This is a genomic window from Variovorax boronicumulans NBRC 103145, assembly GCF_001591345.1.
GTDB classification, from domain to species: Bacteria; Pseudomonadota; Gammaproteobacteria; order Burkholderiales; family Burkholderiaceae_C; genus Variovorax; species Variovorax boronicumulans.
The window spans coordinates 1-40,917 of record NZ_BCUS01000054.1; the positions used below are offsets into that span (position 1 = coordinate 1).

Consider the following 40,917-nt stretch of genomic DNA (forward strand, 5'->3'; position numbering starts at 1 on the left):
TCCGTCGCTGGTCCACGGCTCGACGCCCCGGCCACCGCCGCCGTTCGCCGCGAACCACAGGCGCGCGCCGATGACGGCGAAGCGCGCTGGCGAGCCATTCTCCGCGCCCGGTGCGATGTCCTTCACGCGCACCGTGCCCGCCGCCGTGCCGTCGCTGCGCCATAGCTCCGCGCCCGACACGCCGTCGGTCGCGGCGAAGTAGAGCTTGCCGCCCATCACGGCGATCGCGCTCGACATGGAGCCGCTCGGGCCGGGGCGGATGTCCTTCACCAGCACTGTGCCCTTCGCGGTGCCGTCAGTCTTCCACAGCTCGATGCCGTGCACGCCGTCGTCGGCCGAGAAGTACAGCGTGCGGCCCAGCACTGCCAGGTGCGTCGGCCGCGAGGGCGCGGCGCCGGGGCGCAGGTCTTTCACCAGCTGCGTGCCATGTTCGGTGCCGTCGCTCTTCCACAGTTCGGCGCCGTGCTCGCCGTCGTGCGCGGTGAAGTAAATGTCATTGCCCACGGCCGTGAGGTTCTGGATGCCCGCGTCCTCGATGCCCGGGCGGATGTCCTTCACCAGGCGCGTGTGCTCGGGCGAGCCGTCGGTCACCCAGAGCTCGTGGCCGTGCGTGCGCGTGGTCGCCGTGAAGAACAGGCGCGGCCCGGCGACGGTGAGCTGGCGGGTGAGGGCGCGCGGCCCGGCATCGACGGCGGACACGCGCGTGGTGCCCTTCGCATCGCCCGTGGTCTTCCACACCTGGAAGCCGGTCTGGCCGTCGTCGGCCACGAAGTAGAGCGCGTCGCGGAACACGGTCAGCTCGTTGGGCATCGCGCCTTCCTCGCCGGGGCGCAGGTCGATCACCTGCGTCGTGCCGGCGGCGGTGCCGTCGGTGCGCCAGAGCTCGAGCCCGCTCGCGCCGTCGGTGGCCGTGGTGTAGACGTGGCCCTTGAACGCGACCTGACCGGCAGGGAACGACCCCCGGAAGCCCGGCCGGATGTCTTTCAACAGGGTGGTGCCGGCGTTGCTGCCGTCGGTGACCCACAGCTCCTGGCCGGTCGTGACGTGAAAGGCGCTGAACACCATCTTGCCGCTGACCAGCGGCGCGAGGCCGGAGGGCGCGATGAAGGCCAGCCGCTGGCGCTGCTCGGGCAGCACCTCGCGCTCGGGGTCTTGTGCAGCGGCGGGCAGGGCAGTGAGCAGGGCGAGCGCGGTGAGGAAAACGGCGCGCATCGGCTCAGCCCCCGAACCACCGCGCCGGCACGATCACCAGCTGCGGGAACGCCACCATCACGAACAGGATCGCGAACTCGGCCAGCATGAACGGCACCACGCCGCGCGTGACGTCGTCCATCGAGATCTTGCCGACGCCGGCCACCACGTTGAGCACCGTGCCCACTGGCGGCGTGACGAGGCCGATCGAGTTGTTGATGATGAACAGCACGCCGAAGTACACGGGATCGATGCCGGCCGCCTTCACCACGGGCATGAGCACCGGCGTGAGGATGAGGATGGTCGGCGTCATGTCCATCGCCGTACCCACCACCATCACGAGCACCATGATCGCGATCATGAGCAGCATCTGGTTGCCCATGAACGGCTGCAGCATGCCCACGATCTTCGAGGGCAGGTCGGCCACCGTGATGAGCCAGGCGCTCACCATCGCCGCGGCGATCAGGAACATCACGATGGCGCTGGTCTTGGCCGCGCTCACGAAGATGGCGTACAGGTCCTTCCAGGTGATCTCTCGGTACACCACCGTCGACACGAACAGCGCGTACACGGCGGCCACCACCGCGGCCTCGGTGGGCGTGAACACGCCCATGCGCAGGCCCACGAGGATGATCACCGGCAGCATCAGCGCCCACAGCGCGTTGCGGAAGGCAGCGGCAATTTCGGCCGACGACTTGCGCGGCGGCGGCACGATCTTTTCGCGCCGCACCAGCCAGGCCCAGGTGATCCACAGCGCGCCGCCGATCAGCAGCCCCGGCACGATGGCCGCGAGAAACAGCTTGGAGATCGACACGTTGGCCGCCACGCCGAAGATCACCAGGCCGATGCTCGGCGGAATCACGGGGCCGATCACGCCGGTGGCCGCAATGAGGCCGGCCGCGCGCGGCTTGTCGTGGCCCGCGCGCACCATCATCGGCAGCAGCAGTGCGGTGAGGGCGGCGGCGTCGGCCACGGCCGAGCCCGAGAGCGCCGACAGCAGGCAGCCGGCCATGATGGTCACGTAGCCCAGGCCGCCCTTCACGTGGCCCACGAGCGCGAGTGCGAAGTCGACGATGCGCTTGGACAGCCCGCCCACGTTCATGATCTCGCCCGCGAGCATGAAGAAGGGCACGGCCAGAAGAGGAAAGCTGTCGGCGCCGCCGATCACGTTCTGCGTGAGGATCTGCGCGTCGAACAGGTCGAGGTGCCACATCAGCGCCACGCCGCTGGCCAGCAGCGAGAAGGCGATGGGAATGCCCATCGCCATGGCAAGCAACAGCGAGCCGACGAAAACAGCGATGGTCATGGCCGTGCCCCCGGTTCCTTGGCGTCTTGCGAACCCAGGATCTGCTGCAGCTGCACCGCTTCTTCCGACTCCTGCACCATCACCAGCTCATGGTCGGCGATGCGGCCCGTGAGCAGGCGCAGCAGGTCGAGCGCCAGGATGAGCCCGGCCAGCACCGAGAACACGATGCCCGCCGCATAGACGATGGCCATCGAGGCGCCGGTGACGGGCGCCGTCACGTCCCAGTTGATGCGCGCCTGTGCGATGCTGCCCTGCAGCAACAGCCAGACGATGTAGAGCATCACCGCATGGCCGACGGCCAGGCAGATCTTCTTGCCGATGGGGGGCAGCTTCTGCACCACCATGTCCACACCCAGGTGGCCGTGCTCCTTCAGTGCCACCACGGCGCCCAGGAAGGTCATCCAGATGAAGAGCCAGCGCGAGATTTCCTCGGACACCGTGATGCCCGAGTTGAAGCCGTAGCGCAGCACCACGTTGCCGAACACGAGCACGACCATGACCGCGAGCGCGGCCGCGATCAGCGCCTCGATGCCGGTGCAGCACCGGTCGAGCCAGCGGGTCATGCGGAGGCCTGTGCTTGCGCTTGCGCCTGGCGCTGCATGTCGACCAGCGCGCGCAACGCCGCCAGGTACGACAGCGGGCCCAGGCCCTGGACCGTGCCCTTCACCGCCGGCGAGATGATCGAATGCGCGCGCCATGCCTCGCGCGCGGCGATGTTGGACATGTGGACCTCGATGGTCGGGAACGGCATGGCCTTGATCGCGTCGTGCAGCGGCACGCCGTGCTGCGTGAGGCCGGCGGGGTTCACCAGCGCGCCCTGCGCATCGTCGATGTGGGTGTGCAGGAAGTCGATCAGGTCGCCTTCGTGGTTCGACTGGATGGTGTCCAGCGTCACGCCGAGTTCGCCGGCGAGGGCCTGCAGCTGCGCGTTGATCTCGGCGAGCGTGGTCTTGCCGTAGATGTGCGGTTCGCGGCGACCGAACAGGTTGAGGTTGGGGCCGTGGAGAACGAGGATCTTCATGGGGAGCTTCGGTGAGGGACGGGCTGGCTTGCTGACTTACTTGCGGATGCGCACGAGCTCGTCGTTGTAGAGCTTGACGATGGTGGGGTCGTACTGGGCGGCGAACTTGTCGACGACGGGCTTGGCGATGTCGCGCATGCGCTTTTGCTCGGTGGCGCTGAGTTCGTTGAACTGCGCGCCTTTGGCCTGCAGGTCGCCCACGGCCTTCTGTGCTGCAGCGCGGCTCACTTGCCGCTGGTAGCCGCGTGCCTCGTTGGCCGCGTCGTTCATCATCTTCTGCTCGGCGGGCGTGAGCGAGTCCCAGAACTTCTTGCTCACCAGCACGATGTTGGCGGCGTAGACATGGTTCGTCGCGCTGACGAACTTCTGCACTTCGTAGAACTTGTTCGACAGGATCACCGCATAGGGGTTCTCCTGGCCATCGACCGCCTTGGCTTCGAGGGCACCGTACAGCTCGGCAAAGGGCATCGGCACCGGGTTGGCCTTGAAGGCCTTGAAGGTTTCGAGGAACACGGGGTTGGGGATCACGCGGATCTTCAGACCTTCGAGGTCTTCAGGCTTGGCGATGGGTCGCTTGCTGTTGGTGACGTTGCGAAACCCCAGGTCCCAGTAGCCGAGCGCGACAAGGCCCTTCTCGGGGAGCTTGGCGATGAGCGCCTGACCCAACGGGCCGTCGAGCAGCGCATCGGCCTGCGCGAAGTTGTTCACCGAGAAGGGGAAGTCGACGAGGCCGAACTCCTTGACGATGCCGGCCAGCGACGTGGTGGCCGGTGCCGACATCTGCTGCACACCGCCCTGCAGGGCCGACTGCTGCTGCATCTCGTTGCCCAGCTGGGAGGCGGGGAACTCCTGGACCTTCATCTTGCCGCCGCTCTTGGCCGACAGCAGCTCGGCGAAGCGCTTGACGCCGAAGCTCACGGGGTGGTCGGCGTTGTTCAGGTGGCCGAAGCGGATCACCCGCTCCTGCTGCGCCCACGACGGGGCGGTGAGGCCGGCGCACAGGCCGGCCACGGCAAGCATACGAAGAAGTTTCACGAAGGGTCCTCGGGCGGGAAGGAAGAAAGGGGGAAGGAAAAAATGCCGGACGGAGGCGATCGTATTTTTGTTGGAAAGAATTTCCATAATGGAAATCCCTTCCCCGAGTTCTGCTACGCTGGCGGACCCTGAGTGGCGGGCCGCATCGCCCGCGTTGACGAGACGACATCTGGAGGACGAAATGAGCGGAATACTGGAACGCAGCTTCAAGGTGCTGGAACATCTGGCGGAGCATCCCGAGGGGTGCGCGCTGTCGGCGTTGGCCAGCGAATTGCAGATTCCATTGAGTGCATCGCACCGATTGCTCGCGGAGCTCATCCGCTGCGGCTACGTGCGGCAGGAGGCGCGCGACGGCCACTACGTGCTGACCATCAAGCTGGTCTCGATCAGCCTGTCGTTCCTCAGCCGCTCGGGCATCGTCGACATCGCGCAGCCGCTGCTCGACCAGCTGGCCTCGACCTCGGGCGAGCTTGTGCGCCTGGCGGTGGTCGACGGCGAAGACCTGACCTTTGTCGCGAAGGCCCAAGGCGCCACGCACGGCCTTCGCTATGACCCCGACATGGGCCTGTCGGTGGCGCTCTCGTGCAGCGCGGCGGGGCATGCGTGGTTGTCGACCATGGGCGAGGACGACGCGATGGCGCTCGTCGCCAAGAAGGGGCTGGGCAAGCCCGAGGACTACGGCCCCAAGGCCCCCACGTCGCTCAAGGCCGTGATGGCTTTCGTGAAGGCGGCGCGTCAGCGCGGCTTCAGCATGATCAACGAGGTGTTCGCCCCCGCGATGACCGCCATGGCCGCGCCCGTGTTCGGCGCCGACGGCACGGCGATCGGGGTCGTCACCATCGCGGGCCCGTCGGTGCGGCTCACGCCGCAGCGGATGGAGGCGCTGGGACCTGCGCTGTGCCAGGCCGCCGAGGAGGTGGCGCGCGCCAGCGGAGCCTCGGCGTTGTTCAAGAAGAGGGCGTAGGCCCTGCCGTTTGCACCATCCCCAACAAAGAGAAGGAGACATCACCATGAAGACGAAGCATTCGAAGCGCACCCTGCTGCTGGCCGCCATGGCGGCGGCCCTCGCGTTCGCCGCCCCAGGTGCGTTCGCGCAGCTCAAGGAGCGCACCATCAAGTTCGCGTTCCAGAACCAGGCCGGCCATCCGCAGGCGCAGGGCGCGCAGAAGTTCGCCGACCTCGTGGCCGCGAAGTCGGGCGGCAAGATCACCGTGAAGCTGTTCCCCGGCGGAACGCTGGGCGGCGACCTGCAGACCGTGTCGGCGCTGCAGGGCGGCACGGTGGAGATGACCGTGCTCAACGCCGGCATCCTGTCGGCGCAGGTGAAGGAGTTCGCGGCCTACGACTTCCCGTTCCTCTTCAACAGCGGCAAGGAAGCCGACGTCGTCACCGACGGCCCCTTCGGCCAGAAGCTGATGGCCAAGCTGGAGGACAAGGCGCTGCACGGCTTGGGCTACTGGGACCTGGGCTTTCGCAACCTGACGAACAGCAAGCGTCCGATCGTCAAGGCCGACGACATCGCGGGCCTGAAGATCCGCGTGATCCAGTCGCCAATCTACATCGACATGTTCAGCGCGCTGGGCGCCAACGCCACGCCGCTGCCGTTCCCCGAGCTGTACCCCGCGCTCGACCAGAAGGCGGTCGACGGCCAGGAGAACCCGAACACGACCATCCTGTCGTCCAAGTTCGCGGAAGTGCAGAAGTACATCACCCAGACCCGCCACATCTACAACCCGCAGGCGCTGCTGATCAGCCGCAAGACCTGGGACGGCATGAGTGCCGACGAAAAGAAGATCGTCAACGAGGCCGCCGCGGAGGCGACCACGTTCCAGCGCCAGGCCTCGCGCGGCGCCGCCGACAGCGCGCTCGATGCGCTCAAGAAGGCCGGCATGACGGTTTCGGAGCTGCCGCCCGAAGAGATGGCGAAGCTGCGCGCCAAGGTGAAGCCGGTGATCGACAAGTACACGGCCTCGGTCGGCGAGGCCACCGTCAAGGAACTGATGGCGGAGATCGAGAAGGCGCGCAAGTAGCAGGCGAGCGCGCCCTTGATCCGGGGCGCCTTGCCTTCATCGTCCCCGGTTCCCGGTCAGAGCTCGCGGTAGTCCCGGATGCGCGCGCGTGCGAGCCGCTGCGCCGCTGCAATGGCCGCCGGATCGGCCGCGGCCGCATCGGGCAGCCAGTGGAAGGCGTCCGGGCCGTGGCACAGCAGCAGGCCGTCCTTGAAGCGGCGGGCCTTGGTGTAGGCCTCCCAGCCGTGGCGCACCTCGCTGTGGCGGCCCCGTGCGTGGGAGCCGCTCTCCGACAGCGAGAAGTCGATCTCGTCGTTGTAGAAGGGGCTCTGCCTGAAGCGATGGAGGGCCAGCCGGGCGATGGCCGGCGCGCTCAGCAGCAGCGCGATGCCGACCGCGAAAACGCCCGCCAGGACGGGAAACCCTTCGTAGGCGCACACGGCCAGGGCCAGGGCGAACAGCAGCGCCAACGGCCACTTGAACCGGACCCACCAGACCTGCTGCAGGTTGCGCAGGAAGCCGGTGAGCACGTGCGCCTGCGAGAACTGGAAGCGGTAGCTGATCTGCATCTTTGAATTCCGAGACGGGCCGTGCGGGAGGGCGCGCGGGGCGGGATTCTGACCGCTTTTGCGGGCGCCGGTGTGCCCCGGCGATGTTCCAAGTTGGGGCCTCGCCACGCCGCGCGCCCCAAACAACGCACCTTGTTAGGGCTTTGCGCCTCAATCTGGTTCTCCGATCCGGCAAAATGCAGGATTCGCATAAGGTTATGCACCGTTTTGGAAAACAGAGGATTGATTGGAATGAAGCACGCATCCGTCGGGGGGTTCCTCGCACACGTCGCACAACGCAACCCCGGACAGCCCGAGTACCTGCAGGCCGTGACCGAAGTGATGGAGAGCCTGTGGCCCTACATCGAGAAGCACCCCAAGTACACGAGCCACAGCCTGCTGGAGCGGCTGGTGGAGCCCGAGCGCGTGATCATGTTCCGCGTGTCCTGGGTGGACGACCACGGCGAGGTGCAGGTCAACCGCGGTTTCCGCATCCAGCACAGCCTGGCCATCGGCCCCTACAAGGGCGGCATGCGCTTCCACCCCTCGGTGAACCTGTCGATCCTCAAATTCCTGGCCTTCGAGCAGACCTTCAAGAACGCGCTGACCACGCTGCCCATGGGCGGCGGCAAGGGCGGCGCCGACTTCGACCCCAAGGGCAAGAGCCAGGGCGAGGTGATGCGCTTCTGCCAGGCCCTCGTGACCGAGCTGTTCCGCCACGTGGGCTCCGACACCGACGTGCCGGCCGGCGACGTGGGCGTGGGCGGGCGCGAGGTCGGCTTCATGGCCGGCATGGTCAAGAAGCTCACCAACCGCGCCGACTGCGTGTTCACCGGCAAGGGCCTGAGCTTCGGCGGCTCGCTGATCCGCCCGGAGGCCACCGGCTACGGCAACGTCTACTTCGCGCAGGAAATGCTCAAGCGCAAGGGCCGCAGCTTCGACGGCCTGCGCGTGAGCGTCTCGGGCGCGGGCAACGTGGCGCAGTACACCATCGAGAAGGCCATGGCGCTGGGCGCCAAGGTGGTCACCGTGTCCGACTCGAGCGGCACCGTGGTCGACGAGGACGGCTTCACGCCCGAGAAGCTGGCCGTGCTGATGGACGTGAAGAACCACCTCTATGGCCGCGTGAGCGACTACGCCGAGCGCACCGGCACCCGCTTCGTGGCCGGCGCCACGCCGTGGCACGTGCCGGTCGACGTGGCGCTGCCCAGCGCCACGCAGAACGAGCTCAACGAGGAAGACGCGCGCACGCTGGTGAAGAACGGCGTGGTGTGCGTGGCCGAAGGCGCCAACATGCCCTCGACCATGGAGGCCGTGAAGGTGCTCGAAGGCCACGGCGTGCTGTACGCACCGGGCAAGGCCAGCAACGCCGGCGGCGTGGCCACGTCGGGCCTGGAGATGAGCCAGAACGCGGCCCGTCTGTCATGGACGCGCGACGAGGTCGATGCGCGCCTGCTGCAGATCATGCAGGGCATCCACGAGTCGTGCCTGCACTACGGTTCGCGCGCCGACGGCAGCGTGAGCTACGTGGATGGCGCGAACATCGCCGGCTTCGTGCGCGTGGCCGATGCGATGCTGGCGCAGGGCGTGGTCTGAGCGTTGCCCGAGCGAACGTGGCGCCTCAGAGTTCGATGAACGAAGAGGTCGCCTTGTTCAGGGCCAAGCGGCCCTTCGCGGTGATCGATTCCACCTGGGCCAGCTGACGGATCGCGCGCTCGTCGGGCGCGTGCTCCGACGGCGGAATGAAGGCAGTCACGAGATCGGCGGCACGCAGCACGCGCAGCCTGTCGATGTCTGCGGGCGTGTGGAGGACGTATGGCAATTTCTGCTCGGCGAGGGTCCGAAGAAATTCCATGGACATGGGTCGTCTCCTTGTGTTGAGGGGAGGGCGGTTCGGACATTGTGCGCACAAACAATTAGCGCTGTCTAAACCCTGCGCGGCGCATGCCTTTCGAGGCGTGTACCGAAGTTTCCAGTTCTTTCTGCGGGCGCGAGGGACGTGCCACTTTGTTTCTGGTCGTAGCCATGCTTTCGGCCAGCGTGGCGGGGTCCATGCATTCGCCGGCGGCCCAGGTCTGGCGCAAGGTGGTGCGCAGGTCGGTCAGGTCGCGCCGCTGCGCGCGCAGGCCGGCCATGAGCTGGTCGATTTCGCGCACGCGGCCGTCGAGACGTTCGAGCAGGTCGTCCCCCGAAAAGACCTCGCAGCCTGCGAAGGCGCTGCGCAGGCTGTCCAGCGAGAAGCCGAGGTTCTGCGCGATCTGGATCAGCTGCAGCCGCTTGAGCGCGGCCTCGGTGTAGACGCGGTACCCATTGGCGCCGCGCTCGGGCGCGGGCAGCAGGCCGCTTTGCTCGTAGAAGCGGATGGCCGAGGGCGCCATGCCGGTCTTGTCTGCCAGTTCACCGATTTTCATATCGCTTGACCTTCAAGTTGGCTTGAATCTTAGCATCGGGTTTTTTCCACTCCACCACCCGGTCCTCATCGTGAACTCCTCGCCGCTTTTCCTGCCGCTGACCCTGCCCAACGGGAGCGTCCTGCCCAACCGCCTGGCCAAGGCCGCCATGGAGGAAAACATGGCCGACGCCGGGCAGTTGCCGGGCGCGGCACTGCACGACCTCTACCGTGTCTGGGCGCAGGGCGGGGCGGGCCTGATCCTCACGGGCAACGTGATGATCGACGGCCGCGCGCTCACCGGCCCGGGCGGTGTCGTGCTCGAAGCCGATACGCCGCTCGACCGCTTCACCGAATGGGCCGCGGCCGCACGCAGCGGCGGCGCGCAGGTGTGGATGCAGATCAACCATCCGGGCCGCCAGGTGCAGAGCAACATGGGCGGCACGGCCTGGGCGCCGTCGTCGGTGGCGCTCGACCTGGGCAAGCACAGCAAGCTTTTCGTGCAACCCAAGGCGATGAGCGAGGCGGAGATCGCCGAGACCGTCGACCGCTTCGCCGCCACGGCGCAGGCCGCCGAGCGCGCGGGCTTCACCGGCGTGCAGGTGCATGCGGCGCACGGCTATCTGCTCTCGCAGTTTTTGTCGCCGCTGACCAACCAGCGCACCGATGCCTGGGGCGGCAGCCTGGAGAACCGCGCGCGCTTCCTGCTCGACGTGGTGCGTGCCGTGCGGGCCCGCGTGGCGCGCGGCTTCGCCGTGGCCGTCAAGCTCAACTCCGCCGACTTTCAGCGCGGCGGCTTCTCTGAGAACGATGCGAAGCAGGTCATCCGCTGGCTCAATGACGAGGCCGTGGACCTGGTCGAACTGTCCGGTGGCAGCTACGAGAGCCCGGCGATGCAGGGCCGCACCGCCGACGGGCGCACGCTGGCGCGCGAGGCCTACTTCCTGGAGTTCGCCCGGGAGCTGGCCGCCGAGGCGCGCATGCCGGTCATGACCACGGGCGGCATCGTGCGCCGCGCCGTCGCCGAACGGGTGCTGGGAGAAGGCGTCGCCGTGGTGGGCATGGCCACCGCGCTCGCCGTGGCGCCCGACCTGCCCGCACGCTGGCGCGCGGGCGAAGACGCGGCGGCGCAGAGCCCGCAGGTCGACTGGAAGGACCAGGTCATGGCCGCGCTGGCGCGCATGGCGCTGGTGAAGCGCCGGCTGCGCACGCTGCGTCCGGGCCGCAACAGCGCGCCCGCGCACTCGCCGTTCCTGACCCTGGTGCTCGACCAGCTGCGCACGAAGCGGCTGACGAAGCGCTACCGACGCTGGTTGGGAGCGCGCACGGCGTGAGCCGCCGCTATCGATTGGCCGGTTGAATCGGCCAGGCGGTGGTGTCGGGCCGCAGCAGGTGCCAGACCACGGGCGCGATGCCTTCGAAGGTGGCGCGGTAGCGATCGGACAGCCGGTTCTCGTCGGTCACGTCGCGGATCACGATGCCGTCGATGCGCTGCGGATGCGCACGGAACACCTGCGCGTAGATCTCGGGGTCGGCCTCGCCCGAATCGCCCACGAGCAGGAAGCGGCGTTGCGGAAATTCGGCCAGCAACCGCTCGATCACGCCGAGTTTGTGCGCGCGCGAGTCTTCGGCGCTGGGGATCAGCGTGCGCCACGTCGTGCTTTCGCGCAGGTGCATGCTGCCGGCGGGAAAGTCGGCGTCGCGAATGAAATCGGTGAGCGCGGGGTACAGCTGGATCGGGCTGCCCGAGAGGTAGTGAAAGCGCGTGCCGGGCGCCTGCGCCAGCGCGCGGTAGTGCGCCGCCATGCCCGGCGCGGCCTCGAAGCGGCGCGCGAAGGTGTTCAGCAGCATCTCGCGCCGGTCGCGCACCTGCGTGCGCTTGATGGTGTCGTCGATGTCCGAGATGACCGACACGCCCTGCGCCGGCACGATCTGCGCACGGCCGCGAAAGCGCGGCAGCAGCTCGCCCGGACCGGTCACGCCATGGAAGGGCAGCCACTCCTGCGACGCCGGGATGTGCGAGGCCTCGACGACCGCGCGCAGGTTGCTGCGGCCGTCGGCGCCCGTGGGCGGCATCGTGAGGCGCGTGGCCGAGCCGTCGAAGACGACGTCGATCACCTTGTCTTCTTCCGACTCGGCATGGAACAGCGCGGTGCGCTGGCTGAAGCGCAGCCGCGCGGCCGGCGTGAGCTTCTTCAGGTTCATGCCGAGGTAGCGCGCGAGCGCGGCGTCCAGGCCCCAGCGGTGCTCGCGCTCGAACACCCAGGCATGCACGTCGACCTCGAGCCGGCCGTCGGCCGTGGGGCGCGCGGTGCCGGGCATGAACAGCGCCTCTTCGTCCGATTCCAGCGGCCCGGCAGCATGCAGGGCCTGCAGCGGCGCGAGGCCGGCGAAGAGGGCGGCGCCGGCCAGCATGGTGCGCCGCGACAGCCGCGGCGGGAGACCGGGCGTGCGGTGCGGCGCCGTCATGCCGCGATGCGTTCGTAGGTCACGAAGCTGAAGGGCAGGCCGTCCTTGGCCGAGACGTGCGACTCGCGCTGCGTCTCGCGCCACACGGCGGCGTCGAGCACGGGGGCGTGCGCGTCGCCTTCGTAGTCGCGAGCGATCTCGGTGACCACGGCGCGTTGGGCCAGCGGCTCGGCTTCGGCGTAGATCTGTGCGCCGCCGATCACCCAGACTTCGGGCGCGTCCGACGGCGTGCACAGCGACAGCGCATCGGGCAGGCTGCCGACCGCTTGCGCGCCTTCGGCCTGCCAATCGGCTTGCCTGGTGACCACGATGTTCCGGCGGCCCGGCAGCGGGCGAAAGCGCGGCGGCAGCGAGTCCCAGGTCTTGCGGCCCATCACCACGGGCGCGCCCGCGGTCTGCTGCTTGAAGTGCGCCATGTCCTCGGGCAGGTGCCAGGGAATGGTGTTGTTCACGCCGATCACGCCGTTGGCGGCGCGCGCGAAGATCAGGTTGATGCGGGGCGTGGTGGCACTCATGGCACTCACACCGCCACCGGCGCCTTGATCGGATCGCCGTGCTTGTAGTCCAGCACTTCGAAGTCTTCGTACTGGTAGTCGAAGATCGAGTCGGGCTTGCGCTTGATGTTCAGCGTGGGGTAGGGGAAGGGCGTGCGGCTGAGCTGCAGCTTCACCTGCTCGGCGTGGTTGCTGTAGATGTGGCAGTCGCCGCCGGTCCAGATGAAGTCGCCCACGTCGAGGTCGCACTGCTGCGCCACCATGTGCGTGAGGAGCGCGTAGCTGGCGATGTTGAAGGGCACGCCCAGGAAGATGTCGCCGCTGCGCTGGTAGAGCTGGCAGCTGAGCTTGCCGCGCTCGCCCTCGGCCTGCGGCGGCGCCACGTAGAACTGGAAGAAGGCGTGGCAGGGCATGAGCGCCATCTTCGACAGCTCGGCCACGTTCCAGGCGCTCACGATGATGCGGCGCGAGTCGGGGTTGCTCTTCAGCGTCTTGATGACGTCGGAAATCTGGTCGATGTGGCCGCCGTCGGGCGTGGGCCAGCTGCGCCACTGCACGCCGTACACCGGGCCCAGGTCGCCGTCTTCGCGCGCCCATTCGTCCCAGATGGTGACGCCGCGTTCCTTGAGCCAGTTGTTGTTGCTGGAGCCGGTCAGGAACCACAGCAGTTCCTGGATGATGGACTTCAGGTGCACCTTCTTCGTGGTCACCAGCGGAAAGCCCTCGTTCAGGTCGAAGCGCATCTGGTGGCCGAACACGCTCTTGGTGCCCGTGCCCGTGCGGTCGCTCTTGAACACGCCGTGCGTGTCGACGTGGCGCATGAAATCTTCGTACTGGGAGCGGACGGGGCGGGCAGGGAGGGTCATGTTGGGAATTTTACGGGGCGGCGCTAGCATCGGCCGATGACCGGCCATGACCACTCCCACGACCATTCCCACGACCACAGCGAACTCGGCGAGATGGACCTGCGCGTGCGCGCCCTCGAAAGCGTGCTCACGCAAAAAGGCTACATCGACCCCGCCGCGCTCGATGCGCTGATCGACACCTACCAGACCCGCATCGGCCCGCGCAACGGCGCACGGGTGGTGGCGCGGGCCTGGGTCGACCAGACGTTCCATGAATGGCTGATGGCCGACGCCACGGCGGCCATCGCCTCGCTGGGCTACACCGGCCGACAAGGCGAGCACATGGTCGCGGTGGCCAACACCGACGACCAGCACCACATGGTCGTCTGCACCCTGTGCAGCTGCTACCCCTGGCCCGTGCTCGGCCTGCCGCCCACCTGGTACAAGAGCGCGCCCTACCGCTCGCGTGCCGTGAAAGACCCGCGCGGCGTGCTGGCCGATTTCGGCACGACCTTGCCCGAGACCACGCGCATCCGCGTCTGGGACTCGACCGCCGAGGTGCGCTACCTCGTGATCCCGCAGCGCCCGGCCGGCACCGAGGGCTGGAGCGAAGACGAACTCGCCGCGCTGGTCTCGCGCGATTCGATGATCGGCACGCGCGTGGTCGAGGCGCCGTCGGCAAGGAGCGCCGCATGACCTACACGACCCACGCCGACCTCGGCGGACAACCCGGCTTCGGCCCCGTCACGCCCGAGCCCGAAGGCGAGCTGTTCCACGGCGCCTGGGAGCCGCGCGCACTGGCGCTCACGCTGGCCATGGGCGCCACCGGCTCCTGGAACATCGACACCAGCCGCGCCGCGCGCGAGACGCTGCCCGATTACCGCGACCTGAGCTACTACCAGATCTGGCTGGGCGCGCTGGAGCAGCTGATGCTGCAACGCGGACAGGTCTTCGCGGACGAGATCGCGTCCGGGCAGATGCACCATCCGGCCACGCCGGTCGCCCGCGTGCTGCAGGCCGCGAACGTGCCCGCCGTGCTCGCCAGGGGCTCCGGCACCGAGCGCCCCGCATCGGCGCCCGCGCGCTTTGCGGTCGGGCAGGCCGTGCGCATGCACCTCGGGCGCGTCGACCACCACACGCGCCTGCCGGGCTACGTGCAGGGCAAGCGCGGCACGATCGAACACATCCACGGCGCGCACGTGTTCGCCGATGCGAATGCGCAGGGCCTGGGCGAGCAGCCGCAATGGCTCTACACCGTGGTCTTCGACGAAGCCGAGCTGTGGGGCGACGCCGCGCCGCGCCAGAACCTGGCCGTGTCGGTCGATGCGTGGGAAAGCTACCTGGAGCCCGCGGCATGAAGGCGAACGACATGCCGCCGCTCGCACTCGCCCCGGGCATGCCGCGCGACGCCGACGGGCCGGTGTTCAGGGAACCGTGGGAGGCTCAGGCCTTCGCGATGACGCTGGCGTTGCACGAGCGCGGATTGTTCAGCTGGGTCGAATGGGCCGAGGCGCTGGCCACCCAGATCAGCGCTGCGCAAGCCGCAGGCGACCCCGACACGGGCGACACCTACTACCGCCACTGGCTCGCCGCGCTCGAAAACCTCGTGGCCCGCAAGGGCGCGAGTTCCGGCGAGGAACTGGCCCGTTACCGCCACGCCTGGGACCACGCGGCGGAGCGCACGCCGCACGGCCAGCCGATCGAGCTGCGCGGCGAGGATTTTTCTGGCTAGACCCGGATCACGCGCCCCGGGTTCAGGATGTTCTTCGGATCGAGCCCGCGCTTGATCGCCCGCATCATCTCCAGCGCCACCGGCGACTTGTGCTTCTCGAGCTTGTCGACCTTGAGCGAGCCCACGCCATGCTCGGCCGAGAACGAGCCGCCGAACTGCTCGACCGCGTCGTAGACGAGCGTGTTGATGCGCTCTTCCTCGTTCTTCAAAAACGCCTTGGTGTCGATATTCTCGGGCGCCTGCACGTTGTAGTGCAGGTTGCCGTCGCCCAGGTGGCCGAAGTTCACCAGCCGCACGCCAGCGATCTCGCGTTTCAGCAGTGCGTCGGTGGCTTCCACGAAGGCCGGGATGCGCGACACGGGGATCGAGATGTCGTGCTTGATGTTCAGCCCCTCTTCGGCCTGTGCGAGCGGAATGCTCTCGCGGATGTGCCAGAGCTGGTGCGCCTGCGTGAGGTTCTCGGCCACCACCGCGTCGGTCACGCAGCCGTCTTCGAAGGCGGTTTCGAGCAGCGCCTCGAAGCGCGCGCGGGCGTGGTCCTCGGACTCGCTGTCGGAGTTCTCGAGCAGCACGCAGTAGGGCACGGCCTCGTCGGCGATGAAGGGCACGCGCAGCTGCGGCATGTGCTTGTCGACCAGGCTCAGCGCGAACTTGCCCATCACCTCGAAGCCCGTGAGGCCCGAGCCCAGGTGCTTGTGCGCCAGGCCCAGCAGCGTGACGGCGTGGTCGAGCGAGGGCACGGCGGCCCAGGCCGTGAGCTGTGCGGCGGGCAGCGGGTACAGCTTCATGGTCGCGGCGGTGATGACGCCCAGCGTGCCTTCGCTGCCGACGATCAGGTCGCGCAGGTCGTAGCCCGTGTTGTCCTTGCGCAGGCCGCTCGTGCCTTCCCAGATCTCGCCCTGCGGCGTGACCACTTCCAGGCCCAGGCACAGGTCGCGCGTGTTGCCGTAGCGCACGACCTGCGTGCCGCCCGCGTTGGTCGCGAGGTTGCCGCCGATGGTGCAGCTGCCCTCGGCCGCCAGGCTCAGGGGGAACAGGTAGCCGGCTTTCTCGGCTGCATCCTGCAGGGTCTGCAGGATGCAGCCGGCCTCGACGGTCATCGTGAGGTTGGCGGCGTCGATGTTGCGGATCGCGTTCAGTCGCTGCAGGCTCAGCACCACCTGCGTGCCGCTGTCGTCGGGAATGGAGCCGACCGCCAGGCCGGTGTTGCCGCCCTGCGGAATGACGGCCGTGCCGGCCGCGGCGCAGGCCTTGACCACGTCGGCCACCTGTTGCGCATTGGCCGGGCGCACCACGGCGAGCGACTTGCCGCGCGCGCGCTTGCGCCAGTCCTGCTCGTAGGCCGCGAGGTCGCCCTCGGTCAGCACGTGCGTGGCGCCGACGATGGCGCGCAGTTGGTCGATGAGGGAAGAAGAAGTGGTCATTGGGCGGAAGCCTCCAGGGGACGGGCAGCGGCAGCAGCGGCCTTGGCGTGACGCAGGCGAAGGCGCACATGCCACGCGCAGGCCGCGAAGAGCACGAGGCACAGCAGCACCTCGACGAGCGCGAGGACCTGCCCCACGCCGTTGGTGTCGCTCCAGGCGCGCACCACGCCCTCGGTGAAATAGAGCCAGATCATCAGGCTGACCCAGCGGTAGGTGTACATCCGGTTCTTGTAGAGCCCCGCGAGCGGAATGACCAGCGGCAGCACCTTGAGCGCCAGCAGCGAGCCGCCCGGGCGCAGCGGCGCCAGCCACAGTTCCCAGGCCAGGCCCAGCACGATCAGGCCGACGAGGCTGCCCACGGCGGCCCATCGGGTGGCGCGGACGGAAGAGGGCGGGAGTGGGGTGTCGGACACGGTGGCGGCGAAAGAAGAAGAGGGGGCGCACCGGGGGGCCGGGCGCCTCTGGAAAGAGCGGATGGCATGATACCGGGCATGAATCGTCGGCAGCTTTGGAGGGATCTTTCGCGCTTTCCTTGGCGCAACACCGCAGCAGTGCTGGGCGAGCGTTTCCGCGAAGACCGCCTCGGCCTCACGGCCAGCAGCCTGACCTTCACCACCACCATCGCCATGGTGCCGTTCTTCACGGTGGCGCTTGCCCTCTTCACCGTGTTCCCGATGTTCGCCACCATGCAGGGCCGCCTGCAGCGCTGGCTGATCGAGAGCCTGATTCCCGACAACATCGCGCGCCAGGTGCTGGGCTACCTGAACCAGTTCGCGAGCAAGGCCAGCGGGCTGGGCATCGCGGGCCTGGTGGTGCTGCTGATCACCGCCATCGCGCTGATCCTCACCATCGACAAGACGCTCAACAACATCTGGCGCGTGCGCACGCCGCGGCCGTTGGCGCAGCGGGTGCTGATCTACTGGGCCACCATCACGCTCGGGCCGCTGATTCTTGCGGTGAGCCTGTCGACCACCTCGTACGTGTTCGCCGCGTCGCGTGACGTGGTGGGCGGAGGCATCGTCAAGCTGGCTTTCGACACCCTGGAATTCCTGCTGCTCGCGGCCGGCATGGCCGGGCTGTACCACTACGTGCCGAACACCACGGTGCGCTGGTCGCACGCCTGGGCCGGCGGCCTCTTCGTGGCGGCCGCCATCGAGATCGCCAAGCGCGTGTTGGGCTACTACCTGAGCCTGGTGCCGACCTACTCGGTGCTGTACGGCGCCTTCGCCACCTTCCCGATCCTGCTGGTGTGGATCTACGTGGCCTGGGTGATCGTGCTGCTGGGCGCCGTCATCGCGGCCTACCTGCCGAGTTTGCTGACGGGCGTGGCGCGTCGGGGCGGCGCGGCGGGCTGGCCGATGCAGCTCGCGATGGAAGTGCTGCAGCACCTGGCGCGCGCGCAGGCCACGTCGGCCAAGGGCATGGGCGCGAGCGAACTGCTGACGCGCATGCGGGTCGACGGGCTGCAACTGGCGCCGGTGCTCGAGACGCTGGTGCGGCTCGACTGGATCGCGCCGCTGGCCGAGGAGCCCGCCAACCAGGACCCGCGCTACGTGCTGCTGGCCGACCCGTCGACGCCCATCGAGCCGCTGCTGCGCGAGCTGCTCATGCCGCGCGCCGAGCCGCTGGAAGACCTGTGGCAGAAGGGCCCGCTGCGTACGCTGCGGCTGGGTGACGTGCTATTGATCTAGGAGCGCCCTGGCGTTAGGGGCGTCAGATCTTGACCCGGCCTGCCCAGATGTCGCGGTACATCGTCCAGTCGCCCATGAAGGAGTACAGCGGGCGCTTGAACGAGGCGGGCTTGTTCTTCTCGAAGCCGAAGTGCCCGACCCAGGCGAAGCCGTAGCCTGCCACCAGCCCGGCCAGCAGCCACCACGGATTGAGCGTGACCACCAGGGCCACGAGGCACAGCAGCGAGATCGTCGAGCCCGCGAAATGCAGCCGCCGGCAGGTGACGTTGGCGTGCTCGGTCAGATAGAAGGGATAGAACTCGGCAAAGCTGGTGAAGCGGCGCGGATCGACCGTGGCCGGCGTGTCCGGTGCGGCAGGGGTGGAGGTGTTCATCATGGGTCTCCTGCGCCCCGCAGGGGCTTTGTTGATAATAGCCACGACCCCGCGGCCGCACCACCCGGGTTCGCCATCCCACCTTCGCCGTATCCACCTTGAGCGCTGTTCCCGTCGTCCCCGTCGATTCTTCCGCCGATGCCAACGCGCTGTGGGTCGTCTGCCTGTGCGCCGAATGGTGCGGCACCTGCCGCGACTACCGGCCGCTGCTGGTCGATCTGGCAAAGGCGCACCCGCAGTTCCGCTTCGCCTGGGTCGACATCGAGGACCACGCCGAGATCGCCGACGCCTTCGACGTCGAGACCTTCCCGACCCTGCTGGTGGCGGGCGCCGACGGCACGCGCTTTCTCGGCCCGCTGCTGCCGCACATCGAAACGCTGTCGCGCCTGCTCGGCGCGCTGCAGCCACCGCAGCCTTCCAGCCTCGACGTCGACCTGCTGCTGGCCGTGCTCGAGAAAAAGCCCGCGGCCTTCGCGGTCTGACCGCTTCGGAGCTTCCTTCCCATGAACATCCTGATCTTTGGCGCCACCGGCATGGTGGGGCAGGGCGTGCTGCGCGAGTGCCTGTTGGCGCCCGACGTGGAACGCGTGGTCGCCGTGGGACGCAGCGCCACCGGGCAGCAGCATCCCAAGCTGCAGGACCTGGTGCACAAAGACATGTACGACTACCGCGCCATCGAGTCGCAGCTGACGGGCTTCGATGCCTGCTTCTTCTGCCTGGGCGTGTCGTCGGTCGGCATGAAGGAGCCGGAGTACAAGCGCATCACCTACGACCTGACGATCGCAGCCGCCACCGTGCTGGCGCGGCTCAACCCGGGCATGACCTTCACCTACGTGACGGGCGCGGGCACCGACAGCAGCGAGCGCGGCGAACGCATGTGGGCGCGTGTGAAGGGCGCGACCGAGAACGCGCTGATGCGCCTGCCGTTTCGCGCGTCCTACATGTTCCGGCCCGGCATGATCCAGCCGCTGCACGGCGTGCGCTCGAAGACGCCGCTGTACGACGCCGCGATCGTGGTGCTCAAACCCGTGCTCGGGCTGGCCCACCGCTGGTGGCCCGACCGCGTGACCACCACCGAGAAGGTGGGCCGAGCGATGCTCGCGGTGGCACGCCGGGGCGCACGCAAGGTGCTGCTCGATCCGGCGGACATCAACGCCCTGGGCAGCTGAACAGCAGCTGAAACACCACCCTGCGTTCTTTCAGCCCGCGACGAAGTCGCGCAGCGCGAACAGCACCTCGTCCGGCGCCTCGCTCATCAGCGCGTGGCCGGCATGCACCGTCACCACCTTGGCGTTGCGCGCTTTGCCCACCAGCGCCTTGGTGGCGCGCGGCGGCGTCATCTGGTCGGCGTCGCCCAGGAGGAACAGCACGGGGCACTGCACCTTCTCCATCGCCGCTTCGCCGTTCGCGTAGTCGTTGCAGGCCTTGAAGCCGATGTGGAACACGTTGGCCTCACGGTTGCTCGCGAGCACGCGGCGCATCAGCGCGCGCGAGCTGCCGTACAGCCAGGTGCCCGGGCCGAGCGAGGAGGGCGGCGGCGCCAGCAGCGAGTGCGAGAAGGTGTTGACCATCGCGATGGCGCGCTGCGGATCGCTCACCGAGCTTTCGAGCAGCGCGGGCGACACCACCATCGGGTAGGCCGTGCCGACCATCGCGAGCTGCGTGATGCGCTCGGGCGCGCGTGCCGCGGCTTCGAGCGCGATCAGCGAGCCGAAGCTGTGGCCGACCAGCGCGGCCTTGTGCACGCCGGCCGCGTCGAGCAGTGCGATGACGAACTGCGCGGCCTCTTCCACGCTGGCCGGCGGTGCGCCGGCGCTCTTGCAGTGGCCCGGCAGGTCGACCGCCAGCACGTTCCAGCCGTGGTTGGCGAACCAGCGGCTTTGCAAAATCCACACGCTGTGGTCGTTGAGCACGCCGTGGATGAACACCACCGTGGGCTTGGCCGCATCGAAGGGCTTGCCGGCGGTGTAGCAGTAGGTGTCGTGGCCGTTGACGGTGTAGTTCATCTCAGGCACCCGCCTTTTCCGCGGCCTTCAGCGCGCGCTTGAGGTCGTCGATCAGGTCGGCCGGGTCTTCCAGGCCGATCGACAGGCGGATCGTGCCCTGCGAGATGCCCGCGCCCGCCAGTGCCTCGTCGGTCATGCGGAAGTGCGTGGTGCTGGCCGGATGGATCACCAGGCTGCGGCAGTCGCCCACGTTGGCCAGGTGGCTGAACAGCTTGAGCGCCTCGATGAAGGCCTTGCCCTGCGCGCGGCTGCCCTTGATGTCGAAGCTGAACACGGCGCCCGCGCCGCGCGCGCCGTGGCGCAGCAGCTTCTGCGCGAGCGCATGGCTTGGGTGCGACTCGATCAGCGGATGTCCCACGCGCGACACGAACGGATGGCTGGCCAGGAACTCGACCACCTTCTGCGTGTTGTCGATGTGGCGCTCCATGCGCAGCGGCAGCGTCTCGATGCCCTGCAGGATCAGCCACGCCGTGTGCGGGCTCATCGAGGCGCCGAAGTCGCGCAGGCCTTCGCGGCGCGCGCGCAGCAGGAAGGCGCCGACGGTGCTTTCCTCGCTGAAGACCATGTTGTGGAAGCCGTCGTAGGCCTGCGTGAGCTCGGCGAACTTGCCCGACTTCTCCCAGTCGAAGCTGCCGCCGTCGACCACCACGCCGCCGATCACGGTGCCGTGGCCCGACAGGAACTTGGTGGCCGAGTGGTAGACCAGGTCGGCGCCCCAGTCGAAGGGCTTGATGAGGTAGGGCGAGGTGAGCGTGGAGTCGACCAGCAGCGGCACGCCGGCTTCGTGGGCGATGTCGCTCACGGCGGGGATGTCGAGCACGTCCAGGCCCGGGTTGCCCACGGTTTCGCCGAAGAAGAGCTTGGTCTCGGGGCGCACCGCGGCGCGCCAGGCGTCGAGGTCGCCGGGCTTCACGAAGGTGGTCTCGATGCCGAAGCGGCGCATCGTGTAGTGCAGCAGGTTCTGCGAGCCGCCGTACAGCGCCGTGCTGGCCACGATGTGCGAGCCCGCGCCCATCAGCGTGGCCACCGACAGGTGCAGCGCCGCCTGGCCGCTGGCCGTGGCGATGGCGCCGATGCCGCCTTCGAGCGCCGACACGCGCTGCTCCAGCACCGCGTTGGTCGGGTTGCTGATGCGCGAGTAGACGTGGCCGGCGCGTTCCAGGTTGAACAGCGCGGCCGCGTGGTCGCTGGATTCGAAGACGAAAGAGGTCGTCAGGTGGATGGGAACGGCCCGCGCACCGGTGGTGGGGTCGGGGGCGGCGCCGGCGTGCAGCGCGAGGGTGTCGAAACCGGGGTCGGAATAACCGGGCATGAAGGCCTTTCTGTTGTCTCTTCGCAATGCCCCGTGACGCCGGCAATGCTTGCACAGGCGACAGGGGCGTTCGGGTCGGCGTCGATTGTGGGCTATATTCAAATCGGCACGACGCCGAGAACGACGAATCCCCGAGAGGAGCACCACCATGAAAGTCAGCGACATTCTTCGCGTCAAGGGCAACACGCTCTTCACCACCACGCCCGACGACCCGCTGGCGGAAGCCGCCAAGACCATGGCGGACAAGGACATCGGTTCGCTGGTGGTCATGGAGCACGGCGACCTGGTCGGCATGCTCACCTTCCGTGAAGTGATCGTGGCGGTCGTCAACAACGGCGGCCAGGTCGGGACCACGCTGGTGCGCAAGGCCATGGACGACGCGCCCGTCACCTGCACGCTCGAAACCGACCTCGACGAAATCCGCCGCATCATGCTGGAGCGTCACGCGCGCTACATGCCCGTGATGGACAAGCGCATGCTCATGGGCGTGATCAGCTTCTACGACGTGGCCAAGGCCGTGGTCGACGCGCAGAACTTCGAGAACAAGATGCTCAAGGCCTACATCCGCGACTGGCCGGAAGACGAGAGCAACGAAAAGGCCGGCTGAGCCTTTTCAGCCAGCCACTGACCGACTCGCCGTCGGCCCCTTCAAGCGAACACCGAGGAACCGGCTTTGCCGGGCCTCAGGTGTTGCCCCCGGTAGGGGGTTGGCGAAGCGACACGAAGTGCGCGCAGCCTGGGGGCGAGCTTCTTACTCCTTGATGTTGGCGGTCTGCACGATCTTTTGATTGCGTGCGTACTCGGCCTGCACGAACTTCCCGAACGCCTCCGGCGTTCCGCTGCCCGGCAATGCGCCTTGCTCCGCCAGCTTGGCGCGCACGCCTTCCTCCTGCAGCACCGCATTCAGTTCCTGGTTGAGCCGCGCCACCACGGCCGGCGGCGTTTTCGCGGGCGCGAAGATGCCGGTCCAGCTCACCATGTCGTAGCCCTTGAGGCCGGGCATCTCGTTGAAGGTGGGCACCTGCGCGAGCGCCGGCAGGCGCTGGCTGCCGGTGATGCCCAGGGCCTTCAGGCGCTTGCCGTTCACATGCGGGATGGCGCTGGTGCTCACCAGCATCGCGAGGTCGACTTGGTCGCCGATCACGTCGGTGGCGATCTGCGCACCGCCGCGGTAGGGCACGTGCGTCACGAAGATGCCGCTGCGCTCCTTGAGCAGTTCCATCGCCAGCTGCAGCACGGTGCCCACGCCGGAGGTGGCGTAGTTGTAGTGGCCCGGCTGGGCCTTGGCGAGCTTCACAAAGTCGGCGTAGCTGCGCACGTCCAGGCCGGGGCGCGCCACCAGCACCATCGGCGCGGTATTGAGCAGGCCGACGGGCGCCAGGTCTTTCAGCGGATCGAAGCGGAAGGCTGAAGGGTTGACCAGCCGGCCGATGGCGATGGCGCTGTCGGGGCCGACCACCAGCGTGTAGCCGTCGGGCGCCGCGCTCACGGCCTTGGCCACGCCGATGGCGCCGCCCGCGCCGCTCACGTTCTCGATCACCACCGACTGCTTGAGCCGCTCGCCCAGGCGCTGCGCCACGAGGCGGGCGTTGACGTCCACGCTGCCGCCGGCCGTGAAGGGCACGATCAGCGTGAGGGGCTTGGCGGCGGGCCAGGCGGGCTGCGCGAGGGCACCGGTGGGCAGGGCGGCGCAAAGCGCTGCGGCGGCGAGGATCAGGCGGCGGTTCGTGGTCATGGCGGGGTTCATCCGGGGAAGGGAGTGGCGGAAGGCGTGGGTTCGCAGGGCAGGCGGGCGCGCAGCGCGTCGAAGTCGACGCTCCATTCGGCGCGCCACTGGCGGCGCTGCGTGTCGTCGATCCACGCGCCATCCAGGCCGTTGTGCATGAAGCCGCGCAGGTCGTCCAGGCCGAAGCCGAAGTCGCGCACCATCATCAGCCAGGCGCCCGTGGGCGTGACCTGGTGCAGCGTCGGGTCGTCGGTGTTCGGATGGATGCGCAGGCCCAGGCCGGGCATGCGGCGGATCGGATGGTCCAGCGCCCAGCGCTCGGGCGGCAGCGTGCGCAGGTAGTAGGAGTTGGTCGGCACCACGGTGAAGATCACACCGAGCTCGGCGCACTGGCGCGCGAAGTCGGGCTGGTCGACCACCGTGTAGCCATGGTCGATGCGGTCGACCTGCAGCAGCTCGAGCGCGGTGCGCACGTTGGTCCAGGGCATGCCGAACTCGCCGGCGTGCGCGGTGGTCTTCAGGCCGGCCTTCTTCGCATCGGCATACGCCCGCGCGAACAGCTCGGGCGGCCGGTCGTTCTCGCGGTAGTCGATGCCGATGCCGATCACCTCGTCGCAGCGGTGGGACTGGACCCACTCGACCATCTCCACCGCCGCCTCGGCGCTGGCCTCGCGGTCGATGGCGGCGATGAGCCGTCCGGTGATGCCGAACGCCTGCTGCGCATCGTGGATCGCGCGGACGATGGCGCCCTGCGCGAGCGGGTAGGCAATGCCCGAGCCGTGCACCGTGCCGGTCGGGTTCCAGAAGAACTCGGCGTAGCGCACCTGGTGCGAGGCCGCGTCCTGCAGGTATTCGAGCGTGAGCTGGTACAGGTCGTCGGCGCTGCGCACCAGCTGGGCGTCGAGTGCGCGCAGCACGCGCAGCACGCCCACGGGCTTTTCGCCGCGCGTGTAGAAGCCGTCGATTTCCGCGTCGGCCAGCGGCGCGCCGGCGCGCCGGTTGAGTTGGCGGAAGGTGTCGTGGCGCACGGTGCCGAAGAGGTGGCAGTGCAGCTCCACCTTCGGAATCGCGCGCAGCATCGCTTCGAGCGTTAAAGGAGCGGCGGCGGGCGCAGGCGCGGCAAGGGTCATGCGGCGCAGTCTAGGCAGTGCGTGCTCATAAGGAAAATTTTGAATTTCTATAATTTGATTCATTGAATAGATAACCAGGACGCCCATGGCCGCCTTGCCCCTGCGTGCGCTCACGCTGCGCCAGTTGCAGTGTTTCTCGGTGCTGGTCGAGGAAGGGCACTTCGGCCGCGCGGCGCGCCGGCTCGCCATCACCCAGCCCGCGCTGAGCAACGCGATCAAGCAGATGGAAAAGCTGCTCGGCGCCGAGCTGCTGACCCGCTCCACCCACCGGCTCGAACTCACGCCCGTCGGCGCCGAGGTGCTGGCGCGCACCGACTTCCTGGTCCACACCTTCGAGGTGGCGCTGCGCGACATCGAAAGCACGGTGCAGCGCGGCCGGGCCTACGTGCGCGTGGGCGTGATCCCCTCGGCCAGCGCGCGCGTCGCGGCGGCGGCGGCCGGTTTCCTGCAGCAGCGCGGCGAGGTGGAGCTGGCCTGGCGCGACGCGCCCTCCACGGTGCTGCTGGCCGAGCTGCGCAGCGGCCAGCTCGACATGGCCGTGGCCGCGATCACCGAACCGCCCGGCGGCCTGGCATGCATCGACCTGTTCCGCGATCCACTGGTGCTGGTGGTGCGCAGCGATCACGCGCTGGCGGCGGCCGGCGAGGCGCGCTGGGAGGCCATCGGCAGCGAGCGCCTCGTGCTGTTCGAAAGCGGCAGCATGCCGGCGCTGGGCGACCCGGCGCGCGCGCAGTTCGCGCAGGGCGCGCAGCCGTACCGCGTGAGCTATTCCGAAACGCTCTACGCGCTGGTGCGCAGCGGGCAGGCGCTGGGGCTGATGCCGCGGCTGTACACGTCGTCGCTGCGAGACCCCGAGCTGGCCGTGGTGCCGCTGTCGGCGCCGCGCATCGAGCGGCGCGTGGTGCTGGCCTACCTGCCGGGGCCGATGCGCAACGTGGCGGCGCAGGAGCTCATCGGGTTCCTGCGCGAGCGGTTGCCGCAGGCCTAGGCAGCCTCCAGCATCGCCATGCGCGTTTCGCTGCCGAAGCGCTCCAGCGTCCAGCCTTCGCCGAGCATGAACATGCGCGTGTGCAACTGCGACAGCGTGTCGCTGTCCACTTCGTCGCCCAGGTAGCTCAGCCGTTTCTCGCGCAGGTCGACAAAGCCCGTCGTGTAGTCGCGCCCCAGGCGCAGCCACAGCGCGTGCGCGCCCGGCGACTGGCGCGCGCCGCTCATCAGGCACATGCCGCTGCCCAGTGCCCAGCGGTACACGGCCGTGGCCAGCCCGCGCCGCTGGTAGGCGGGGTCGTACTGCGAATGCGGCGCGCGGATGTGGCGGTCGGCGCGGCGGTCGAGCTCGATCAGGCGGTTGAACACGGTGTAGCCGACCAGCCGCTGGTGGCGCACGTCTTCGATGTACACGTAGGTCTCGCCGTCGGCCTCGCGAAAGCGCGCGCGCAGGTCGGGGTCGTCCAGGCGCAGCGCGGGCAGGTCCTGCACCCGGTCGCCCATCGCGCGCATGCGCTCGTACACCGGTGTCAGCGGCTCGCTCGGGCGGCCCTTCTTCGGATCGACGTCGATGCGCAGCTCGGCCGGGCTCAAGAAGCGGCGGCGCAGCGCGTCGAACGACAGCCAGGCGGGCCAGGGTGGCAGGGCAGGCGAAGGCGAAAAAGGAACGGAAGGGGAGCAGGCAAGAGCCACCACGGGGAAATCCTCACGACGAAACACGACGGCGAAGCGGGCGAGGTCCTTCCGCGCGGCGTAGGGCCGGAGGCGGGAAGAAGGTCGGACGCTGGGGGAAGTGGTGCGTCGCCCGGGCCGATCAGGGCCAGGACGCGCGACCGCGCGGGGCGGGTGCCCGACGGTCGATGTGCGCTGAAGAGAAAAGGAGGCTGACCGCCGGGCTCAGGGATGTGCGAGGGTCTGCTGCGACCTCGCCGTCATCGCCGCGGGTGCGCGCACGCGCGCGTCGCCCGGGGCCGCAGAGGCCGCCGCGCGATCGAAACCGGGGATGAAAACCATGACGTTCATAGGGTCGATTGTAGGAAGCCGGGGGTGTTCGGGCAACCAAAGCCCCCGCGGTCTCTGCCAGATTGAACGCGGGTTGCGCTCAGTGCAGTTCGTCGGCCGCGTGGATCGTCTCGCGCACGCGCGGGTAGATCTGCGTGTTCCATTTGCTGCCGCTGAACACGCCGTAGTGCCCTACGCCGGCCTGCAGGTGGTGCGTCTTGAGGTACGGGCGGATGCTGCTGCACAGGTCTTGTGCGGCCACGGTCTGGCCGACCGCGCAGATGTCGTCGCGCTCGCCTTCCACCGTGAGCAGCGCGGTGCGCCGGATGGCCGCGGGGTTCACGGTGCGCCCGGCCACGGTGAGCACGCCGCGCGGCAGGTCGTAGGTCTGGAACACGCGCTCGACGGTCTCCAGGTAGAACTCGGCCGGCAGGTCGTTCACCGCCAGGTACTCGTCGTAGAACTCGGCGATGGTGCGGGCCTTGTCGAGTTCGCCTTCGACCAGCAGGCGCTCCATGTCCTCGAACTGCTTCTTGTGGCGCTCGGGGTTCATGCTCATGAAGGCCGTGAGCTGCAGGAAGCCCGGGTACACGCGCCGCATCGCGCCCGCATGCGGCCACGGCACATGGCTGATGAGGTTGCGGCGGAACCAGTCGATGGGCCGGTCGGTCGCGAGCTTGTTCACGGCGGTCGGGTTGATGCGGCAATCGACCGGCCCCGCCATCAGCGTGAGGCTGCGCGGCGTGGCCGGGTGGTCGTCTTCCGCCATGAGCGCGGTCGCGGCGAGCGCGGCCACGCAGGGCTGGCACACGGCGACCATGTGCGCGCCCGGGCCCACGGCCTCGACGAAACGCATCAGCTGCAGCGTGTAGTCGTCCAGCCCGAAGCGGCCCTGCCACAGCGGCACGTCGCGCGCGTTGTGCCAGTCGGTCAGGTACACGTCGTGGTCGCGCAGCAAGGTGCGCACGGTTTCGCGCAGCAGCGTGGCGAAATGGCCCGACAGTGGTGCGACCAGCAGCACGCGCGGGTGCACCGCTTCGGTGTGTGCCTTGCGAAAGTGCAACAGCGTCCCGAAAGGCGAGACCAGCGCGACCTCTTCGTGCACGGGCACGTCGGTGCCGTCCACCACCACGCTGTCGATGCCGTAGGCCGGCCGCGTGTGGGTGAGCCGCATGCGCGAGAAGACCTCGCAGCGCGCGGCCATGCGCCGCAGCGCGGTGCGCTCGGTGCCGTCCTGCCAGAGGGCGCGGCCCAGGTACTGCGCGGTGAGCCGCCATGGCGAGAGCAGGTCGGCCTGGTTCTGGTAAGCGCGGTACAGCATGCCCCCGCTGCAGGCAAGTTGCGGGCCAACCGTGTGGCACGGCGCTTGCACACACCCCGCATCGTCCAAGGAGTGTCGCGATGGCCAAACCCGTTCTCACGATCAGCAGCAAGAACTACGGCGCCTGGGCGCTGCGCGGCTGGCTGATGTGCAGGCTCGCGGGGCTGGACTTCAGCGAGAAGGTCATCCCGCCCGACGACCCGGCCATGAAGGCCGAGATGCTGTTGCTGTCGTCGTCGATGCTGGTGCCTTCGCTGCAGCATGGCGGCATCAAGGTGTGGGACACGCTGGCCATCGGCGAGTACCTGAACGAGATCAAGCCCAAGGCCGGCCTGCTGCCCGCCGACGCCGCGGCGCGTGCGCACTGCCGTGCCATCTGCGGCGAGATGCACTCGGGCTTCGCCTCGATGCGCGGCGCGCTGCCGATGAACATCAAGGCCCGCTTCAAGAACTTCAAGGTGTGGTCGCGCGCGCAGGGCGACATCGACCGCATCGTCGCCATCTGGCGCGAGTGCCTGAAGGCCTACGGCGGCCCCTTCCTGTTCGGCAAGCAGCCCGGCATGGCCGACGCGATGTACGCGCCCGTGGTCACGCGCTTCCTGAGCTACGACGTGGCGCTCGACAGCGTGTGCGCCGCGTACTGCAAGCGCGTGATGGAGCTGCCCGCCATGAAGGAATGGGTGGCCGCCGCGCTGCAGGAGCCCGACGAGATCGACGAGCTCGACGCGGAGTTCTGACGCTGCTTCTTCACGCGCTCGCAGGCGGCAGGCCGAGGCCGTCCTGCCGCAGCCGGCGCTCGATGCTCTGCGCGGCCTGCTGCAGGTCGCCCAGGTGTGCCGTCACGATCTCTCGCTCGCTCTTCACCGCCGGCAGCCACGCGCAACTGAGGCAACCCACCACCTGCTCGCCCAGCCGCACCGGCACCGACACCGCGCCGAAGCGGTCGGGCGAATCGAGGCTGGTGGAGGTGGGGTCGCGCGCTGCGTAGCCCTGGTCGCGCGCATGCGCCACCATGCGGCGGATGCTGTCGGGGCGCCGCGCGCCGCGGTCGAAATCGTTGGGTGAGCGCGCCAGTGCGGCAACGATTTCTCGCCGTTCATCCTCGGGGCAGAACGCAAGGTAGCAGCGCCCCAGCGACGAGAGCAGCATCGGCGGACGAAAGCCCAGCGCGCGGTAGTTCACGGCGAGGCCGTTGCGCGGGCGGTCGGTGTCGAGGATCAGCATCGCCGTGCCGTCTCGCACGCCGAGGTCGATGGGCCACGGCACCAGCCGCTGCAGCGTGGCGCGCGGCGATGCGGCCAACGCCGTGAGCCGCGTGCGCCACGCGGCTGCAGCCCCTGACTGGCCGGTGGCCGAGGTGGGCACGTAGCGTTTCTCCAGCTCGTTGCGTTCCACCCAGCCGGCCTGCTGCAGCGTCTTCAGGATGCGCAGCAGCGTGGCTTTCGACAGGCCGGTCTGCCGGTGCAGCTCCTGCAGCGTGACGGCCGACGAACGCTGGATGGCCAGCATCACGTCGAGCCCGCGGCGCAGGGCATCGATCGACTTCACGCTGTGCGCGCCGCTGGTATCCGACATGCCGCCTCCGAAGAAAAAAGGTTCACTCAGTGAAACTATATCTTCTGGCCGCGCGGCGCGATTCCTACAGTCCGACGACACCCCCACGTCGTCCCACCGAGAAGGAAAACGCAAGATGTTCCACCAACGAAACATGCTCCGTGCCGCTGCAGGAGCCATTCTTTTGCTGTGCGCCGCGACAGCGGCGCTGGCGCAATCGTGGCCCGCGAAGCCGGTCACGCTGGTCGTCGCCTACCCGGCCGGCGGCGACACCGACGCCATCGCGCGCACCTACGCCGAGAAGCTCGCGCAGCGCCTGGGCCAGCCGGTGCTGGTCGACAACCGCCCCGGCGCGAGCGGCATGATCGGCAACGCCTGGGTCGCGAAGGCGCCGGCCGACGGCTACACGCTGCTCTTCACGCCCAGCACCTTCCCCATCGCGCAGCACGTGCTCAAGGCCGGCCCCGGCGTGGCGCACGACGTGGTGAAAGACTTCACCCCCATCGTCAAGACCGGCAACATCCCGGTGCTGATGGTCACGGCGCCCACGAGCGGCATCCAGACCGTGGCGCAGCTGGTGGCCGGTGCCAAGGCCGGCAAGGCCTTCACCTACGGCACGCCGGGCGCGGGCTCGCCGATGCACATCGCGGGCGAACTCTTCAACAAGGACGCCGGCGTGGCCATTGCGCATGCGCCGTACCGCGGCGTGGCGCCGGTGGTCAACGACACGCTGGGCGGCCACGTGAGCGTGGGCTGGATCACGCCCGGCGCGGTGGCGGGCCACATCGCCGCCGGCAAGCTGGTGCCGCTGGCCGTGGCCGAGCGCCAGCGCACGAAGCTCATGCCCAACGTGCCCACTTTCCTGGAGCTGGGCTACCGCGACATGGACGTGAGCGCCTGGATGGGCCTGCTCGGCCCGAAGGCCCTGCCGGTCGAGGTCGTGCAGACGCTCAACCGCCACGTCAACGAGATCCTGAAGATGCCCGACGTGCAGGCCCGCATGGCCGCGTTGGGCATCGAGCCCGTGGGCGGCGAGCCGGCCGTGCTGGCCCGCCAGATCGCTGACGACGACCAGCGCTTCGGCAAGCTGGTGCGCGAGTTCGGCATCCGCGCCGATTGACCCCCGACACCCAAGGAGACGATGCATGTTGAGCGAAGAAAAGAACCGCCTGCTGACCGAAGTGGGTCCGGGCAAGCCCATGGGCGACTACCTGCGCCGCTACTGGCACCCGATCGCCGGTGCCAGCGAGTTCGACGACAAGGCCGTGAAGCCGCTGCGCATCCTCGGCGAGGACCTCGTGCTCTACAAGGACCTGAGCGGCAACTACGGCCTCGTCGACCGCCGCTGCCCGCACCGCAACGCCGACATGTCGTACGGCTACGTCGAGAAGTGCGGCCTGCGCTGCAGCTACCACGGCTGGCAGTACGACACCAGCGGCCAGTGCATCCACCAGCCGTTCGAAGAAACGCTGGACCCCGACGCGCGCATGCGCAGGAACACGAAGATCAAGGCCTACCCCGTGCAGGAAAAGGCCGGCCTGCTGTGGGCCTACATGGGCCCGCAGCCCGCGCCGCTGCTGCCCGACTGGGAGCTCTTCAACTGCAAGAACGGTTTCGCGCAGGCCGTGTTCGCCGAGATTCCCTGCAACTGGTTCCAGTGCCAGGAGAACTCCATCGACCCCGTGCACTTCGAGTGGACGCACAACAATTGGACCACGCGCCTGCAGGGCGACGAAGGCCCTTACGTGCCCACGCACCTCAAGCTCGCCTTCGAGGAGTTCGAGCACGGTTTCGTCTACAAGCGCCTGCGCGGCGGCGAGCGCGAAGACAACGTGATGTGGACCACCGGCCGCGTCACGCTGTGGCCCAACGGCTTCTTCCTGGGCCACCACTTCGAATGGCGCGTGCCCATCGACGACCACCACACGCTGAGCGTGCTGTGGGTGCTCAGCCGCGTGCCGACCGAGCAGGAGCCGTATGTGCAAGAACGCATTCCCTCGTGGTACGGCCCCATCAAGGACCCGGCCACGGGCCGCTGGATCACCAGCCATGTCGCCAACCAGGACTTCGTGGTGTGGGTCGGGCAGGGCACTGTCACCGACCGCACGCGCGAGAAGCTCGGCCAGAGCGACAAGGGCATCGTGATGATGCGCCGGCGCTTCTTCGAAGAACTCGAGTCGATGCAGGCCGACCCGTCGCACGAGCCCAAGGGCCTGATCCGCGACCCCGAGAAGAACCGCGACGTGTTCCTGCCCTCGGCCTGCCGCGACGAGATGCTGCACGGCCTGCCGCGCGAGGAGCTGGCCGCGCATCCGCTGCTGGGGCCGTACCTGAAGGACTTCTTCGGGCAGGCCGGGCAGCCCGACGATGTGCGCGCGGCGTATGAGCAGGCCATCGGGCAGAAGGTCGAAGGGGCGCAGTTCTTCAAGGTGCACGGCGGTGGGGCGGACACCGAGGTGGAAACGCAGGAAGCCGCGTAACGCACGCCGCGATCCGGGTCTTTGCGTCGGGGCTCGCCTCGACGCGAACAGCGTGTGAACATCCCGTGTCGGGAGCACACGCCGTGAAGTTTCGTGATCGCACACACGCCGGCCGCCAGCTCGCTGCGTTGCTGCAGCGGCGCGGCGGTTTTGCGGACGCCGTGGTGCTGGCGCTGCCGCGCGGCGGCGTGCCGGTGGCCTTCGAGGTGGCCCGCGCGCTGCGGCTGCCGCTCGATGTGCTGGTGGTCCGCAAGCTGGGCCTGCCCGAACAACCCGAGTACGCCTTCGGCGCGCTCGCGGGCGACGGCGTGCCCGAGATCGACGAACACCTGGTGCGCACGCTGGACCTGCGGCCTTCGGAGATCGATGCCGTGGTCCGTGCCGAACTCGCCGAGTTGGCACGCCGCACGCAGGTCTATCGCGGCGATCGCTCTGCGTTCGAGGTGCAAGGTCGCACGGTGCTTGTGATCGACGACGGGCTCGCCACCGGTGCCACCATGCGCGCGGCCGTTCGCGGGCTGCGGCGGCAGAGCGCCGGCACCGTCATCGCCGCCGTGCCCGTGGCGTCGCCCGAGGCCTGCGAGGCCTTGCAGCGCGAAGCCGACGACGTGCTGTGCGTGCGCTGCCCGACGGTGTTTCGCGCGGTCGGTGCCTGGTATGAAGACTTCTCGCAGACGACGGATGAGGAGGTCTGCACGCTGCTGGCGCAGGCCTAGCGCCTGAACATCCGCAGATCGAGCGCGCTCTCTTCGCCCAGCCACATCGCATGGGCCGTGTGGTCCGCGAAGTCGTCGCCGGTCACGCCGTGCACGAAGATGTCGAGGCCGTTGCGGTTGGCGTCGAGCCAGCCGATGACTTCGTCGAACTCGGCGGCGTCGAAGGCCAGCTGGCAGCTCCAGTGCGGGTGCGGACCGACGAGGCGTTCGTGCACCCGGCCCACCACCACCATCAGCTCGCGGCCGGCGCACTCGCTGAGCTCGCGCGCCTGCGCCAGCGTGGCGGGGGCGAAGTAGATGTGGGCGTGGTACTGGGCGTAGAGGTTTTCAGGGCGGCGCGGCATGGTGGGCTCATTGTGAACCGAGGCGGAAGCGTCCGCTGTAGCGAAACACATCGCCGAACCAGCGGTGGCGCAGCAGCATCTTCATCGTGAAGTGGTCGGGGTCGGACGGATCGGGCCGTTCCTCGACGTAGGCTGTGCCGAGCAAGAGGCCCAGCGGCAGCGGAATGCGCAGCCCCGCGAGGCGCCAGATGTAGCCCCGGTCGCGGAACACGAGCGCGCCGTCTTCCGCGCTCACCGCCAGGCGCATGCCGATGCCGAAGCGCACGTATTCGATCACCTCGCTGCCTTGCGCCGCGTCGTGTTCCATGTGCGAGCGGAAATGAAAAGGCGGCCTGTTCGGAAAGTGGAAGACGCGGTCCCAGTAGAGGTGGGCGTTGTCGGGGCGGCAGCGGTAGTGCACCTCGATCGGCACCTGGGTACCCTGGTGCGGAACCAGCGCGCCGAACAGCCGGCCGAAGGGCATCAGCAGCGCGGCCCACGGGGCGTGCCAGACCTCGCTCATCGTGCCGCGCACGCAGACGTAATCGTCGGAGAACGGCGCCATCGTGTAGTGGCGGCGAATCACGTCACCGAGCTGGTTCCATGCGGGGCCGAGCGCCTGCTGGAAGACAGGGGGCACGCTCATCCCGCCACCGCCTGGGTGGCTTCGCTGCGCGCCTTGTAGAAGCGCAGGATGTTCTCGGAAGCGTCGCCCAGCAGGAACTGCATGACCGGGTCCGCATACCAGTTGAAGCGCGTGCTCAGCCGCCACGACACCGCGACGCGCAGTTCGGTGCCGCCGTCGCGCGGGGTCAGGGTGTAGGTGGCGTCGCGCAGGTCGAAGTACTGGCCGCCGATCATCACGTGGTCGTCGAGCGCACCGGCGGGGAAGGAGTCGGGCGTGAAGCGAAAGCGCCACTTCAGCAGGCGATCGGGCTGCCACTCGGTGACGACCTCTTCGAAATGCACGTTCTTCTGCCACTGCACCTGGCGCACGCGGCCCTCGGGCGTGTCGACGGTCACGCCCGACATCGGCATCGGCACGCCGACGCGGTAGGCCCACGCGTCGCCGACTTCGCTGGGGCGGATGTCGCGCGCGGCGTTGAGCTCGTGCCATACGCGCTCGGCCGGCGCCGCGATGAAGAGCGTGCGCGAGGTGTTCGAGAACTGGTCGGGGTTGGGCCATTGCGGCTCGATGCCGCCGAGCAGCAGCGGCACCAGGGCGACGCTGTACAGCGCGGGCTTCGGCCAGTTGGTGATGCGGCACACGATGCCCATGGCCAGTCCGCCGACACTGCCCATCACCGCGAACAGCGGCACGATGAAGGCGGCGCAGATGATGCCCTCGATGAAGACCATCAGCGTGCCGCCCACGAACAGCGCGGTGGCCACCCACGGCGCCCAGAGGTAGTAGCCCCAGCTGCGCCGTTCGATGCGCTCGGCCAGGTACACCGTGACCGCGCCGCACGCCGCGGGCGCGAAATAGACGAAGGAGCCCAGCATGGCCGAGAAGGGCTGGCCGGGGCCGCCGCTGAAGACGAGGCGCAGCACGAGCGCCAGCGCCGCGCCGGCGAACATGGGCCAGAACCAGCCGAAGGGCATGCCGCGCACGGGCTTGGGGGCCGGCACGTCATCGTTGGCAGGCAGGTCGGCGAGTTTGCTTTCTTCGGGCTCGGTGCGCATGGAAATCTCTTCTCCTCTTTTTTGTGCAGTCTCAGCTGGCGCTGCGCCGGGCCGTCACCATGGCGTAGTCGAAGTCGCGCCAGAACATGCCCAGCGCGAGCGCGCAGTAGCTGGCCACGATGTGCTTGCGGCGCCAGGGGCTGAGCTTGCCGCGCGCCTTCCACAGTTCGGCCAGCGTGAAGCGGGTGGCCAGCACGGGGATGTGCAGCGCGCTTGGTGCCACGCGCCAGCGCAGCGAGGTGAACGCGATGTCCTCGAAGCCGTGCGCGCGCAGCGCGGCCGTGAAGTCGTCGCGCACCGCCAGCGTGGGCACGGCCCAGCTGTCGGCCCACAGGCGGTGCAGCCAGCCCGCGAGCCGGCCCGGCCGGCGGCGCAGCAGGAAGCCGTCGACCACCACCAGCCGCGCGCCGGGCTTGAGCAGCCGCGCGGCCTCGCGCACGAAGTCGGCCTTGGCGGTGCCCTCGGCATAACAGGCGCTTTCGAGCGCCCAGGCCCCGTCGGCCTGGGCGGCGGGCAGGCCGGTGCGGGTGTAGTCGGCCTCGACGTGCGCGACGCGGTCGGCCACGCCGGCGCGGGCGTCGAGCCGCGCGGCGATGCCGTTCTGCACCGGCACGTTGGTCACGGTGACCGCATGCAGCGCGGGGTCGTCGCCGACCAGCGTGCGCGAGGTGGCGCCGGCGCCGCAGCCCAGGTCGAGCACGCAGCGCGGGCCGGTGGTGGCCGTGTCGAGCCGCAGCGCGCGGCCGACGGTGCGGTTCATCTCGATCAGCATGCCCTCGCGCCGCAGCGGGTTCAGGCCCAGGCGCCAGAAGCCGAAGTGCATGTTGTAGCTGGGGCTCCAGGCGCGGTAGTCGTCGGCGACCTCGGTGAAATAGTCCTGCGTGTCCTCGCGGCTCACGTGGCCTTCGACGGCAGGCGGCGCAGGCCGCGCGGTGCCGGGCAGGCGGAAGTCGGGCTGGAAGACGTCGGGCATCGAAAACTCCTTCGGACGTGAGCGGGTGGGGTGTGACAGCGTGGTTTTTTTCAGAGCTTGCAGTGGTCGTCGGCACAAGTGGCCGGCGCGATCGCACCGTGCCCCGCAAGCCGCAGGACCAGCCAGCGCGGCAGCCGGTAGCGGTTGCGCGCCAGCACCGCGTAAGCGCGGTCGGCCAGCCGGCCGACCACCGGCAGGTCGAGCACCGCGCCGCCGGCCGGCAGGCCCACCGCCGCGCGGCAGGCGCGGATCGCATCCACGCCCACGCGCAGCCGGCCTGCGGCATCGACCGCGTGCAGCGAACGCATCAGCGCCTCGCGCGGCGCCGGGCCGTCCGCGAAACCGACGGGCGAGCAGTCGACCAAGCGCAGCCGCTTCGCGCTGTCGCGCGCCTGCATGGCGCCCATCTCGGCCGTGCACAGCGGGCAGGTGGCGTCGAAATAGACGGTGAGCGGGTAGGTGGCGGGGGCGAAGCGGGTCATGGTGCTTTTGGTTCTCGATATTTCAGTCAAAACAGAAATAAGAAGGCAAAAAAAAGGACGCGGCCTTTCTCAGATCATGGGCAGGCTGGCGTGGTGCGCGTCGGGGTCGTCGCCCTTGCCCGCGCCAGGAGGGGCGGGGGGCGGTGCGCTGTCGCCACGCACGAACTTCTGCACGCTGGCGCCGAGTGTCAGCACCTTGTCGAGCGTGCCGGGCGACAGCCGCAGCATTTCGTCGGCCCAGGTGGCGAGCTTGGTCATGAGGTCCATGGTGGAGCGGATGCGGTCTTGCGCATCGGGCGGCTCCTTCTGGAAATCGGGGCTGGCGACGATCTCGCGCAACACGCGGATGGTGGGGTCGAACTCGCGCTCCTTGCGCTCGCGCACCACGGTGCGGAACAGCTCCCACACGTCGACGCTGGTCTCGAAGTAGTCGCGCCGGTCGCCCAGCGTGTGGGTGACGCGCACGAGATTCCAGGCCTGCAGTTCCTTCAGGCTGTTGCTGACGTTGGAGCGGGCCACGCCCAGCGTTTCCGACAGCTCTTCGGCGTGCATCGGCTTGCCGTGCGCGAAGAGCAGGGCGTGGATCTGCGAGACCGTGCGGTTCACGCCCCACATGGAGCCCATCTCGCCCCAGTGCAGGACGAACTTGCGTTGAATGTCGGTGAGTTCCATGGCGTCGAGTTTAGGAATTCCTGAATTTCTGTCAAGACAGAAACAAAAAACGCTGCGCGGCGGCCGCAAAAGTGAAATACTGTATGAATAAACAGTTGTTTGCCTTGTTTCCTGTTTCCTTCCAAGGACTCGCCATGCCCGCCGCCCAGGTTCCCATCCACATCATCAAGGGCCGAGGCGCGGCCACGCGGCTCGCGCACCGGTTCTCCAAAGACGAGCGCAACGCCTTCGACGACGGCTGGGGCACGCTGGAAGAGGGCGAGGCCGAAGCCGCCGAACTGCTGCCGTTGGCCACCGAGGTGCGCTTCGAGGACGTGAAGTCGGTGCTCAGCAGCAACGAGTCACCCGACATCCCGTTCGACCGTTCGCTCAACCCGTACCGCGGCTGCGAGCACGGCTGCATCTATTGCTTTGCGCGGCCCACGCACAGCTACCTGAACCTCTCGCCCGGCCTCGACTTCGAGACCAAGCTCATCGCCAAGCGCAACCTCGTCGAGGTGCTGCGCGCCGAACTCGGGCGCAAGGGCTACCGACCCAGCAACCTCGCCATCGGCACCGCGACCGACTGCTACCAGCCCATCGAGCGCGAGCTGCGGCTCACGCGCGGCGTGATCGAGCTGCTGAGCGAAGTGCGCCATCCGTTCGCGCTCATTACCAAGTCGAGTGCGGTCGAGCGCGACCTCGACCTGATCGCGCCCATGGCGGCCGACCGGCTCGCGGCCGTGTACGTCACGATCACCACGCTCGACGGCGAACTGGCGCGCAAGCTCGAGCCGCGCGCCGCCGCGCCGCACCGGCGGCTGCGCACCATCCGCACCCTGGCCGAGGCCGGCGTGCCGGTGGGGGTGAGCGTGGCGCCGCAGATTCCGTTCATCACCGAAGACATGGAACAGGTGCTCGAAGCCGCCTGGGAGGCCGGCGCGCGCAGCGCCTTCTACACCGTGGTGCGCCTGCCGTGGGAGGTGGCGCCGCTCTTCAAGGAATGGCTCGAGCTGCACTACCCGCAGCGCGCCGAGCGCGTCATGGCGCGCATCCACGAGATGCGCGGCGGCAAGGACTACGACGCCGACTTCGCCACGCGCATGAAGGGCAGCGGCCTGTGGGCCGACCTGATCCACCAGCGCTTCCAGAAGGCGACCCACCGGCTGGGCTTCAACCGCGAGCGGATCGCGCTGGACACCGGGGCCTTTCGCCCGCCCGGCGCCGTGGGGCAGGGCAGCCTGTTCTGAACATCGCGCCGACGCGGTAGATTCGTGGCCGTGCCGGCTTCGGCACGCATTCGGCATCGGCTGCTTCAAACAAGGTCAAGGGCGCGCATGAACAGGGTCTGGCTCGTGGTGATGGGGGTTTCGGGCTGCGGCAAGTCCAGCATGGGCGCGGCGCTGGCCACGGCGTTCGGGCTGCCGCTGATCGAGGGCGACGACCACCATCCGCCCGCCAACGTCGACAAGATGAGCCGCGGCATCGCGCTCACCGACGCCGACCGCGCCGGCTGGCTGGCCACGCTGGGCCGCGCCCTGGCCGACGCGCCGCAGGGCGCCGTCATGACCTGCTCCGCGCTCAAGCGCAGCTACCGCGACCAGTTGCGCGCCGCCGCGCCGGGCCTGCGCTTCGTGTTCATGCAGATCGACCGCGCCGAAGCCGAGCGCCGCGTGGCCGCGCGCGCGGGCGCCGGGCTGCACATGTTCCCGGCCAGCCTCGTGGCCAACCAGTTCGCTACCCTCGAATCGCCGGTCGGGGAGGTCGGTGTGCTGGCGGTGGATGCGACGACGCCGCTGGCGCAGTCGGTCGGCGTGGTGCGCGACTGGCTGGCCGACGCCGGCTGAAGGGCGAGCGCCTTCCTTACTCGATGACTTCGGGCCAGTCCGTGTGGAAGAACTGGCCTTCGGGCTTGTCCACGCGTTCGTACGTGTGCGCCCCGAAGAAATCGCGCTGCGCCTGCAGCAGGTTCGCGCTCAGGCGCGCCGTGCGGTAGCTGTCGTAGTAGGCCAGCGAGGCGCTGAAGGCCGGCACCGGGATGCCGTTGCTCACCGCCAGCGCCACCACCTCGCGCCAGTTCTGCTGCGTGCGGTTCAGCAGGTCTTGAAAGAACGGGTCGAGCATCAGGTTGCCCAGCGCCGGGTCGCGGCGGAAGGCGTCGGTGATGCGGTTCAGAAAGCGCGCGCGGATGATGCAGCCGCCGCGCCAGATCGAGGCGATGCCGCCCAGGTCGAGCTGCCAGCCTTTCTTTTCGCCCATCGTCTGGATCAGGTCGAAGCCCTGCGTGTAGCTGATGACCTTCGAGGCGTAGAGCGCGTCGTGCACCTTGGCCACCAGCGCCTTTTTCTCCAGCGACAGTGCGATCTTCGGCCCCTGCAGCAGCTGGCTGGCCGCCACGCGCTGCTTCTTCTGCGACGACAGCACGCGCGCCTCGACGGCGGCGTTGATGGTGCTGATGACCACCGCGTTCTCGGCCGCGTTCAGCAGCGTCCACTGGCCCGTGCCTTTCTGGCCGGCCTTGTCCAGGATGAGGTCGACCACCGGCTGGCCCGTTTCCGGGTCTTTCTGCTCGAGCGCCTTGGCGGTGATCTGGATCAGGTAGCTCTGCAGCTCGCCCTCGTTCCATTCGTTGAAGATCGCGGCCATCTCGTCGGTCGTGAAGCCGGCGGCCTTGAACAGGCTGTAGGCCTCGCAGATCAGCTGCATGTCGCCGTACTCGATGCCGTTGTGCACCATCTTCACGTAGTGCCCCGCGCCGCCCGGGCCGATGTGGATCACGCAGGGCTCGCCGTCCACCTTGGCCGCGATGCTCTCGAAGATCGGCTTCATCACCTCCCAGGTCGACGCCGGGCCGCCCGGCATGATCGACGGCCCCTTGCGCGCGCCTTCCTCGCCGCCCGACACGCCCGCGCCGATGAAGCGCAGGCCCTTGGCTCCAAGGTAGGCGTCGCGCCGTTCCGTGTCGGTGTACAGGCTGTTGCCGCCGTCGATGACGATGTCATCTTTGTCGAGCAGCGGAATGAGCTGCTCGATCACCTGGTCGACCGGCGCACCGGCCTTCACCATGATCTGGATCTTGCGGGGCTTGGCCAGGCTCTGGACGAACTCCTCGAGCGTCTTCGCGCCCACCAGCTGCTTGTCGGGGTTGGCGGCAAGGAAGGCCTCGGTGGTGGCCTCGGTGCGGTTGTAGACGCTGACCTGGAAGCCGCGGCTTTCCACGTTCAGCACCAGGTTCTGTCCCATCACGGCCAGGCCGATCAATCCGAAATCGCTTTGCTTGCTCATGTGTGCCGGGCCCTTCGTGCGTGTGCGGTGGATGAAGCGGGCCATTGTGCCGGGCACCTGCGCGGCGCGGCGTCGGAGGGCGTCTATACCCGCTTGGCAAACGGGCCCGGGCTGGCTATGTTGGCGGGATGACTTCCGCCGCCATGCCCGCAGCCCCTGCTGCGATCCACACCTGGTCGACCGACACCGTGCCGCCGCCGCAGCGGCTGGACTACTGGATCGGCGCGGTCTGCGAAGGCTTTCTCGAAATGGACGTGACCAGCCCGCTGGCCGGCCGCTTCGGCGCCTCGCTCGAATCCGCGCCGCTCGGGCCGCTGCACGTGAACCGGGTGCGCGGCAGCGCGCAGGACGTCTACCGCACGCGCCGCGCCATCGCCCACAGCCGCCACAACTTCTACTACCTGCTGTGCAAGGCCGACTCGCCCTGGGTCGCGGTGCAGGAAGAGCGCTCGGCCCGCCTGCTGCCCGGCGACGCGGTGCTGGTCGATTCGCGGCGCTGCTACGCCTTTCACCTGCAGCAGTCCGCCGACACGGTGTCGATCGAGTTGCCGACCGCGTGGGTCGAGTCGTGGCTGCCCGACGCCGGCGACCACGTGGCGCGCCGCATCGATGGCCACAGCGGCTGGGGCGCGGCACTCAGCGGCTTCGCGCAGGCGCTGTCGCCCGAGGTGGCCCTGAGGCCGCCGCTGCCGGCGGCGCTGCTGGCCGACCAGCTCGGCGGCCTGCTGGCCCTGGCGCTCGGCCCGGGAGGCGGTGGGG

General features: G+C 68.7%; 47 protein-coding genes. 19 read left to right on the forward strand and 28 right to left on the reverse strand.

Annotated elements, in window-relative coordinates; all coding sequences use genetic code 11:
- From VBO01S_RS16695 to VBO01S_RS16715, 5 genes are all read right to left on the reverse strand, one after another.
- On the reverse strand, positions 1–1,212 hold a 1,212-nt coding region (locus tag VBO01S_RS16695; RefSeq protein WP_062476561.1), incomplete at its 3' end, for an ELWxxDGT repeat protein.
- 4 nt (positions 1,213–1,216) lie between these two features.
- Complete coding sequence (locus VBO01S_RS16700) at positions 1,217–2,497, reverse strand: TRAP transporter large permease (RefSeq protein ID WP_062476564.1); 1,281 nt, start codon at positions 2,495–2,497, stop codon at positions 1,217–1,219.
- Entirely contained in the window at positions 2,494–3,060 is a 567-nt protein-coding gene (locus tag VBO01S_RS16705; protein WP_062476567.1) for a TRAP transporter small permease, read from the reverse strand. Before VBO01S_RS16705 ends, VBO01S_RS16700 begins: the two co-directional genes overlap by 4 nt.
- Positions 3,057–3,518: a type II 3-dehydroquinate dehydratase gene (locus VBO01S_RS16710; protein WP_062476570.1), complete on the reverse strand. Its 462-nt coding sequence runs from the start codon at positions 3,516–3,518 to the stop codon at positions 3,057–3,059. The genes VBO01S_RS16705 and VBO01S_RS16710 overlap by 4 nt, the downstream gene beginning before the upstream one ends.
- Before the next feature lie 36 nt (positions 3,519–3,554).
- Entirely contained in the window at positions 3,555–4,538 is a 984-nt protein-coding gene (locus tag VBO01S_RS16715; RefSeq protein WP_062476574.1) for a TRAP transporter substrate-binding protein, read from the reverse strand.
- A gap of 196 nt (positions 4,539–4,734) precedes the next feature.
- On the opposite strand from VBO01S_RS16715, the gene VBO01S_RS16720 reads away from it, so the two are divergent.
- Together VBO01S_RS16720 and VBO01S_RS16725 are read left to right on the forward strand one after the other, a co-directional pair.
- Entirely contained in the window at positions 4,735–5,517 is a 783-nt protein-coding gene (locus VBO01S_RS16720) for an IclR family transcriptional regulator (protein ID WP_062476577.1), read from the forward strand.
- 46 nt (positions 5,518–5,563) lie between these two features.
- On the forward strand, positions 5,564–6,583 hold the full coding sequence (locus VBO01S_RS16725; RefSeq protein WP_062476580.1) for a TRAP transporter substrate-binding protein: 1,020 nt from the start codon (positions 5,564–5,566) through the stop codon (positions 6,581–6,583).
- Between the two features lie 56 nt (positions 6,584–6,639).
- Here the strand turns inward: VBO01S_RS16725 and VBO01S_RS16730 are convergent, their stop codons facing one another.
- Positions 6,640–7,131: a hypothetical protein gene (locus VBO01S_RS16730; RefSeq protein WP_062476583.1), complete on the reverse strand. Its 492-nt coding sequence runs from the start codon at positions 7,129–7,131 to the stop codon at positions 6,640–6,642.
- A 231-nt stretch (positions 7,132–7,362) separates the two neighbouring features.
- On the opposite strand from VBO01S_RS16730, the gene gdhA reads away from it, so the two are divergent.
- The gene (gene gdhA / locus VBO01S_RS16735; protein ID WP_062476586.1) at positions 7,363–8,706 is read left to right on the forward strand and encodes an NADP-specific glutamate dehydrogenase; all 1,344 of its coding nucleotides are present in this window, start codon (positions 7,363–7,365) and stop codon (positions 8,704–8,706) included.
- Positions 8,707–8,731: 25 nt separating this feature from the next.
- Here gdhA and VBO01S_RS16740 read toward each other — a convergent pair whose 3' ends face one another.
- Together VBO01S_RS16740 and VBO01S_RS16745 are read right to left on the reverse strand one after the other, a co-directional pair.
- Positions 8,732–8,971 carry a hypothetical protein gene (locus tag VBO01S_RS16740; protein WP_062476589.1) on the reverse strand — a complete coding sequence of 80 codons (240 nt, stop codon included), beginning with the start codon at positions 8,969–8,971 and terminating at the stop codon, positions 8,732–8,734.
- Between the two features lie 55 nt (positions 8,972–9,026).
- Positions 9,027–9,521 carry a MerR family transcriptional regulator gene (locus VBO01S_RS16745; RefSeq protein ID WP_082818170.1) on the reverse strand — a complete coding sequence of 165 codons (495 nt, stop codon included), beginning with the start codon at positions 9,519–9,521 and terminating at the stop codon, positions 9,027–9,029.
- 70 nt (positions 9,522–9,591) lie between these two features.
- Here VBO01S_RS16745 and VBO01S_RS16750 point away from each other — a divergent pair, with 70 nt between their 5' ends.
- A complete protein-coding gene (locus tag VBO01S_RS16750) occupies positions 9,592–10,833 on the forward strand; it encodes an NADH:flavin oxidoreductase/NADH oxidase family protein (RefSeq protein ID WP_062476593.1) in 1,242 nt (413 codons plus the stop codon).
- Positions 10,834–10,840: 7 nt separating this feature from the next.
- On the opposite strand, the gene VBO01S_RS16755 is transcribed toward VBO01S_RS16750, so the two are convergent.
- Genes VBO01S_RS16755 through VBO01S_RS16765 form a run of 3 tightly spaced genes read right to left on the reverse strand, consistent with a single transcriptional unit; the run spans position 10,841 to position 13,328 of the window.
- On the reverse strand, positions 10,841–11,968 hold the full coding sequence (locus tag VBO01S_RS16755) for a phosphatidate phosphatase App1 family protein (RefSeq protein ID WP_062476596.1): 1,128 nt from the start codon (positions 11,966–11,968) through the stop codon (positions 10,841–10,843).
- The gene (locus VBO01S_RS16760) at positions 11,965–12,483 is read right to left on the reverse strand and encodes a dihydrofolate reductase (protein WP_062476600.1); all 519 of its coding nucleotides are present in this window, start codon (positions 12,481–12,483) and stop codon (positions 11,965–11,967) included. Before VBO01S_RS16760 ends, VBO01S_RS16755 begins: the two co-directional genes overlap by 4 nt.
- 5 nt (positions 12,484–12,488) lie before the next feature.
- Positions 12,489–13,328 carry a thymidylate synthase gene (locus tag VBO01S_RS16765; protein WP_062476602.1) on the reverse strand — a complete coding sequence of 280 codons (840 nt, stop codon included), beginning with the start codon at positions 13,326–13,328 and terminating at the stop codon, positions 12,489–12,491.
- A gap of 36 nt (positions 13,329–13,364) precedes the next feature.
- On the opposite strand from VBO01S_RS16765, the gene nthA reads away from it, so the two are divergent.
- Genes nthA through VBO01S_RS16780 form a run of 3 tightly spaced genes read left to right on the forward strand, consistent with a single transcriptional unit; the run spans position 13,365 to position 15,039 of the window.
- Positions 13,365–14,003, forward strand: coding sequence for a nitrile hydratase subunit alpha (gene nthA / locus VBO01S_RS16770; RefSeq protein ID WP_062476606.1), 639 nt, complete (start codon positions 13,365–13,367; stop codon positions 14,001–14,003).
- Entirely contained in the window at positions 14,000–14,665 is a 666-nt protein-coding gene (gene nthB / locus VBO01S_RS16775; protein WP_062476610.1) for a nitrile hydratase subunit beta, read from the forward strand. Before nthA ends, nthB begins: the two co-directional genes overlap by 4 nt.
- Positions 14,662–15,039, forward strand: coding sequence for a nitrile hydratase accessory protein (locus tag VBO01S_RS16780; protein WP_062476613.1), 378 nt, complete (start codon positions 14,662–14,664; stop codon positions 15,037–15,039). Before nthB ends, VBO01S_RS16780 begins: the two co-directional genes overlap by 4 nt.
- Here the strand turns inward: VBO01S_RS16780 and VBO01S_RS16785 are convergent.
- On the reverse strand, positions 15,036–16,463 hold the full coding sequence (locus VBO01S_RS16785; RefSeq protein ID WP_062476615.1) for an FAD-binding oxidoreductase: 1,428 nt from the start codon (positions 16,461–16,463) through the stop codon (positions 15,036–15,038). The two genes, VBO01S_RS16780 and VBO01S_RS16785, sit on opposite strands and share 4 nt — an antisense overlap.
- A complete protein-coding gene (locus tag VBO01S_RS16790; protein WP_062476618.1) occupies positions 16,460–16,876 on the reverse strand; it encodes a DUF2069 domain-containing protein in 417 nt (138 codons plus the stop codon). Before VBO01S_RS16790 ends, VBO01S_RS16785 begins: the two co-directional genes overlap by 4 nt.
- A gap of 66 nt (positions 16,877–16,942) precedes the next feature.
- On the opposite strand from VBO01S_RS16790, the gene VBO01S_RS16795 reads away from it, so the two are divergent.
- Positions 16,943–18,154: a YihY family inner membrane protein gene (locus VBO01S_RS16795; protein ID WP_062476621.1), complete on the forward strand. Its 1,212-nt coding sequence runs from the start codon at positions 16,943–16,945 to the stop codon at positions 18,152–18,154.
- A gap of 22 nt (positions 18,155–18,176) precedes the next feature.
- On the opposite strand, the gene VBO01S_RS16800 is transcribed toward VBO01S_RS16795, so the two are convergent.
- Entirely contained in the window at positions 18,177–18,527 is a 351-nt protein-coding gene (locus VBO01S_RS16800) for an Mpo1-like protein (protein ID WP_062476696.1), read from the reverse strand.
- Between the two features lie 98 nt (positions 18,528–18,625).
- Here VBO01S_RS16800 and VBO01S_RS16805 point away from each other — a divergent pair, with 98 nt between their 5' ends.
- Both VBO01S_RS16805 and VBO01S_RS16810 read left to right on the forward strand, forming a co-directional pair.
- The gene (locus tag VBO01S_RS16805) at positions 18,626–19,009 is read left to right on the forward strand and encodes a thioredoxin family protein (protein WP_062476624.1); all 384 of its coding nucleotides are present in this window, start codon (positions 18,626–18,628) and stop codon (positions 19,007–19,009) included.
- Positions 19,010–19,030: 21 nt separating this feature from the next.
- Entirely contained in the window at positions 19,031–19,696 is a 666-nt protein-coding gene (locus VBO01S_RS16810) for an NAD-dependent epimerase/dehydratase family protein (RefSeq protein ID WP_062476626.1), read from the forward strand.
- A gap of 30 nt (positions 19,697–19,726) precedes the next feature.
- On the opposite strand, the gene VBO01S_RS16815 is transcribed toward VBO01S_RS16810, so the two are convergent.
- Positions 19,727–20,533 carry an alpha/beta fold hydrolase gene (locus VBO01S_RS16815; RefSeq protein ID WP_062476628.1) on the reverse strand — a complete coding sequence of 269 codons (807 nt, stop codon included), beginning with the start codon at positions 20,531–20,533 and terminating at the stop codon, positions 19,727–19,729.
- Position 20,534: 1 nt separating this feature from the next.
- Positions 20,535–21,845 (reverse strand): O-acetylhomoserine aminocarboxypropyltransferase, encoded by a 1,311-nt coding sequence (locus tag VBO01S_RS16820; RefSeq protein WP_062476631.1) that lies wholly within the window; start codon positions 21,843–21,845, stop codon positions 20,535–20,537.
- Positions 21,846–21,993: 148 nt separating this feature from the next.
- Here VBO01S_RS16820 and VBO01S_RS16825 point away from each other — a divergent pair, with 148 nt between their 5' ends.
- A complete protein-coding gene (locus VBO01S_RS16825) occupies positions 21,994–22,452 on the forward strand; it encodes a CBS domain-containing protein (RefSeq protein WP_062476634.1) in 459 nt (152 codons plus the stop codon).
- Between the two features lie 144 nt (positions 22,453–22,596).
- On the opposite strand, the gene VBO01S_RS16830 is transcribed toward VBO01S_RS16825, so the two are convergent.
- Both VBO01S_RS16830 and VBO01S_RS16835 read right to left on the reverse strand, forming a co-directional pair.
- Positions 22,597–23,580, reverse strand: a complete 984-nt coding sequence (locus VBO01S_RS16830; RefSeq protein ID WP_062476637.1) for a Bug family tripartite tricarboxylate transporter substrate binding protein — start codon at positions 23,578–23,580, stop codon at positions 22,597–22,599.
- An 8-nt stretch (positions 23,581–23,588) separates the two neighbouring features.
- Positions 23,589–24,701, reverse strand: a complete 1,113-nt coding sequence (locus VBO01S_RS16835) for an adenosine deaminase family protein (protein WP_255221133.1) — start codon at positions 24,699–24,701, stop codon at positions 23,589–23,591.
- 85 nt (positions 24,702–24,786) lie between these two features.
- Here VBO01S_RS16835 and VBO01S_RS16840 point away from each other — a divergent pair, with 85 nt between their 5' ends.
- Positions 24,787–25,689 (forward strand): LysR family transcriptional regulator, encoded by a 903-nt coding sequence (locus VBO01S_RS16840; protein ID WP_062476643.1) that lies wholly within the window; start codon positions 24,787–24,789, stop codon positions 25,687–25,689.
- Here the strand turns inward: VBO01S_RS16840 and VBO01S_RS16845 are convergent.
- Both VBO01S_RS16845 and VBO01S_RS16850 read right to left on the reverse strand, forming a co-directional pair.
- Positions 25,686–26,384, reverse strand: a complete 699-nt coding sequence (locus VBO01S_RS16845) for an N-acetyltransferase (RefSeq protein WP_370681200.1) — start codon at positions 26,382–26,384, stop codon at positions 25,686–25,688. The two genes, VBO01S_RS16840 and VBO01S_RS16845, sit on opposite strands and share 4 nt — an antisense overlap.
- Before the next feature lie 406 nt (positions 26,385–26,790).
- Positions 26,791–28,011: a polyhydroxyalkanoate depolymerase gene (locus VBO01S_RS16850; RefSeq protein ID WP_062476647.1), complete on the reverse strand. Its 1,221-nt coding sequence runs from the start codon at positions 28,009–28,011 to the stop codon at positions 26,791–26,793.
- An 80-nt stretch (positions 28,012–28,091) separates the two neighbouring features.
- Between VBO01S_RS16850 and VBO01S_RS16855 the strand changes: the two genes are divergently transcribed.
- The gene (locus VBO01S_RS16855; RefSeq protein WP_062476661.1) at positions 28,092–28,748 is read left to right on the forward strand and encodes a glutathione S-transferase; all 657 of its coding nucleotides are present in this window, start codon (positions 28,092–28,094) and stop codon (positions 28,746–28,748) included.
- A gap of 10 nt (positions 28,749–28,758) precedes the next feature.
- Here VBO01S_RS16855 and VBO01S_RS16860 read toward each other — a convergent pair whose 3' ends face one another.
- A complete protein-coding gene (locus VBO01S_RS16860; RefSeq protein ID WP_062476664.1) occupies positions 28,759–29,586 on the reverse strand; it encodes a helix-turn-helix domain-containing protein in 828 nt (275 codons plus the stop codon).
- A gap of 115 nt (positions 29,587–29,701) precedes the next feature.
- Between VBO01S_RS16860 and VBO01S_RS16865 the strand changes: the two genes are divergently transcribed.
- The 3 genes from VBO01S_RS16865 (at position 29,702) to VBO01S_RS16875 (ending at position 32,761) form a co-directional block, all read left to right on the forward strand.
- On the forward strand, positions 29,702–30,685 hold the full coding sequence (locus VBO01S_RS16865) for a tripartite tricarboxylate transporter substrate binding protein (protein ID WP_062476667.1): 984 nt from the start codon (positions 29,702–29,704) through the stop codon (positions 30,683–30,685).
- Positions 30,686–30,710: 25 nt separating this feature from the next.
- On the forward strand, positions 30,711–32,045 hold the full coding sequence (locus VBO01S_RS16870; RefSeq protein ID WP_062476670.1) for a Rieske 2Fe-2S domain-containing protein: 1,335 nt from the start codon (positions 30,711–30,713) through the stop codon (positions 32,043–32,045).
- An 83-nt stretch (positions 32,046–32,128) separates the two neighbouring features.
- Entirely contained in the window at positions 32,129–32,761 is a 633-nt protein-coding gene (locus VBO01S_RS16875; protein ID WP_062476672.1) for a phosphoribosyltransferase, read from the forward strand.
- Here VBO01S_RS16875 and VBO01S_RS16880 read toward each other — a convergent pair.
- The 6 genes from VBO01S_RS16880 to VBO01S_RS16905 all read right to left on the reverse strand — a co-directional run bounded on the left by VBO01S_RS16880 (position 32,758) and on the right by VBO01S_RS16905 (position 36,894).
- Entirely contained in the window at positions 32,758–33,105 is a 348-nt protein-coding gene (locus VBO01S_RS16880) for a DOPA 4,5-dioxygenase family protein (protein WP_062476676.1), read from the reverse strand. The genes VBO01S_RS16875 and VBO01S_RS16880 overlap by 4 nt on opposite strands.
- 7 nt (positions 33,106–33,112) lie before the next feature.
- Positions 33,113–33,730, reverse strand: a complete 618-nt coding sequence (locus tag VBO01S_RS16885; protein WP_062476679.1) for a DUF4166 domain-containing protein — start codon at positions 33,728–33,730, stop codon at positions 33,113–33,115.
- On the reverse strand, positions 33,727–34,767 hold the full coding sequence (locus VBO01S_RS16890) for an SRPBCC family protein (protein WP_062476682.1): 1,041 nt from the start codon (positions 34,765–34,767) through the stop codon (positions 33,727–33,729). Before VBO01S_RS16890 ends, VBO01S_RS16885 begins: the two co-directional genes overlap by 4 nt.
- Before the next feature lie 31 nt (positions 34,768–34,798).
- A complete protein-coding gene (locus VBO01S_RS16895) occupies positions 34,799–35,740 on the reverse strand; it encodes an SAM-dependent methyltransferase (RefSeq protein ID WP_062476685.1) in 942 nt (313 codons plus the stop codon).
- Positions 35,741–35,790: 50 nt separating this feature from the next.
- Complete coding sequence (locus tag VBO01S_RS16900) at positions 35,791–36,222, reverse strand: thiol-disulfide oxidoreductase DCC family protein (RefSeq protein ID WP_062476688.1); 432 nt, start codon at positions 36,220–36,222, stop codon at positions 35,791–35,793.
- 69 nt (positions 36,223–36,291) lie between these two features.
- Positions 36,292–36,894 (reverse strand): GbsR/MarR family transcriptional regulator, encoded by a 603-nt coding sequence (locus VBO01S_RS16905; RefSeq protein WP_062476691.1) that lies wholly within the window; start codon positions 36,892–36,894, stop codon positions 36,292–36,294.
- A gap of 134 nt (positions 36,895–37,028) precedes the next feature.
- On the opposite strand from VBO01S_RS16905, the gene VBO01S_RS16910 reads away from it, so the two are divergent.
- Both VBO01S_RS16910 and VBO01S_RS16915 read left to right on the forward strand, forming a co-directional pair.
- Complete coding sequence (locus tag VBO01S_RS16910) at positions 37,029–38,123, forward strand: PA0069 family radical SAM protein (protein ID WP_062476694.1); 1,095 nt, start codon at positions 37,029–37,031, stop codon at positions 38,121–38,123.
- Between the two features lie 87 nt (positions 38,124–38,210).
- Complete coding sequence (locus VBO01S_RS16915; protein WP_255221134.1) at positions 38,211–38,720, forward strand: gluconokinase; 510 nt, start codon at positions 38,211–38,213, stop codon at positions 38,718–38,720.
- A gap of 16 nt (positions 38,721–38,736) precedes the next feature.
- On the opposite strand, the gene gnd is transcribed toward VBO01S_RS16915, so the two are convergent.
- On the reverse strand, positions 38,737–40,158 hold the full coding sequence (gene gnd / locus VBO01S_RS16920; protein ID WP_062476705.1) for a decarboxylating NADP(+)-dependent phosphogluconate dehydrogenase: 1,422 nt from the start codon (positions 40,156–40,158) through the stop codon (positions 38,737–38,739).
- Between the two features lie 128 nt (positions 40,159–40,286).
- On the opposite strand from gnd, the gene VBO01S_RS16925 reads away from it, so the two are divergent.
- A partial coding sequence (locus VBO01S_RS16925; protein ID WP_502688668.1) for an AraC-like ligand-binding domain-containing protein occupies positions 40,287–40,917 on the forward strand: 631 nt, incomplete at its 3' end.

Excerpts from the sequence above, each read along its gene's own strand:
- nthA (WP_062476606.1), top strand. The coding sequence starts at position 13,365 with ATGACCGGCCATGACCACTCCCACGACCATTCCCACGACCACAGCGAA.
- VBO01S_RS16835 (WP_255221133.1), bottom strand. The coding sequence starts at position 24,701 with ATGACCCTTGCCGCGCCTGCGCCCGCCGCCGCTCCTTTAACGCTCGAA.
- VBO01S_RS16840 (WP_062476643.1), top strand. The coding sequence starts at position 24,787 with ATGGCCGCCTTGCCCCTGCGTGCGCTCACGCTGCGCCAGTTGCAGTGT.
- VBO01S_RS16720 (WP_062476577.1), top strand. The coding sequence starts at position 4,735 with ATGAGCGGAATACTGGAACGCAGCTTCAAGGTGCTGGAACATCTGGCG.
- VBO01S_RS16810 (WP_062476626.1), top strand. The coding sequence starts at position 19,031 with ATGAACATCCTGATCTTTGGCGCCACCGGCATGGTGGGGCAGGGCGTG.
- VBO01S_RS16905 (WP_062476691.1), bottom strand. The coding sequence starts at position 36,894 with ATGGAACTCACCGACATTCAACGCAAGTTCGTCCTGCACTGGGGCGAG.
- VBO01S_RS16825 (WP_062476634.1), top strand. The coding sequence starts at position 21,994 with ATGAAAGTCAGCGACATTCTTCGCGTCAAGGGCAACACGCTCTTCACC.
- VBO01S_RS16885 (WP_062476679.1), bottom strand. The coding sequence starts at position 33,730 with ATGAGCGTGCCCCCTGTCTTCCAGCAGGCGCTCGGCCCCGCATGGAAC.
- VBO01S_RS16870 (WP_062476670.1), top strand. The coding sequence starts at position 30,711 with ATGTTGAGCGAAGAAAAGAACCGCCTGCTGACCGAAGTGGGTCCGGGC.
- VBO01S_RS16895 (WP_062476685.1), bottom strand. The coding sequence starts at position 35,740 with ATGCCCGACGTCTTCCAGCCCGACTTCCGCCTGCCCGGCACCGCGCGG.
- VBO01S_RS16850 (WP_062476647.1), bottom strand. The coding sequence starts at position 28,011 with ATGCTGTACCGCGCTTACCAGAACCAGGCCGACCTGCTCTCGCCATGG.
- VBO01S_RS16860 (WP_062476664.1), bottom strand. The coding sequence starts at position 29,586 with ATGTCGGATACCAGCGGCGCGCACAGCGTGAAGTCGATCGATGCCCTG.
- VBO01S_RS16815 (WP_062476628.1), bottom strand. The coding sequence starts at position 20,533 with ATGAACTACACCGTCAACGGCCACGACACCTACTGCTACACCGCCGGC.
- nthB (WP_062476610.1), top strand. The coding sequence starts at position 14,000 with ATGACCTACACGACCCACGCCGACCTCGGCGGACAACCCGGCTTCGGC.
- VBO01S_RS16740 (WP_062476589.1), bottom strand. The coding sequence starts at position 8,971 with ATGTCCATGGAATTTCTTCGGACCCTCGCCGAGCAGAAATTGCCATAC.
- VBO01S_RS16910 (WP_062476694.1), top strand. The coding sequence starts at position 37,029 with ATGCCCGCCGCCCAGGTTCCCATCCACATCATCAAGGGCCGAGGCGCG.
- VBO01S_RS16830 (WP_062476637.1), bottom strand. The coding sequence starts at position 23,580 with ATGACCACGAACCGCCGCCTGATCCTCGCCGCCGCAGCGCTTTGCGCC.
- gdhA (WP_062476586.1), top strand. The coding sequence starts at position 7,363 with ATGAAGCACGCATCCGTCGGGGGGTTCCTCGCACACGTCGCACAACGC.
- VBO01S_RS16855 (WP_062476661.1), top strand. The coding sequence starts at position 28,092 with ATGGCCAAACCCGTTCTCACGATCAGCAGCAAGAACTACGGCGCCTGG.
- VBO01S_RS16760 (WP_062476600.1), bottom strand. The coding sequence starts at position 12,483 with ATGAGTGCCACCACGCCCCGCATCAACCTGATCTTCGCGCGCGCCGCC.
- VBO01S_RS16755 (WP_062476596.1), bottom strand. The coding sequence starts at position 11,968 with ATGACGGCGCCGCACCGCACGCCCGGTCTCCCGCCGCGGCTGTCGCGG.
- VBO01S_RS16820 (WP_062476631.1), bottom strand. The coding sequence starts at position 21,845 with ATGCCCGGTTATTCCGACCCCGGTTTCGACACCCTCGCGCTGCACGCC.
- VBO01S_RS16900 (WP_062476688.1), bottom strand. The coding sequence starts at position 36,222 with ATGACCCGCTTCGCCCCCGCCACCTACCCGCTCACCGTCTATTTCGAC.
- VBO01S_RS16745 (WP_082818170.1), bottom strand. The coding sequence starts at position 9,521 with ATGAAAATCGGTGAACTGGCAGACAAGACCGGCATGGCGCCCTCGGCC.
- VBO01S_RS16780 (WP_062476613.1), top strand. The coding sequence starts at position 14,662 with ATGAAGGCGAACGACATGCCGCCGCTCGCACTCGCCCCGGGCATGCCG.
- VBO01S_RS16705 (WP_062476567.1), bottom strand. The coding sequence starts at position 3,060 with ATGACCCGCTGGCTCGACCGGTGCTGCACCGGCATCGAGGCGCTGATC.
- VBO01S_RS16795 (WP_062476621.1), top strand. The coding sequence starts at position 16,943 with ATGATACCGGGCATGAATCGTCGGCAGCTTTGGAGGGATCTTTCGCGC.
- VBO01S_RS16865 (WP_062476667.1), top strand. The coding sequence starts at position 29,702 with ATGTTCCACCAACGAAACATGCTCCGTGCCGCTGCAGGAGCCATTCTT.
- VBO01S_RS16730 (WP_062476583.1), bottom strand. The coding sequence starts at position 7,131 with ATGCAGATCAGCTACCGCTTCCAGTTCTCGCAGGCGCACGTGCTCACC.
- VBO01S_RS16915 (WP_255221134.1), top strand. The coding sequence starts at position 38,211 with ATGAACAGGGTCTGGCTCGTGGTGATGGGGGTTTCGGGCTGCGGCAAG.
- VBO01S_RS16700 (WP_062476564.1), bottom strand. The coding sequence starts at position 2,497 with ATGACCATCGCTGTTTTCGTCGGCTCGCTGTTGCTTGCCATGGCGATG.
- gnd (WP_062476705.1), bottom strand. The coding sequence starts at position 40,158 with ATGAGCAAGCAAAGCGATTTCGGATTGATCGGCCTGGCCGTGATGGGA.
- VBO01S_RS16785 (WP_062476615.1), bottom strand. The coding sequence starts at position 16,463 with ATGACCACTTCTTCTTCCCTCATCGACCAACTGCGCGCCATCGTCGGC.
- VBO01S_RS16765 (WP_062476602.1), bottom strand. The coding sequence starts at position 13,328 with ATGACCCTCCCTGCCCGCCCCGTCCGCTCCCAGTACGAAGATTTCATG.
- VBO01S_RS16880 (WP_062476676.1), bottom strand. The coding sequence starts at position 33,105 with ATGCCGCGCCGCCCTGAAAACCTCTACGCCCAGTACCACGCCCACATC.
- VBO01S_RS16725 (WP_062476580.1), top strand. The coding sequence starts at position 5,564 with ATGAAGACGAAGCATTCGAAGCGCACCCTGCTGCTGGCCGCCATGGCG.
- VBO01S_RS16715 (WP_062476574.1), bottom strand. The coding sequence starts at position 4,538 with ATGCTTGCCGTGGCCGGCCTGTGCGCCGGCCTCACCGCCCCGTCGTGG.
- VBO01S_RS16800 (WP_062476696.1), bottom strand. The coding sequence starts at position 18,527 with ATGAACACCTCCACCCCTGCCGCACCGGACACGCCGGCCACGGTCGAT.
- VBO01S_RS16890 (WP_062476682.1), bottom strand. The coding sequence starts at position 34,767 with ATGCGCACCGAGCCCGAAGAAAGCAAACTCGCCGACCTGCCTGCCAAC.
- VBO01S_RS16710 (WP_062476570.1), bottom strand. The coding sequence starts at position 3,518 with ATGAAGATCCTCGTTCTCCACGGCCCCAACCTCAACCTGTTCGGTCGC.